The organism is Pseudomonas sp. NBRC 111133, from assembly GCF_001320605.1.
GTDB lineage: Bacteria > Pseudomonadota > Gammaproteobacteria > Pseudomonadales > Pseudomonadaceae > Aquipseudomonas > Aquipseudomonas monteilii.
In genome coordinates, this window is sequence record NZ_BCBJ01000097.1 from 1 (window position 1) to 54,546 (window position 54,546).

64 protein-coding genes and 1 pseudogene (1 of these 65 only partly in view) are annotated in these 54,546 nt (G+C 57.7%); 42 read left to right on the forward strand and 23 right to left on the reverse strand.

The features are described from left to right. Positions 1-16: 16 nt before the first annotated feature. The 3 genes from APH36_RS22970 (at position 17) to APH36_RS31140 (ending at position 1,966) form a co-directional block, all read left to right on the forward strand. Positions 17-658 carry a DUF1109 domain-containing protein gene (locus APH36_RS22970; protein ID WP_021703084.1) on the forward strand — a complete coding sequence of 214 codons (642 nt, stop codon included), beginning with the start codon at positions 17-19 and terminating at the stop codon, positions 656-658. Positions 659-1,428: 770 nt separating this feature from the next. Continuing rightward, entirely contained in the window at positions 1,429-1,716 is a 288-nt protein-coding gene (locus tag APH36_RS33280) for an AlpA family transcriptional regulator (protein WP_073656513.1), read from the forward strand. Next, positions 1,709-1,966: a replication initiation protein gene (locus APH36_RS31140; RefSeq protein WP_079392336.1), complete on the forward strand. Its 258-nt coding sequence runs from the start codon at positions 1,709-1,711 to the stop codon at positions 1,964-1,966. The genes APH36_RS33280 and APH36_RS31140 overlap by 8 nt, the downstream gene beginning before the upstream one ends. Here the strand turns inward: APH36_RS31140 and APH36_RS22975 are convergent. Continuing rightward, entirely contained in the window at positions 1,920-2,846 is a 927-nt protein-coding gene (locus tag APH36_RS22975; RefSeq protein ID WP_004574516.1) for a recombinase family protein, read from the reverse strand. The two genes, APH36_RS31140 and APH36_RS22975, sit on opposite strands and share 47 nt — an antisense overlap. Before the next feature lie 201 nt (positions 2,847-3,047). Here APH36_RS22975 and APH36_RS22980 point away from each other — a divergent pair, with 201 nt between their 5' ends. The 3 genes from APH36_RS22980 to APH36_RS22990 are packed head-to-tail and all read left to right on the forward strand — an operon-like array spanning position 3,048 to position 6,697. Continuing rightward, entirely contained in the window at positions 3,048-3,287 is a 240-nt protein-coding gene (locus tag APH36_RS22980) for a ribbon-helix-helix domain-containing protein (RefSeq protein ID WP_004574517.1), read from the forward strand. Further along, positions 3,287-3,697: a putative toxin-antitoxin system toxin component, PIN family gene (locus APH36_RS22985; RefSeq protein WP_004574518.1), complete on the forward strand. Its 411-nt coding sequence runs from the start codon at positions 3,287-3,289 to the stop codon at positions 3,695-3,697. Before APH36_RS22980 ends, APH36_RS22985 begins: the two co-directional genes overlap by 1 nt. Before the next feature lie 3 nt (positions 3,698-3,700). After that, entirely contained in the window at positions 3,701-6,697 is a 2,997-nt protein-coding gene (locus APH36_RS22990; RefSeq protein ID WP_004574519.1) for a Tn3 family transposase, read from the forward strand. Positions 6,698-6,834: 137 nt separating this feature from the next. Here APH36_RS22990 and APH36_RS22995 read toward each other — a convergent pair whose 3' ends face one another. The 8 genes from APH36_RS22995 to merT form a co-directional block, all read right to left on the reverse strand. Beyond that, positions 6,835-7,047, reverse strand: coding sequence for a DUF3330 domain-containing protein (locus tag APH36_RS22995; protein WP_004574520.1), 213 nt, complete (start codon positions 7,045-7,047; stop codon positions 6,835-6,837). A gap of 123 nt (positions 7,048-7,170) precedes the next feature. Beyond that, positions 7,171-7,407, reverse strand: a complete 237-nt coding sequence (merE, locus tag APH36_RS23000) for a broad-spectrum mercury transporter MerE (protein ID WP_004574521.1) — start codon at positions 7,405-7,407, stop codon at positions 7,171-7,173. Then, on the reverse strand, positions 7,400-7,762 hold the full coding sequence (merD, locus tag APH36_RS23005) for a mercuric resistance transcriptional repressor MerD (RefSeq protein WP_004574522.1): 363 nt from the start codon (positions 7,760-7,762) through the stop codon (positions 7,400-7,402). Before merD ends, merE begins: the two co-directional genes overlap by 8 nt. Then, positions 7,762-8,178, reverse strand: a complete 417-nt coding sequence (locus APH36_RS23010) for a hypothetical protein (RefSeq protein WP_004574523.1) — start codon at positions 8,176-8,178, stop codon at positions 7,762-7,764. The genes merD and APH36_RS23010 overlap by 1 nt, the downstream gene beginning before the upstream one ends. A gap of 20 nt (positions 8,179-8,198) precedes the next feature. Then, positions 8,199-9,881 carry a mercury(II) reductase gene (merA, locus tag APH36_RS23015; RefSeq protein ID WP_004574524.1) on the reverse strand — a complete coding sequence of 561 codons (1,683 nt, stop codon included), beginning with the start codon at positions 9,879-9,881 and terminating at the stop codon, positions 8,199-8,201. Between the two features lie 12 nt (positions 9,882-9,893). Next, positions 9,894-10,325, reverse strand: coding sequence for an organomercurial transporter MerC (gene merC / locus APH36_RS23020; protein ID WP_004574525.1), 432 nt, complete (start codon positions 10,323-10,325; stop codon positions 9,894-9,896). Positions 10,326-10,337: 12 nt separating this feature from the next. Then, a complete protein-coding gene (gene merP, locus APH36_RS23025; protein ID WP_004574526.1) occupies positions 10,338-10,616 on the reverse strand; it encodes a mercury resistance system periplasmic binding protein MerP in 279 nt (92 codons plus the stop codon). A 13-nt stretch (positions 10,617-10,629) separates the two neighbouring features. After that, a complete protein-coding gene (gene merT / locus APH36_RS23030; protein WP_004574527.1) occupies positions 10,630-10,980 on the reverse strand; it encodes a mercuric ion transporter MerT in 351 nt (116 codons plus the stop codon). A gap of 71 nt (positions 10,981-11,051) precedes the next feature. On the opposite strand from merT, the gene merR reads away from it, so the two are divergent. Further along, positions 11,052-11,471 (forward strand): Hg(II)-responsive transcriptional regulator, encoded by a 420-nt coding sequence (merR, locus tag APH36_RS23035; RefSeq protein WP_004574528.1) that lies wholly within the window; start codon positions 11,052-11,054, stop codon positions 11,469-11,471. A gap of 152 nt (positions 11,472-11,623) precedes the next feature. On the opposite strand, the gene APH36_RS31795 is transcribed toward merR, so the two are convergent. Further along, positions 11,624-11,842, reverse strand: coding sequence for a co-regulatory protein PtrA N-terminal domain-containing protein (locus APH36_RS31795; RefSeq protein WP_004574529.1), 219 nt, complete (start codon positions 11,840-11,842; stop codon positions 11,624-11,626). 78 nt (positions 11,843-11,920) lie between these two features. On the opposite strand from APH36_RS31795, the gene APH36_RS23045 reads away from it, so the two are divergent. Together APH36_RS23045 and APH36_RS23050 are read left to right on the forward strand one after the other, a co-directional pair. Then, positions 11,921-12,283: a hypothetical protein gene (locus tag APH36_RS23045; RefSeq protein ID WP_175442734.1), complete on the forward strand. Its 363-nt coding sequence runs from the start codon at positions 11,921-11,923 to the stop codon at positions 12,281-12,283. An 84-nt stretch (positions 12,284-12,367) separates the two neighbouring features. Beyond that, complete coding sequence (locus APH36_RS23050; RefSeq protein ID WP_023383752.1) at positions 12,368-13,162, forward strand: hypothetical protein; 795 nt, start codon at positions 12,368-12,370, stop codon at positions 13,160-13,162. Positions 13,163-13,258: 96 nt separating this feature from the next. On the opposite strand, the gene APH36_RS23055 is transcribed toward APH36_RS23050, so the two are convergent. Continuing rightward, positions 13,259-13,834 (reverse strand): hypothetical protein, encoded by a 576-nt coding sequence (locus tag APH36_RS23055; protein WP_023383753.1) that lies wholly within the window; start codon positions 13,832-13,834, stop codon positions 13,259-13,261. A gap of 127 nt (positions 13,835-13,961) precedes the next feature. Between APH36_RS23055 and APH36_RS23060 the strand changes: the two genes are divergently transcribed. The 5 genes from APH36_RS23060 to APH36_RS23080 all read left to right on the forward strand — a co-directional run bounded on the left by APH36_RS23060 (position 13,962) and on the right by APH36_RS23080 (position 16,712). Continuing rightward, complete coding sequence (locus APH36_RS23060; protein ID WP_023383754.1) at positions 13,962-14,423, forward strand: hypothetical protein; 462 nt, start codon at positions 13,962-13,964, stop codon at positions 14,421-14,423. A 201-nt stretch (positions 14,424-14,624) separates the two neighbouring features. Then, positions 14,625-15,032, forward strand: a complete 408-nt coding sequence (locus APH36_RS23065) for a hypothetical protein (protein ID WP_023383755.1) — start codon at positions 14,625-14,627, stop codon at positions 15,030-15,032. Then, the gene (locus APH36_RS23070) at positions 15,029-15,544 is read left to right on the forward strand and encodes a hypothetical protein (RefSeq protein ID WP_023383756.1); all 516 of its coding nucleotides are present in this window, start codon (positions 15,029-15,031) and stop codon (positions 15,542-15,544) included. The genes APH36_RS23065 and APH36_RS23070 overlap by 4 nt, the downstream gene beginning before the upstream one ends. Positions 15,545-15,602: 58 nt before the next feature. Then, on the forward strand, positions 15,603-15,893 hold the full coding sequence (locus tag APH36_RS23075) for a hypothetical protein (RefSeq protein ID WP_023383757.1): 291 nt from the start codon (positions 15,603-15,605) through the stop codon (positions 15,891-15,893). Between the two features lie 159 nt (positions 15,894-16,052). Further along, positions 16,053-16,712 (forward strand): hypothetical protein, encoded by a 660-nt coding sequence (locus APH36_RS23080; protein WP_023383758.1) that lies wholly within the window; start codon positions 16,053-16,055, stop codon positions 16,710-16,712. A gap of 95 nt (positions 16,713-16,807) precedes the next feature. On the opposite strand, the gene APH36_RS23085 is transcribed toward APH36_RS23080, so the two are convergent. Next, positions 16,808-17,665 (reverse strand): hypothetical protein, encoded by an 858-nt coding sequence (locus tag APH36_RS23085; RefSeq protein WP_004574800.1) that lies wholly within the window; start codon positions 17,663-17,665, stop codon positions 16,808-16,810. 253 nt (positions 17,666-17,918) lie between these two features. Here APH36_RS23085 and APH36_RS23090 point away from each other — a divergent pair, with 253 nt between their 5' ends. Next, the gene (locus APH36_RS23090; RefSeq protein ID WP_023383760.1) at positions 17,919-18,977 is read left to right on the forward strand and encodes a tyrosine-type recombinase/integrase; all 1,059 of its coding nucleotides are present in this window, start codon (positions 17,919-17,921) and stop codon (positions 18,975-18,977) included. A gap of 49 nt (positions 18,978-19,026) precedes the next feature. Here APH36_RS23090 and APH36_RS23095 read toward each other — a convergent pair whose 3' ends face one another. After that, positions 19,027-19,518: a hypothetical protein gene (locus tag APH36_RS23095; RefSeq protein ID WP_175442733.1), complete on the reverse strand. Its 492-nt coding sequence runs from the start codon at positions 19,516-19,518 to the stop codon at positions 19,027-19,029. Positions 19,519-20,057: 539 nt separating this feature from the next. Here APH36_RS23095 and APH36_RS23100 point away from each other — a divergent pair. Further along, positions 20,058-20,921 (forward strand): hypothetical protein, encoded by an 864-nt coding sequence (locus APH36_RS23100; protein ID WP_023383762.1) that lies wholly within the window; start codon positions 20,058-20,060, stop codon positions 20,919-20,921. 19 nt (positions 20,922-20,940) lie between these two features. Then, entirely contained in the window at positions 20,941-21,402 is a 462-nt protein-coding gene (locus APH36_RS23105; protein WP_023383763.1) for a hypothetical protein, read from the forward strand. Positions 21,403-21,440: 38 nt separating this feature from the next. Here the strand turns inward: APH36_RS23105 and APH36_RS23110 are convergent, their stop codons facing one another. After that, positions 21,441-22,139 carry a hypothetical protein gene (locus APH36_RS23110; RefSeq protein ID WP_023383764.1) on the reverse strand — a complete coding sequence of 233 codons (699 nt, stop codon included), beginning with the start codon at positions 22,137-22,139 and terminating at the stop codon, positions 21,441-21,443. A gap of 203 nt (positions 22,140-22,342) precedes the next feature. Here APH36_RS23110 and APH36_RS23115 point away from each other — a divergent pair, with 203 nt between their 5' ends. The 4 genes from APH36_RS23115 (at position 22,343) to APH36_RS23130 (ending at position 23,528) form a co-directional block, all read left to right on the forward strand. Continuing rightward, positions 22,343-22,606: a hypothetical protein gene (locus APH36_RS23115; RefSeq protein ID WP_041925797.1), complete on the forward strand. Its 264-nt coding sequence runs from the start codon at positions 22,343-22,345 to the stop codon at positions 22,604-22,606. Between the two features lie 11 nt (positions 22,607-22,617). After that, positions 22,618-22,866: a hypothetical protein gene (locus APH36_RS23120; RefSeq protein ID WP_023383766.1), complete on the forward strand. Its 249-nt coding sequence runs from the start codon at positions 22,618-22,620 to the stop codon at positions 22,864-22,866. A 139-nt stretch (positions 22,867-23,005) separates the two neighbouring features. After that, positions 23,006-23,230, forward strand: coding sequence for a hypothetical protein (locus tag APH36_RS23125; RefSeq protein WP_023383767.1), 225 nt, complete (start codon positions 23,006-23,008; stop codon positions 23,228-23,230). Between the two features lie 34 nt (positions 23,231-23,264). Further along, positions 23,265-23,528, forward strand: coding sequence for a hypothetical protein (locus APH36_RS23130; protein ID WP_060500574.1), 264 nt, complete (start codon positions 23,265-23,267; stop codon positions 23,526-23,528). A gap of 79 nt (positions 23,529-23,607) precedes the next feature. Here the strand turns inward: APH36_RS23130 and APH36_RS23135 are convergent, their stop codons facing one another. Continuing rightward, a complete protein-coding gene (locus APH36_RS23135; RefSeq protein ID WP_041925798.1) occupies positions 23,608-24,336 on the reverse strand; it encodes a hypothetical protein in 729 nt (242 codons plus the stop codon). A gap of 110 nt (positions 24,337-24,446) precedes the next feature. Here APH36_RS23135 and APH36_RS23140 point away from each other — a divergent pair, with 110 nt between their 5' ends. From APH36_RS23140 to APH36_RS23160, 5 genes are read left to right on the forward strand one after another with little or no spacing between them, the layout of a single operon-like run. Then, positions 24,447-25,244: a DsbC family protein gene (locus tag APH36_RS23140; protein WP_023383770.1), complete on the forward strand. Its 798-nt coding sequence runs from the start codon at positions 24,447-24,449 to the stop codon at positions 25,242-25,244. 36 nt (positions 25,245-25,280) lie between these two features. Beyond that, positions 25,281-25,979: a type-F conjugative transfer system protein TraW gene (gene traW / locus APH36_RS23145; RefSeq protein WP_023383771.1), complete on the forward strand. Its 699-nt coding sequence runs from the start codon at positions 25,281-25,283 to the stop codon at positions 25,977-25,979. Then, positions 25,976-27,013 carry a TraU family protein gene (locus APH36_RS23150; RefSeq protein WP_023383772.1) on the forward strand — a complete coding sequence of 346 codons (1,038 nt, stop codon included), beginning with the start codon at positions 25,976-25,978 and terminating at the stop codon, positions 27,011-27,013. The genes traW and APH36_RS23150 overlap by 4 nt, the downstream gene beginning before the upstream one ends. After that, on the forward strand, positions 26,961-27,692 hold the full coding sequence (trbC, locus tag APH36_RS23155; RefSeq protein ID WP_224459419.1) for a type-F conjugative transfer system pilin assembly protein TrbC: 732 nt from the start codon (positions 26,961-26,963) through the stop codon (positions 27,690-27,692). The genes APH36_RS23150 and trbC overlap by 53 nt, the downstream gene beginning before the upstream one ends. Positions 27,693-27,734: 42 nt before the next feature. Next, positions 27,735-28,130: a hypothetical protein gene (locus tag APH36_RS23160; RefSeq protein ID WP_023383774.1), complete on the forward strand. Its 396-nt coding sequence runs from the start codon at positions 27,735-27,737 to the stop codon at positions 28,128-28,130. Positions 28,131-28,171: 41 nt separating this feature from the next. On the opposite strand, the gene APH36_RS23165 is transcribed toward APH36_RS23160, so the two are convergent. Next, entirely contained in the window at positions 28,172-28,552 is a 381-nt protein-coding gene (locus APH36_RS23165; protein WP_023383775.1) for a hypothetical protein, read from the reverse strand. An 80-nt stretch (positions 28,553-28,632) separates the two neighbouring features. Beyond that, positions 28,633-29,529, reverse strand: a complete 897-nt coding sequence (locus APH36_RS23170) for a recombination-associated protein RdgC (RefSeq protein ID WP_023383776.1) — start codon at positions 29,527-29,529, stop codon at positions 28,633-28,635. Positions 29,530-29,651: 122 nt separating this feature from the next. On the opposite strand from APH36_RS23170, the gene ligA reads away from it, so the two are divergent. From ligA to APH36_RS23185, 3 genes are all read left to right on the forward strand, one after another. Continuing rightward, positions 29,652-31,658 carry an NAD-dependent DNA ligase LigA gene (gene ligA, locus APH36_RS23175; protein WP_023383777.1) on the forward strand — a complete coding sequence of 669 codons (2,007 nt, stop codon included), beginning with the start codon at positions 29,652-29,654 and terminating at the stop codon, positions 31,656-31,658. 60 nt (positions 31,659-31,718) lie between these two features. Then, the gene (locus APH36_RS23180; protein WP_023383778.1) at positions 31,719-32,786 is read left to right on the forward strand and encodes a toprim domain-containing protein; all 1,068 of its coding nucleotides are present in this window, start codon (positions 31,719-31,721) and stop codon (positions 32,784-32,786) included. 142 nt (positions 32,787-32,928) lie between these two features. Next, a complete protein-coding gene (locus APH36_RS23185; protein ID WP_023383779.1) occupies positions 32,929-33,468 on the forward strand; it encodes a DUF882 domain-containing protein in 540 nt (179 codons plus the stop codon). Between the two features lie 46 nt (positions 33,469-33,514). On the opposite strand, the gene APH36_RS23190 is transcribed toward APH36_RS23185, so the two are convergent. From APH36_RS23190 to APH36_RS23205, 4 genes are all read right to left on the reverse strand, one after another. Next, on the reverse strand, positions 33,515-34,420 hold the full coding sequence (locus tag APH36_RS23190) for a hypothetical protein (protein ID WP_023383780.1): 906 nt from the start codon (positions 34,418-34,420) through the stop codon (positions 33,515-33,517). A gap of 11 nt (positions 34,421-34,431) precedes the next feature. Then, a complete protein-coding gene (locus tag APH36_RS23195; protein ID WP_054893914.1) occupies positions 34,432-35,706 on the reverse strand; it encodes a hypothetical protein in 1,275 nt (424 codons plus the stop codon). Beyond that, positions 35,699-37,459 (reverse strand): type IV secretory system conjugative DNA transfer family protein, encoded by a 1,761-nt coding sequence (locus APH36_RS23200; RefSeq protein ID WP_054893913.1) that lies wholly within the window; start codon positions 37,457-37,459, stop codon positions 35,699-35,701. Before APH36_RS23200 ends, APH36_RS23195 begins: the two co-directional genes overlap by 8 nt. Before the next feature lie 64 nt (positions 37,460-37,523). Further along, positions 37,524-38,396: a hypothetical protein gene (locus tag APH36_RS23205; protein ID WP_054893912.1), complete on the reverse strand. Its 873-nt coding sequence runs from the start codon at positions 38,394-38,396 to the stop codon at positions 37,524-37,526. Positions 38,397-38,618: 222 nt separating this feature from the next. Here APH36_RS23205 and APH36_RS23210 point away from each other — a divergent pair, with 222 nt between their 5' ends. The 13 genes from APH36_RS23210 (at position 38,619) to APH36_RS23265 (ending at position 53,649) form a co-directional block, all read left to right on the forward strand. Then, positions 38,619-39,230 carry an OmpA family protein gene (locus APH36_RS23210; RefSeq protein ID WP_054893911.1) on the forward strand — a complete coding sequence of 204 codons (612 nt, stop codon included), beginning with the start codon at positions 38,619-38,621 and terminating at the stop codon, positions 39,228-39,230. Continuing rightward, entirely contained in the window at positions 39,227-39,511 is a 285-nt protein-coding gene (gene traL, locus APH36_RS23215; RefSeq protein WP_054893910.1) for a type IV conjugative transfer system protein TraL, read from the forward strand. Before APH36_RS23210 ends, traL begins: the two co-directional genes overlap by 4 nt. Positions 39,512-39,569: 58 nt before the next feature. Further along, the gene (locus APH36_RS23220) at positions 39,570-40,202 is read left to right on the forward strand and encodes a TraE/TraK family type IV conjugative transfer system protein (protein WP_023383786.1); all 633 of its coding nucleotides are present in this window, start codon (positions 39,570-39,572) and stop codon (positions 40,200-40,202) included. After that, positions 40,199-41,044, forward strand: coding sequence for a type-F conjugative transfer system secretin TraK (locus APH36_RS23225; RefSeq protein ID WP_054925610.1), 846 nt, complete (start codon positions 40,199-40,201; stop codon positions 41,042-41,044). Before APH36_RS23220 ends, APH36_RS23225 begins: the two co-directional genes overlap by 4 nt. A gap of 2 nt (positions 41,045-41,046) precedes the next feature. Further along, positions 41,047-42,249, forward strand: coding sequence for a TraB/VirB10 family protein (locus APH36_RS23230; protein ID WP_054893908.1), 1,203 nt, complete (start codon positions 41,047-41,049; stop codon positions 42,247-42,249). A 14-nt stretch (positions 42,250-42,263) separates the two neighbouring features. Then, positions 42,264-42,872 (forward strand): type IV conjugative transfer system lipoprotein TraV, encoded by a 609-nt coding sequence (gene traV / locus APH36_RS31145; RefSeq protein WP_082412207.1) that lies wholly within the window; start codon positions 42,264-42,266, stop codon positions 42,870-42,872. Positions 42,873-42,891: 19 nt separating this feature from the next. Continuing rightward, complete coding sequence (gene traA, locus APH36_RS23235) at positions 42,892-43,233, forward strand: TraA family conjugative transfer protein (protein WP_060500575.1); 342 nt, start codon at positions 42,892-42,894, stop codon at positions 43,231-43,233. Between the two features lie 112 nt (positions 43,234-43,345). Next, positions 43,346-45,778 carry a type IV secretion system protein TraC gene (gene traC, locus APH36_RS23240; protein ID WP_054893906.1) on the forward strand — a complete coding sequence of 811 codons (2,433 nt, stop codon included), beginning with the start codon at positions 43,346-43,348 and terminating at the stop codon, positions 45,776-45,778. Positions 45,779-45,958: 180 nt separating this feature from the next. After that, on the forward strand, positions 45,959-46,423 hold the full coding sequence (locus tag APH36_RS23245; protein WP_023383792.1) for a hypothetical protein: 465 nt from the start codon (positions 45,959-45,961) through the stop codon (positions 46,421-46,423). Positions 46,424-46,427: 4 nt separating this feature from the next. Next, positions 46,428-46,991 (forward strand): S26 family signal peptidase, encoded by a 564-nt coding sequence (locus APH36_RS23250; RefSeq protein ID WP_041925802.1) that lies wholly within the window; start codon positions 46,428-46,430, stop codon positions 46,989-46,991. Between the two features lie 29 nt (positions 46,992-47,020). Continuing rightward, positions 47,021-47,992, forward strand: a complete 972-nt coding sequence (gene traF / locus APH36_RS23255; protein ID WP_082412208.1) for a conjugal transfer protein TraF — start codon at positions 47,021-47,023, stop codon at positions 47,990-47,992. Between the two features lie 11 nt (positions 47,993-48,003). Continuing rightward, positions 48,004-49,443 (forward strand): conjugal transfer protein TraH, encoded by a 1,440-nt coding sequence (locus APH36_RS23260; protein ID WP_224459420.1) that lies wholly within the window; start codon positions 48,004-48,006, stop codon positions 49,441-49,443. A 9-nt stretch (positions 49,444-49,452) separates the two neighbouring features. After that, positions 49,453-53,649 (forward strand): conjugal transfer protein TraG N-terminal domain-containing protein, encoded by a 4,197-nt coding sequence (locus APH36_RS23265; RefSeq protein WP_023383796.1) that lies wholly within the window; start codon positions 49,453-49,455, stop codon positions 53,647-53,649. A 192-nt stretch (positions 53,650-53,841) separates the two neighbouring features. On the opposite strand, the gene APH36_RS23270 is transcribed toward APH36_RS23265, so the two are convergent. Next, a complete protein-coding gene (locus tag APH36_RS23270; protein ID WP_224459421.1) occupies positions 53,842-54,462 on the reverse strand; it encodes a thiol:disulfide interchange protein DsbA/DsbL in 621 nt (206 codons plus the stop codon). Further along, positions 54,368-54,546, reverse strand: a pseudogene (locus APH36_RS32165) (hypothetical protein); its annotated part runs 492 nt beyond the window's last position; the annotation flags it as partial. The gene APH36_RS23270 and the pseudogene APH36_RS32165, both read right to left, overlap by 95 nt.

Genomic DNA, 54,546 nt, shown 5'->3' on the forward strand with positions numbered 1-54,546 from the left:
AGAGGTAAACAGAGCCATGAAAACGGATGACCTGATTTCCATGCTTGCTGCGGGTGAGCCTGCAATGGACAGGCTGGCCATGGCCAAGCGTTTCGCCCTGGCACTGCTCGTCGGCGGTGTCGCGGCAGTTGTGCTGATGGCGTTGTATTTCGGGGTGCGGCCAGACCTGGCCGAAGTGGCGCGCACACCGGTGTTCTGGGCCAAGCTCGCCTTGCCCGGGAGTCTCGCCCTGGGCTCGTTGTGGCTTTCCACGCGCCTGGCTCGGCCGGGTGTCGAAGGCGGTGCGGCCTGGGCGTCGCTGTGTCTGCCCATCATCGTTGTGTGGCTGGCCGCGATAGCGGCCCTGTGGCAAGCACCGACCGAGGCACGCATGCCCATGCTGCTGGGCATAAGCTGGAAAGAATGCCCATTCAACATCGCGATGCTTTCCGTGCCGGGTTTTATCTCGGTGTTCTGGGCCTTGCGTGGCCTGGCCCCGACCCGTCTGCGCCTGGCAGGCGCAGGCGGCGGCCTGCTTGCCGGCTCCACCGCAACCCTGGCCTACTGCCTGCACTGCCCGGAAATGGAGGTACCGTTCTGGGGCGTCTGGTACCTGTCCGGCATGCTGCTGCCCGCCCTGTTCGGCGCTATCGTCGGCCCCTACCTGCTGCGCTGGTAACGAACCCGCCCGGCGCACACCTGCTGCCGGGCCAGGGCGCCGGGGCTGCGCAGGCGCGATGAACACGGCGGCAGGGCTTGAATGACGCCGCCCCTTGGGCTCACCCTTTGCACCTGCCAGAAACCACCACCCACCCGCAGGAACCCCGATGCAACCCACGCCTCCCCAGCTGATCCGCGAAACCTTCCCCGTCGGGCCTTTGCAGTGCAACTGCAAAGCCTGGCGTCATGCCGGGGCCTTAAAGTACAGCCTGTAAGCGTTAAATCCCTTTATTTCCCTGGGCTGCGTCGGCGCTCTCGATAATCGTCGATCACGCTGAATCATCATTATTCACAGCTTCAGTGTGACAAAAGTGTGCCATGGTGGTTGCGCGGATGACTGCCAATGATTAGTCTGAATACGAACGCGCCGGCGAGGTACGAGAAATGCCCTGGCCTGAGGCCCCCCACTATCTGTTAATGGTGTGGCAGCCGATGAAGGTTAGCAGGGTCCCTCGGCCCGGCACCGTGGCAGTAGTAAGCGGACGAGACTGTCACGGAAGAAAGGATGCCCTCTCTCGGGGGTAATCGCCTGATTGACACCAAGCTACCGGCATTGATGGGGCCGGAAAATAATCGGCGCGGTGCGGAGGAAAGCGTGGGCGACTGTGGGTACAACCCCGCGTCTGGATGATCGCATCCTGGAACTGAAGCAGCAGTTCCACTTGCTCAATCACCAGCGCTGCCGTGGACCCATCCAAACCTGACCTTCTGGTCGGGCGAGGATGAATCATGTCGCTCGAAAAGCTTCTCACCGTTACTGATCTCGCTGAGATCCTAGGCCGGTCTACCGGCACCATCAAAAACCAGCATTCAAAGAATCCCTCGCGCTTGCCTCCTGTTTGCCGCATTCCTGGTGCAGGCAGACTATTGTGGCGTCGTGCGGATGTTGAGAGTTGGCTGCAGCTGCATGTTGTTCAACTCGACTTAATTGACTCTGCTGGGCCTGTCGCAAAACGAAAGCCTGGTCGACCTCGGAAGTCCGAGCGAATGACTCAGCGAGGAGGCACTTATGCATAAGTGCCATAAGGTCACAAAGTCCAATAGCCTGATCGCAGCAAGCTATAGATTAACTCTCAATGAACATCGCCTAGTCTTGGCTGCTATTAGTCAGATTGATCCCAGAAAACCGTTACCTCGTCCTATTCGGGTTTGCGCTCATGATTTTGCAGAGTTGTATGATGGGGTTTGGGGAGCAATGGAACAGAAAGTGCACTTAAGCCCTACCAGCGCCGTTCAGAGCCTTCTTCCCAGGCATCGGCTTCGATAAAGCAGTTGCGCATGTCGGCTTCCTGGCTGATCTCGGTCAGCAAGTCATGCACGGTCTTGTCCAGCTCATCGTCGCTCCGATACGGAATGGCCAGTTCGTAGTTGCCCGACTCCAGCCGTTTCATACTGTAGGGCTCCAAGCAGTAGCGCTCGATATTTTCCTTGGCCCGTTTCCGGCCGCGAACGAACTTGCTGTTGTTCACCACCGCCAGGCGCAGCGTGACGGTGGCCACCTGCTCGGCGGCGGGCTCTGCCGGCGACGCGACATTGCGTTGCTGACCTCGCGGCTGGGCGCTCTTCTGGTGTGCGCCGATCTCAACACCACGATGGCGCAGGTAGCTGTACAGCGTGCTCTTGGAGATGTGTAACTTCTCGCCGATGGCGCTGACGCTCAGGCGGCCCTCGCGGTACAGCGTCTCGGCCGCCATGGAGGTGGCCTCGGCCTTGGCTGGGAGGCCCTTGGGACGGCCACCGATCCGGCCCCGCGCCCGCGCGGCCGACAAACCCGCCTGAGTCCGCTCGCGGATCAGCTCGCGCTCGAACTCGGCCAGCGAGGCAAACAGGTTGAACACCAAGCGACCTTGGGCGTGGGTGGTGTCGATTGGGTCATTCAGGCTCTGCAAGCCGACCTTGCGCTCTGCCAGCTCGCCGACCAGCTCGACCAGGTGTTTGAGGGAGCGCCCGAGGCGATCCAGCTTCCAGATCACCACGGTGTCGCCCGCTCGAACATGGGCTAGCAACTTGTCCAACTCCGGCCGGGCGCTTTTCGCGCCGCTGGCGATGTCTTGATAGATGCGTTCGCACCCGGCCTGTTTCAGGGCATCGACCTGGAGGTCGGCGTTCTGATCCCGAGTGCTCACCCGCGCATAACCGATCTTCATCAAAAGTACCGTTTACTCGACTACGTTAGTAATAGTTGAACTTTGATTAAGCGTACCAGTTATTTGAACCGTAGCGCAGGTAGGTTAACCAGCCGATTCCTGTCCACTTAAAGTTCGGCAAAACGAAGGTTTTTTTGAACCATTGCATAGCCCTTTGTGATTGGCGTATAAACACACAAACACCTACTAGCGGGGAACGCCATGAATACGATTCGCTGGAATGTCGCCGTCTCGGCCGACACCGACCAGTCGCTTCGGATGTTTCTGGCCAGCCAGGGCGGTGGCCGGAAAGGCGACCTGTCGCGCTTCATTGAAGAGGCGGTGCGGGCCCACATCCTGGAACTGACGGCCGAACAGGCCAAGGCCGCTAATGCCCATCTGAGCGAGGCAGAGCTGACCGAAGCGGTTGACGAAGCGCTCGACTGGGCACGTAAGCGCTGATGCGGGTCGTGTTGGATACCAACATCCTGTTCAGCGCACTGATCTCGCCGCATGGCGCGCCCGATGCGATCTACCGTGCCTGGCGGGCGGCGCGTTTCGAGGTAGTGACCTCGCGGATGCAGCTCGATGAAATCCGCCGAGCCAGCCGCTACCCCAAGCTCCAGGCCATCCTTCAGCCCGCCAAAGTGGGAGCCATGATCAATAACCTGCAACGGGCTGTGGTACTGGAGCGTCTGACCATCGAGGTCGAAGCCGATGATCCGGATGACTCGTTTCTGCTGGCCATGGCCCTGGCAGGCGATGCGGACTACCTGGTGACCGGTGATCGCCGCGCCGGCCTGCTGCAACGCGGGCACATCGAACGCACGCGGATTGTCACGCCCGCCGTGTTCTGCGCCGAGGTGCTGTGATCGATGCCGGTCGGTTTTCTGACCCAGGAGCAACGCGACGGTTTTGGCCGCTATGTCGATGCCCCCAGTCGTGAGGAGCTGGAACGCTACTTCCACCTGAGCGACGACGACCACAAAATCCTCCTACCGCTGCGCGGCGAGCACAACCGCCTTGGCTACGCCACCCAACTGACCAGCATCCGCTACCTGGGCACTTTTCCCGACGACTTTTCAGCCGTCCCCCAAGAGGTGCTGCAAGCGCTCAGTCGCCAGTTAGGCATTACCGATCCAACTTGTATCCTGGCCTATGCCGAAACCCGCCAACGTCAACGTCATGCCGCCGAGATTCAGGAGCGTTACGGCTATCGGGTGTTTGCTGATTCCAGCGTCGGCTTTCGACTTGCCCGCTGGCTGTATGCGCTCTGTTGGACAGGGACAGATCGTCCTGGCGAGTTGTTCAATCGGGCGACGACCTGGTTGCTGACGCACAAGGTTTTACTGCCCGGCGTCACCGTTCTGGAACGGTTCATCGCCCAACTGCGCAGCCGGGTCGAAGAACGCCTCTGGCTAACCCTTGGCCGCAGTGTGAGCGAGGCGCAACGGCAGCAGCTACAGGACTTGCTGCTGGTCGCCGAAGGCAACCGCAGTTCCCGGCTGGATCAACTGCGCTCCGGCCCGGTGATGGTCAGTGGCCCCGCACTGATTCGGGCGCTGCGCCGGCTTGATGACGTGCGCGGCATCGGCATCGCCTTGCCAGCGGCGGCGCACATCCCGCCCAGCCGTATCGCGGCCCTGGCTCGCTTCGCCAACACCGCCAAGGTCACGGCGATCAACCGGCTGCCGGCGTCGCGGCGGATGGCGACACTGGTGGCGTTCGCCCTGTGCCTGGAGGCCACCGCGCACGACGACGCCCTGGAGGTCCTGGAAGCGCTGTTACGCGACCTGTTCAGCAACGCGGAGAAGGCCGACAAGAAAGCCCGCATGCGCAGCCTGAAAGACCTGGATCGCTCGGCGGCGACGCTCGCCGCCGCGTGCAAGGTCGTGCTGGACAGCTCAATCAGCGATGACAACGTGCGCGCCCGGCTGTTCAACGACCTGCCGAGGGCCTCGCTGGAGAAAGCCCTGGAAGATGTCAATGCGCTGATCCGCCCGGTTGACGATGTGTATTTTCTCGCCCTGGAGGCGCGCTACCGCAGTGTGCGCCGTTTCCTGCCCGACCTGCTCAAGCACATCCGCTTCGGCTTCAGCCCGGCCGGCAAAGGCGTGGTCGCCGGCCTGGATTGGTTGCAGCTGAACCTGCCCCGCCGGAAACCGGAGGATGACGCGCCGCAGGAGATCGTGGCCAAGGCTTGGCAGAAGCACATTACCCGCGAGGATGGCTCCCTCGACATGGGCGCCTATGTGTTCTGCACGCTCGATGCGCTGCGCACGGCCCTGCGCCGGCGCGACGTGTTCGTCTCGCCCAGTTGGCGCTATGCCGACCCGCGTCTCGGCCTGCTCGACGGTGCCGAATGGCTGGCGGCGCGGCCGATCATCTGCCGCTCGCTGGGCCTGACCATTGACGCCGGCACCACCTTGGATGCGCTGAGCGCCGAGTTGGATGCGACCTGGCAGGCGGTCGCGGCCCGCCTACCCGACAACCCCGCGATCCAGCTGAGCGAGAACGCCGAGGGCAAGACCGAGCTCTCGCTCGGCACACTGGACAAGCTGGAGGAGCCGAACTCGCTGCTGCAACTGCGAGCAGCCGTGGCTGATCTGATGCCGCGTGTCGATCTGCCGGAAATCCTCTTGGAAATCGCCGCTCGCACCGGCTTCGCCGAGGCCTTCACCCATGTGTCCGAGCGCAATGCGCGGGCCGACAACCTGGTCACCAGCCTCTGCGCGGTGCTGCTGGGTGGGGCCTGCAACACCGGCCTGGAGCCGCTGATCCGCACCGACAATCAGGCGCTACGCCGCGACCGGCTGTCCTGGGTCAGCCAGAACTATATCCGTGACGACACGCTGTCAGTGGCAAACGCCATTCTGGTGGGGGCGCAGAGCCAACTGGAGCTGGCCCAGGTCTGGGGCGGCGGCGAGGTCGCCTCCGCCGATGGCATGCGCTTCGTGGTACCGGTGCGCACCGTGCATGCTGGCCCCAACCCGAAGTATTTCGGCACCGGCCGGGGCGTCACCTGGTACAACTTGATTTCCGATCAGTTCTCCGGCCTCAACGCCATCACCGTGCCCGGCACCCTGCGCGACAGCCTGGTGCTGCTGGCCGTGGTGCTGGAACAGCAGACCGAGTTGCAGCCGACGCAGATCATGACCGACACCGGGGCCTACAGCGATGTGGTGTTTGGGCTGTTCCGCCTGCTCGGCTACCACTTCAGCCCGCGCCTGGCCGACGTCGGCGGTACCCGTTTCTGGCGCACGCGCCCGGAGGCGGATTACGGCAAACTCAACGGCCTGGCCCGGCAGTCGGTCAAGCTCGATCTGATCGCCGAGCACTGGGACGACCTGCTACGCCTGGCCGGCTCGCTCAAGCTCGGCCGAGTGCCGGCCACCGGCATCATGCGCACCCTGCAAACAGGGGATCGTCCCACCCGCCTGGCCCAGGCGCTGGCTGAGTTCGGTCGCATCGAGAAGACCTTGCACACCCTGACCTACATCGACGACGAGTCCAAGCGCCGCGCCACCCTGACCCAGCTGAACCGGGGCGAAGGCCGCCACAGCCTGGCCCGCGCCGTGTTCCACGGCAAACGCGGCGAGCTGCGCCAGCGCTACCGCGAAGGCCAGGAGGACCAGCTCGGCGCCCTCGGCCTGGTGGTGAACATCATCGTGCTGTGGAACACCCTCTACATGACGGCGGCCGTAGAACGGCTCAGGCAGCACGGCTACCCGGTGCTGGAGGAGGATGTCGCGCGGCTCTCGCCACTGATCCACGAGCACATCAACATGCTGGGCCGTTACTCCTTCGCGGTGCCGGAAGAGGTTACCCGCGGCGAACTGCGGCCGCTGCGCAATCCGGACGACGACCAGTAGGTGTAACGGCCTGGGTTCGAAATCGGCCGGGCACCGCACTCGATGCCACTTCCAGCTCAGACGGATTGCGACTGACGGAGTCCTCGGGCTCACGCTTTCTGCGACCAGCAAGAGCCACTTTTCCGGTGCAGCGCGAATTAGCCGTCCTGACGGGTACTGACCTTTTGTGTGCAGGGGTGATCAGGCTCGGATGCCGCCCTCTTATCTGCTCGCGACATGAAACGCTGATAGCACTCCAGGCCACAGAAGTGCACGACATACTCGGAACCTTCCGGCGTCAGTGCGGCGTCAAGGGGAATGTCCTTGCAGCATTCGCAGCAGCTGATGGTGGAGGTGTTGTTTGTGTTCATGATGGGGGTTCCTCCATCGTCCAAGAAAACCTAGCAACGCTTTCCCCCCGTGACTGAGCGCCGATCGACCTGCAGCCTCCCTGCCCAACTCGGCAGTGGTGGTCGCGCCGTGCTCCGAGCGGGTCACGGTCGCTTCCGAAAGGCCTGCAATGCCGCTCGCAGGAAGAGGATGAAGAAAACCGCCAGCACGAGCGTCGCGAGGCTCCACTGCTCGCTGACGAACGCGCCGGCCGCTGTCCCCGAAAGCAGCAATGCCAGCACCGGCAGATGGCAAGGGCAGGTGAGCGCGGCGAGCACGCCCCAGGTGTAAGCACGCCAGCGGAAGACCTTGCTTGACTCAACGTGATCGGCGTTACGCATAGGCAGAACCTTCGCCGGCGCAATGAGTCAGCCCGGCCAGCTGGGTTGCCACTGCGGCTAAGGCCGCCTGCCGTGCCGTGACTAGCCGGAGCAGGCACTCGACGCAGCCGATCAAGTCGGCGCCATCGTCCGCATCGAGCGCCCGGCAGAGCCGTGCCAATTCGTCGAGCCCGATACCAGACTCGAAGGCGGCGCGCACGAAGCGCAGACGCGCCAGGGACCGCTCATCGAAAATGCCGTAACCGCTCTCCGTGCGCCGCGCGGGGTGCAGCAAGCCACGCAGCACATAGTCGCGCACCACATGCACGCTGACGCCCGCGTCCTCGGCCAGTCTGGATATGGTGTAGGCATTCATCACCGACACTCCCGGTCTTCCCCGCAAACTAGGGCGCTCAGATATTTCCTTCCGGCTAGGCGTTCAGGTAGCCAGATGAGCAATGGCGTAACCCCTAGTGCCAGGAGCAACCACAGCCGGGAGTGATACTCGCCGTTTGGGGCAAACCCATAAGCCAGCAGCGCACCCAGCGCGAGCATCAGGAAATACGGCCCGGTGATGTAGCAGTGAAGGCGGCGACAGCGCGCGGCGTTGACCAGGCAGGCGCCGCCCATCACGAGTAGCGCGGCGCTCGCTGCCAGGAACAACGCAGGGCGTCGATCCGCCAGAACAAGCGCTATGGTCGCCACGACGGCAGGCAGCCCCCATAAGCTGATTACCTGCCAGGTCTTGCGCAGGCTGTCGCGACTGCCGAGATCGCTTGCCGTGTCGTTCATGCTTCAACCTCGCGCGCTCATTACCCGGCGCAGCAGGACAGCTGCTTGACGTCCTTGGCGAAGGTTTGCGCCGCGAGCTTCAGCCCCTCGACCATCGTCAGGTAGGGGAACAACTGGTCGGCCAGTTCCTGCACCGTCATCCGCGCCCGGATGGCGATGGCGGCGGTCTGGATCAGTTCGCCCGCCTCCGGGGCCACCGCCTGCACGCCGATGAGCCGTCCGCTACCTTCCTCGATGACCAGCTTGATGAAACCCCGCGTGTCGAAGTTGGCCAGTGCGCGTGGCACGTTATCCAGGGTCAAGGTGCGGCTGTCGGTCTCGATGCCGGCGTGGTGCGCCTCCGCTTCGCTGTAGCCCACGGTGGCCACCTGCGGATCGGTGAACACCACGGCCGGCATGGCGTCGAGATTGAGCTTCGCCTCGCCGCCGGTCATGTTGAGCGCCGCACGGGTGCCTGCGGCCGCCGCCACGTAGACGAACTGCGGCTGGTCGGTACAGTCGCCGGCCGCATAGATATCCGGGGCACTGGTGCGCATGCCCGAGTCGATCTGGATGGCACCGCGTTCGTCCAGCTTCACGCCGGCGCCTTGCAGATTCATGCCTTGGGTGTTGGGCGTGCGGCCGGTGGCGACGAGTAGTCGGTCGGCATGCAGCTCGCCATGATTGGTGCTCAGGATGAACTCGCCGTCGACGTGGGACACCTGGCTGGCTTGCGTGTGTTCCAGCACTTCGATGCCCTCCATACGGAAGGCTGCCGTCAGCGCTTCACCGATGGCCGGATCTTCGCGGAAGAACAACGTGCTGCGTGCCAGGACCGTGACCTTGCTGCCCAGCCGGGCAAAGGCCTGCGCCAGTTCCACCGCCACCACCGAGGAGCCGATCACGGCGAGCCGCTTAGGAATGGTGTCGCTCGCCAGCGCCTCGTCCGAGGTCCAGTACGGGGTGTCCTTGAGTCCGGGAATCGGTAGAACGGCCGGGCTCGCGCCGGTGGCGATCAGGCAGCGGTCGAAGGCGACGATGCGCTCGCCGCCCTCGGCCAGTTCCACGCTGAGCGTGCGGCCGTCCTGGAAACGGGCGGTGCCGCGTACCAGGGTGATCGCCGGCGTGCTCTCCAGAATGCCTTCGTACTTGGCGTGGCGCAGTTCGTCGACACGACCCTGTTGCTGGGCGAGCAACCGCTCGCGCAGGACGGTCAGGCTCGTGGTGGACAGTCCGGCGTCGAACGGGCTCTCGCGCCGCAGATGGGCCACATGCGCGGCGCGAATCATGATCTTGGAGGGCACGCAGCCAACGTTGACGCAGGTGCCGCCGATGATGCCGCGCTCGATCAGGGTGACGCGCGCACCGCCTTCCACCGCCTTGAGCGCGGCCGCCATGGCGGCGCCACCGCTGCCGATGACCGCCACGTGGAGCCTGTCGCCATCTTTCCCGGCGCCAATGCTGCCGCTCAACCAGCCCCGCGCCTTGTCGAGCAGGCCTGAGCGGGTAGGTGCCGTGGCGTCTTCGAACGCCGCTCGATACCCCAGGGCCTCGACGGCGGCCTGCATCTGTTCACGGCTTACGCCCTCGTCGACCTTCAGTTCGGCCTTCCCGCTGGCGTAGGAAACATCCGCCCGATGCACGCCGGGGATCTTCTCCAAGGCCTCTTTCACATGCTCGACACAGGAGGCGCAGGTCATGCCGACGATTTGTAGTTTGGTCATAGTGTTATTCCTTCATTTTGGCGGAGTCGGACAGGACGTCGGGGAGCAACGGCGGTGGGCGGGCGACACGAGATCCCAGATGGACACCCCAAACATGAGGGCCAGGCCGATATAGAGCAGCCAGCCGCTCCGCCAGCCGTGAGCCAGCATCAAATACACCGCTATCAGCACCAGGGCCGGGCCGATCAGGCCAGGCGCAGCGCGTCGCCACTGCCGGTGACTGAACCCGCCGAGGGCATTGACGAGCAGGGCCAGCCCGGCAAATAACGGCAGCAGCGTGGTGATGAACAGGCCTTCCCACTGGCTCAGAAAGCCCAGACCGATCGCGGCCCCCAGACCGGCAAGGGCGGGGAAACACGAGGCACAGCCTATGGCAGAAATCAGCACGCCAACGGACCCGGCTTTGTCACCGATCCGCGTGAACAAATTGAAAGGGTTTGCCATCGGAATGCCCGCCTACTGCTTGACGCTGGACGGGTAGCCGGCGTCCTCGGTCGCCTTAGTCAGCGCCTGGACATTGGTCTTGGCATCATCGAAGGTGACGATGGCCTCGCGGTTCTCATAGCTCACCTCGGCCTTGGTCACGCCCTCGACCTTGGTCAGCGCCTTCTTCACCGTGATCGGGCAAGCGGCGCAGGTCATGCCCGGCACCGCCAGAGTGACGGTCTGCGTGGCCGCCCAGGCAGGTGCGGCGACTAGGGTGGCGAGGGCGAAGGATGCAAGCAGTTTTTTCATGGCGGACTCCTGATCAGTAGAACAAGGGAAGGATGTAGGGGAAGCCGAGCGCGACCAGCACCAAGGCCGTTACCAGCCCGAACAGCAGCTTGTAGGTGGTGCGTACCTGGGGCACGGCGCAGACCTCACCCGGTTTGCAGACTTGAGCCGGGCGGAAAATGCGTCGCCAGGCGAAGAACAGCGCGACTAACGCCGCACCGATGAAGAGCGGGCGGTAAGGTTCCAGCACGGTCAGGTTGCCGATCCAGGCCCCGCTGAATCCCAGTGCGATCAGAACCAGCGGCCCAAGACAGCAAGTCGAGGCGAGAATCGCCGCAAGCCCCCCGGCGACAAGAGGGGCGCGCCCGTTTGATGGTTCAGACATGCATTTCTCCTTTCGAGCATGTGAGCGATGGTTTAAGGTTACTTCCGTAGTCAAGTACGGAGTCAAGCAGTATGGAAAACACTGTGGAAAGCCTGACCATCGGCGCCTTCGCCAAGGCGGCCGGGGTCAACGTGGAAACCATCCGGTTCTATCAACGCAAGGGGCTGTTGCCCGAACCGGACAAGCCCTACGGCAGCATTCGCCGCTACGGCGAGGCGGACGTGGCCCGGGTGAAATTCGTCAAATCCGCGCAACGACTGGGCTTCAGCCTCGATGAGGTGGCCGGGCTGTTGCGATTGGATGACGGCGCTCACTGCGACGAAGCGCGCGTGCTCGCCGAGCAGAAGCTCGAGGATGTGCGGGGGAAACTCGCGGATCTGCGGCGGATCGAGTCGGTGTTGGCGCGGCTGGTTCACGATTGTTGTGCGAGCCACGGGACGGTTTCCTGTCCGCTGATCGTTTCGCTGCAGGGGGAAAAGGAACTGCGCTGACTCCGCGCGTTAACCGAGGATTTCCCGATGCGTGAGGCACCTCCGGGGTCGGCTTGCGCTTGGCAAAACAGCGGCGCTCATTGAGCGCCGCTGAATGGCCAAAGGAGCACTTGCATAGGCCACAGGTTAGTACTGCATCAGCAGCTCATGTTCTACTTTGCAGGCGGACAGCCGGGCTGCGCCTCGACCCGGCCAGCCGCCGTGGCCCCCAGTTGCTCAATCTTCTTGGCGGTTTCCGCCACCAAGGCCGCCTCAGCCTTGTCGCGCATAGCGGCGATTCGCTCGATTGAACGGTCGCTCCCGCTCTCGGCCCATACGGTGGATGACAGCAGAGTCGCACCAACTATCAGCAGTAGTCTTAGGTATTTCATAACAGCCTCCTCTCGGGTTTTCTACCCACGAGCCGACTCTATCTCCGTAGTTAAGTACGGAATCAAGGAGAGATGGAGATGAAGGTCCTGGATTATGGCGCTGAGAGGAAATGGCAGGGCTTAAGTGCACTTTCTGTTCCGTTGCTCCCCAAACCCCAATCTCGGCTCGCCCGCCGCCCTGCGCTGCAGGTAAATGTAAACACGAGCAAGCTGCATGGATTTCTGGTGATTACCCACAACTCCGACGATACCGGCTACAAAATCCTGCTCCAGGACAAGGGCCACTCGGTACCAGTCAAAACGGTCGACAATGTCATCGTGCGTAAACTTGCCGCCACACTCGTTGAGCTGATCGATGACGGCACCAAGCGTGTCGAAATCCCTTCGCAGGGCCTGGCTACGAATGCTGTCATCGCAGGGGACTACCTGCTCAGTTCTTGAACGTTCCACCTGACCCACCGTTCGCGGTGGGTTTTTTATTGGGCGCTGCAAAGCATTCCCTCAGACCAAGATGAGGGTATACAAATGACCACTACCGTACAGTTCAACCACAGCTACAAGCCTCGCGGCCGCATTGTGTTTCGCCTAACCGGAGGAGGGGAGACGGCACTTGCCGGCGTGCTCCACTTCGACCCTGCCTTTGAAATCGCCGAGGGGGCCAGCTACCTGGCGCGAATCGGCGCCAGTGGGTTTGAGGTGTTCGATACTGTTGTCGACGCTGATCTACCTGCGGACCTGGCGCCCTACAATATCGATTACCACCTGCGTGCTTGCATCTGGCGGAAGCCTGTTGCCGACGGCACCCTAATGGTGAGATTCATCCGACAGTGGGCTGGCTGCCAGAGCTGGCTGGTCTATAGTTGCGCACCAGCGTCACCGATCAGCGCGGGTGCTTATTCGGCGACCGGCCATGCTTGGTTCGATGTGACAAGGTTCGAACTCTCGCCCATCGCTGCACCGGCAGAAGAGGTGGGCCTAACCATGGCACAACTGACGACCATTCCCCCGGTATGGCCCGATTCGGATCGCGTACATCACGCGTTGTGCGCTATCCCTTTAAGCTGGCGCCCAGACTACCTGGCGTATTCGAAACTGCAGGTCGCCCTCGGCCGTGGTGAATTGAGTCGAGAGGAGTTCAAGGCACATGTGCTCAACCACGAGCGGCTGAGGCACCTATGGTCGAATCCTGGTGATGATTACTTAAATTACCTGGTGCACCTCGATGACCTGGGCGGCGTCCAGGAGGTTGGGCCGTACAACAGCCAGCAATTGCTTGAACGCAAGGAGCGGAGCCGTATGGCAATGCTCGCTGCACGCTGAAGGCAACGCTACCGACCGGCCCTTGAGGCCGGTTTTTTTTCGGGCACAAAAAACCGCTGACCTAGGTGGCCAGCGGTGGGGTATTGCGTTGGTACCTCATGCAGCAAGATTGCGCGTCTGGAAAGTCACGTGGTCCATACAGGCAAACAAGCTTTGCGCTTTCTGCTGGAATAGGCACAGGGCGATTTGCTTGAAGTCAGTTTCTTCATCCCTGCTCGGTGTTGATTCGAAGGAGAAGGTGACGGTACCGCCGTATTGGCCTCGGTTGTACAGCACCTCGATGTCAACCAGCGCAACGAGGCGGCCGCCTCGTTTGATGTGCCGTCCCTCGAACTTGTATTGCTGGTGCCGTAACAGGTCACGCCCCATCTCCACGGAGATAGGTTTAATCGTCGCAGCACCATCCTTCAGCAGGGTGATTTCGAAAACCTGCAGTGCCTCCTTCATGTCGAGCGCGCATTCCACAAACTCAGTGAGCTTGGGATGCAGGCCGAGTGAAGCCAGGTGTGTGCCGTTTTCGCGGATGACCCAAACGTATCGACCGCCGACCGTCCCAGTTTTGGTGAGGTGGAGCAGGTCAAACTGGTAAAAGTCTTGTTTGAATCCACGCAGAAGGCAGTCATCAGCCTCAACGATGGCACGCATTTGCTCAAACGCTGGTTGGAATTGCATAGGGTCTCTCCTAGAAAGGCTTTTCATGATGCAAGGAGATGTCCCACAGGCATGTAGAAGGTGGATTGTAGGGCTGTGTGGAGCATCCCCTGAAGTCAGTTAAACAACCAACTACCTGGTGCCCCTCATGAACGATCCAAAAAGCTCCCTACAAGCGGTGGAAAGCCTTCTCAGTGCCGTCAACGCGCACGCCCGAGACCTCAACGACAAAGTATTACCTCCTGATGGGGATAGCTACAACGAGCTCTTGCACTTGGTCACTGATCAGTTGAATGCGATTTTGGGCGCTGCCCAGGGCATCACTGCTGATCCTGCACCTGACACAGCGAGCGCTGTAGCTAAAGCGACTCAGGTGTGTGGTTCTCCTGTTGCCATCGTGCTGGATGCCATCGTCGGCCGGCTCTCCCTAGGCAATCTCCGGTCAATTCTCCAGGCCTATGAGTGCTGCACCCAAGAGCAGCTCAACGGTAACGCAAACTCGCAGCAAATCGCTGGAAAAGCGCTCTCTGCAGCTATTTTGCGGGGTGTCGAGTCGATGGTCGCAAGTGATCGACAACACCTTGAGCTACTGCTGGCGCCGCAAGCGTGAGCAGGTAACCCCACAGCCCGGCATTTGCCGGGTTTTTTTTCGCCCGCAGGATGAGCGTGCTTCACTGCTGGCCCCAGATGAACATGGTGTACAAAGAAAACTAGCCTTATGTTTACGCGTTAAGTATCGATATGCTCTAAGATGCATGACTCAATTGCTGCAAACACACAATGGCGCCGGAGCCTTAGGGAGGGACCCAGCATGTGCAATCGGAATCTGATTGAAGAATGGTCGTGGGATGGATCATCGATCGACGGCATCAAACGCTTTGCTGCCGAGCTCGGAATCGGCCTGCAGAAATTCGTCGAGTCATTCTTCTGCGACGGATGGCCCGAGACAGTTCCAGAGCCGTACCGCGGGGTTGTTAAAGGGCCGATCAGTCGAGATTTCACGCAAGGGGAAAATAGCCTGGCAGGCCACCAAAACTACACCCACATCCTTGCAATCGACCTTGCCGGCGCTGCACTCGTGATGGATATCACCGGCTGCCTGTACACCGATGGGGAAATACAAACCCTGGTCGAGCGCCCAGCGGCAGACGCGCTGGCCAAGGTGGACGAGTACCGTCTCGGAGGGTCTGCATATCGCCCGGAGGTGCGCGAAGCATGAACTACTTGGAACGTGCAGCAGACGACGCAGGCTATCCCAACCTCGACTTTGAAGATATGTATCAGAAGGGCCTCGCGTGCTTTCAGTGGGGCCTACCAAGGCCGTTGGTTCGCCAGGCATTCAAGTACGCATGTGCAGGGTGGACTGAGCGAGACCGCCCGATCTTGATGTGGCATGTCCGTGCATTCGTCTATGGGTTGTCCGGCCGCTGTGACGGGGGAATTCGAAAGCGCCTTGCGCCGGAGGACTACCAATGGCCAGTCCCCCCCGATCCGTCCTGGGAGCTTGTGGTGTGCACCTATCCCGACGGCACTTGTGAGCTTGACCTGGTTCATCCAGTGAGCGGCCGATTCTGGTCCGAGGACAACGGTTTTTTCGAACTCCCCACCGAGAAACGCACGTTGATGAACCCTATGTGGTTCAAGTCCATGGGTTTTGACGTAATGCACATGCAGCCGGCGCTGCAGGTCCGTATAGGCGACCCTAAAAGACCCCATCTGAAGCTGGTGTGATGTAGGGACCAGAGGACCTAATCGCACCCCAGTTCCATTGACCTAGGAGATAACCGCTATGACCGATCAAGTGATGCACATTTTCGCGCCCGACCAGTCCAAGATCACCCCGTTCATTACCAAAGTGGAGATGCTATTGGGCGGGATACCTCAGGTGATGTTCCCTGACGGCACCCTACAGTTCGCTGATCAGGACCAGCGGCCAGTGATTCTATTTTCGCCGCGGTTACCCGAGCCTGAGCTGGAAGAGTTCTGCCGCCTCAACATCAAGATGTACGAGCAGCATTACCAGCAGCACAAGGAAGCCATCGACAATTTTGAGACCCGGCCTATCACGCAGTTTTGGTGATGCCCAGACCGTTGCCAGGCGGGTGGGCTAACCCAGCGGGCCAACTCGCCGTTGCAGCACTCGATCTTCCCAGGTCCATGATCCCCGATCGCGCCATTGCCCGGATTTACCGCTCTGTGTTGCACATCTCCGGTTATACAGCCAACAGGAGATTTCCCAATGCAACATTTTCAAAAAGCAGCAGTGGACCGCACCGATCGTCAAGCGATGATCAGCTTCCTGGCTGGCCATTATCGCTATGACACCATGAACTCTTGGAACCGCGCCACGAGCTACGCTCACTGCGTGAAGATCCATGCCCTTGGCCTGGATCGGGAGCAGACAGAGAAGGCCTTTGAGCTGCTCAATGTCGACTACTGGGATGACTTGTCTCTGGTGATCGAGGACTTCGTCGTGGAAATGAATGGCGAGTTCACCATCAGCAGTAATGGCCGATCGAGCGGGTATCTGGTGCTCATGAAAAGCCAATGGGAATCCACCGGCTATCAGTCCTACTGCAAAAGCTGCTCTCAGCGCAATTACCAAGCCTGTACCGAAGGTAACAATCGCTGCGGTCGCTGTGGCGCCGAGGGTGATGCAGGTCGTTTAAACTTCCAGCATCCACCCAAAACGCTTCGTGTCTCTGGCCAGGCGTTGGACCAGGATGAAGACTTCAACGAATGGTCTCTGGACCAGCTCGCGAACCGAGTAGAGGTCGTCGAGGCATTTGACAATGCTTGTGACAGTATCCGCTCAACCTTCATCGACATGCTGAGCCTGAACGTCGTCGAAGAAACAGTGCTCATTCCGCAGAAACGCTATGTGCTGAAGTCGGCATAGCACCTACGAACGCTCCATCCGCCGCTGGTCTTCGGACTGGCGGTTTTCTTTTGCCCAAAGAAAAGCCCCGACACATGGTCGGGGCGGGTAGAGCGTTATACCTCCTCGGCATCAGCCTCAGGGTCTGCGATCAGCCGCAGCAAATCAGCGACAGGCAGAGAGCAGAGCTGGCGCATGTCGTCGTTCATGTCTTCCAGTCGTTGACGCAGGCCCTGGAGCAACTCGTGGAGCTGCTTTTTCTCCAGAAGGTTGACCGCCATGACCAAGACTCGCCATACCAGCTCGGATTCTTCATCGAGAGTGTCGGTGCGTTTGCGAAGATCCGCGAAGAAATCGAGGATCTCACTGCTGTCCAGGTGGTCGTAGACGCAATCCGGACTCCAGGTGACCTCGGTACCGTAATCAGCCGCGAGCGCAGCCGTGACCTGGTCACGCAGTTGCGGCATCGAGGCCCAGTCCCATACGCCGAGTTGCGCGGCTTTGGTGAGTGTTTCCTGGACGGTGTTCAGCGTTGCAAGCATCTGCGGGAAGAGCAACCGTCGGACTGACTTCGAACCTTCCCAAACAGCTACCTGCAGGGCATTTTGCATGTTGGTTGGAGAGGACCCACGGCGATTAGCTTCCAGCAACAGCTCACGGAGCAAGGCATCGAGCTCGTTCGGCGTGCTGCAGTCGGGTTTGATTGTTGTCGTCTGCAGTAATTGCAGCGTGACCTCGCGGCCGTGAGCATCCAGGCAGTGGAACGTGTCGTCGACCCAGCGGCCAGCCGACAGTGCCTCAGCAGTGATCAGCGTCTCGCAGTTGCTCGACCACAACAGGCGAAGCAGGATGACTGTCGAACCTGATTGCTCGACCTCCGCAGTGCAGCGCGTGGTAAGCCCGGGCAGCGTCAGCTGCACGTGGGAGGCGCTGTGCAGCAGGTTGATGAAGCTGATGAGCGATACGTTGTTCATGGCGAACTCCTGAAAGTAGTTGAACTTGCCCTCAGGGATGCCACACACGCACGAATACCCCCCTCCCTTGTTCTGTGCTCTTGAAGCCGCCGGTCCCTCTCGGCCCGCAAAGCCGGCGCCAGGCACGCCCCCATTCTGTCAGTGAAAAAACCAGGCGAGTACAAATGTTCTCCACTACACTTCACCGACATGCAATTAACAGTCAGAGCAGGCCGACCTAGCTCCCGTCCATCCTGTACCTCCGGAGTCGCCCATGAGCGCTACTGAAGACCTCTTCAAACCTGACAGTCCTTCTTGGAATGAACGGCCTAAGGAGACATTCGACCACTGGATCAGCCAGCAAGCGGGCAGAGGAACCTCAGCCCGCATTCGAATATCGTCCGCGGAGGTCTATCGCTCGCAGTGGGGCCGGTTTGTCGACTGGATTGAGCAAAAGAGCATTAAATTAGACGAAGTGGATGCAAGCGATATTTCAGACTTCCTTGATAGCCTAACCCCTGAGATCGAGAAGAACGAAAAGCGAGTTAACAATAGGCCGCAGCGCGACCGGTACCGCAAGCTAATACAACGAGTGTTGGCCGACCTGTTCAAGGAAAAGGAAGAGCCAGGTTTCCTCAACCCGGCGGCGCAGGCGTTGAGGGCTGAAGGGGTCAAATGGAAGGATGTCGACGGCAACCTGCCTACCAGCTTTCTGCGGCCCCAGGAAGCCGAGCTGCTGGCCAATCACCTGGTGGCGCCGCTGACGGCACAGAACGAGCGGGGGCGGTGGCGCGAGGCGCGGGATCGGGCGATGGTGGGTCTGTGCGTGGGGGCCGGGCTCAAGGTGCAGGACATCGTCGGCCTGACTGTTAATTGCATCACCCCGCAAGCCGCCCCATGGATCACCCTTTCCTATGCGGATTCGAAGTTCGAGCACCGGACCAAGCCGTTTGACTACGCCGCCCGGGCGCTGGCCACCTGGTTGCACATCCGCCAGCAGGCCGGTACCGAGGGCGACCTGGTATTCCCCAGCGACATCACGCCGGTGATCAAGAACGGTCGCAAAATCACCTCGATCAACCCGTCGACGGTGAACCGGATCACCGAGGCCGTGATCGTCGAGTCTGGGGTGAAGGCCATTCGCGATCCTGAGCATCGAGCTAGCCCGCAGACCCTGCGTAATACGTTTGCGGCTGAGCTGTTCGAAAGAGGGGAAACGCCGGCCCTGGTGGCGGAGTGGATGGGCTTTGCACAGCCCGTGTCGGCCGAGAGGCTTTATGAGTCCTGGAAGCTGTGGCGGCAGACCATCAAAGGCACAGAACAAGGGGAGTAAGTGGGCTAGGCAGAGGCGTGACCACCTCCGCCCAAAGGGCAGCAGACGCTTACGCGGACTGAGGAGCCTCGGCCTCCACGTCGCACACGCTGATGTGCACGTGGCCAACGGCAGAGGCATTCAGAGCGATGCGGACTTCGCGGCAAACATCCTCATAGTAGGCGTCCCGCACTTCACGGAAGGCCGAGAACAATGTGAAGAGGCCAATCATAGGAACTAGCAGGTATCGCGCCACCTCAATGATTTTGGTCAACCCCGCAGTGATCTCAGCAGGACTAGCAGACTGCAACGCAAAAAGTGCTCTGGTGACTGCTTCGGGCTCCAACAATGTCGCAAGCAGCACTAAAGCGAAAACGGCCGTTGGCAAGGCTGCAAGGGCTCCGCGCAGGGTTCGAGTCAAGGCGCCCATCACAACGATCAGGGCTTTGACGTACGTCCGAGGATCTCGCCGCACGCGGCTTCGCATCTCCTGGTACTTCTCCATCGAGAGAGAACCCACCCCTACACCGTTGACCTCCACCGTGACTTGCTTCTCGCTCATGCTCATATCCTGTGCTCCTAGTGGGGATTATTGGTCGGCCGCATGGCCAACCTGAGCAGGATAGCATTTAGATACAGTCGGTGTATGTGTTCGTGTTATAGCATCTAGGCCCAGGCCCAGCGGGTGAGACGCGCCTGATTCACGAACGCCAGAAACCACAAGGCCCACTACGAAGTAGCGGGCCTTGTGGTCGCAAGTTCAACCTTTCGGTTGATTTTCCCAGCCTTTCAGGAGATTGGGTCGGTTGAGGCTTGTTCGCCTACATGGGGCCTATTAAACACTGGTTTCGCTGGCAATGCAACATGGAACTATAAAAATATGCGAACGAGCGGTCAGAGCGCCAGAAAGCCCGTAAATACGCCGTTTCCGTTGGGTATCGAGGCCAGAGGGAGTGCCTAACTACCCTCCACTCGACCCGCGAGATACTCACAGTATCGGAATGGACAAACTGAATGCATGCATTCAGAATCATGTGGCGTATAGGTACGAGTTATTGACCGCGCGAGCGCGACTTCCGCCTCAACCCAATAGGGACAACGATGGCCACCATACTCTCACACGACCAGCAGCAACGCCGGGAACACACCGAGCTCATCATGCAGCCTATAAGCCGAGCCAAGCCTCCAACCATCAGCAAAGAGTCGACGCTCTGCGAAGTATTCATCAAAGAGTTCAACCAGATCAAAGGATGGACGTGTTATCCAGAGGCTGCAGGGTTCGATGTGCTGGTGGTCAACGACGACGGCCGCCAGATCGGTGTCCAGGCAAAGCTCTCGCTGAATGCCAAGGTCGCTGAACAGATCCTTCCCAATCAAGGCGACGACTTTTGGGAAAGTCCGGGCCCAGATCACCGCCTGGTCATCGTCAGCAAAATCACCGATGCCAGTGCTGGCATTGCCAAGATGCTCCGTCGGCTTGGAGTCAAAGTACTCTGCCCATATGAGTCATGGACAGCACAAGGCTACGTGCACACGTTCGGACTTGATCATCGGCTCTTTTATGCAGAGGGCAGCGCAGGCTCTGATGAACGTATGTTCGATTGGTGGCCCTCAGTGCGCTGCCGTGTACCGGCCATCGTAACCTCCTTGCCGGCTGGAGTTCCAGCCCCGGTTCGACTCACGCCATGGAAAGAATCGGCACTGAAAGTGGTGGTCCTGATGCGTAAGCAGGGATTCATCACGGCCAAGCAAATCGCATCGTTCGGAATAGGCGTCACCGCATGGACCCAGCCGGCCGGCAGCAAGAGACCCTGGCTCGCTAAAAGCCAAATCCGCGGTCAGTGGGTGGAAACTGAACACATGCCCGGCTTCGACAAGCAGCACCCTGATATGTACGCCAAAGCGCTTGCCGAGTACGAAGCCGAGGCGGCGAAATTACAGCTGATAGCCCCAGCAGCAAACTGAATGACTGATGAGAGAAAGCATGAACTTTGAAACCCGAAAGAAAAAGCTAATGGACATAAGGAGGTGTGCGCTGGACATGCAGAACGGGACCCTTCCACCGTCCATGATGGCAAGCCTTCTCGCCTCTATTTCCACTGCCATCATTGTCGGAGTCATCATGAAACAGGACCCACTTTTGGTAGTAGGCACCAGCCTTGTGGTTGCCCTGCTGGTTTACTTTCGAGCCCCATTTTCTAAGTCGTGGGCCGAGGCTCTTGATAACCGGCTAACCGACTATGAGCCAATCGACCATGAAGCGTACGCCACTTTTCACCATGCGACACGTGAGCGGGGCGGCCTCGATCTTCCTGCGGTGTTCAGTTGGATAGAGCAGGAAATGACTGCTCTCTCCGCTATCACACCGAAAGTCCCAGATTGCGCAGCCCACAAGTTCATCAGCAAGCCAGTCAAGCCAGTGGCCAATGATCGCAGCCAGGAATAGCAGGCTATGAGCGCTCTTAGCTCAAGGCACTTGTCGTTCTAATCAGGTTCACCATAGGCCGGCCTAAGGAACGGCTGCCAATTCTCGGCTCCCTCGATGTCGACGGCCTGGCCCGCAGCGGAAATTTTAAAGCTCAGTTTTCGCTTATCGGCCACCAGAAGCCCCCTGTTTGCTAGTCCTCGGGCAATGCCAAGCACGACCAGGAGAGGAGGGTAATAACTTCGCCCGATCCATGGCTCAAATGGGTCCAAGAATTCGTTTGGCTGCTGTTGCCCCTGGTAAAGAATGCGCAGGGCAGTGAGCGACATCGGCTTGCTGGCAGGGTCAATTTTTGGTTTTTGCATAGGCAAGCCTTTCAGCACTCTGGCGACCCTCCTGCCATCAGTTGTAAGCCTGACATAAAGAGACATGAGATCGCCCAAACCGATCAGCCGGTGATCCGTGTTCAGCAAGCCGCGGCTTTCCAGGGAATGCCACGTTGAGCCGGCGCCATGACCGACCAGTTTCATCTCCGCGAGCGCGTACCGTAACGGGCCATCGTACGTCATTCTTCGGACCCGACCGTCAGGACCATATTCCAGCCACCGCCATTGGCTCGCTGGCGCAGAGCCTGGCCCAGAATTCGCCTGCTCGGCCCGCTGATCTTCGTCATACGCCACCACGAGGTAGGCACGCTGGCGCTCGTTGAGCGACTCAGCGATCTCGGTTATTCGGGTGATCAGCTTTTCCTGGGCCATGATGCTGCTGAAAATTTGGGCACTTCCTTAACTTAAGCACCGCCGCCGAGCTTTGCCTTGCCGGGCGATCGCCGGCCTGGCCGAACGCGTATACACCACTGAATCACAACCACCGTCTCAAACCGGGGCAGCTTTATAGCTCGATGCACACCATCTCCGGAGACCAGGTCACCCGCATAGACCTGCTTTTCCAGGAGATCAGTATGTCCAAGCAAATCCAAGCAAATCAAACTGCAGTTCTGGTCGCTGACCGTGAGCAAGGTACGATCCTCGCCGCACTTCGCCACTACCAGGAGTTCCTCCGAAGTGGGGCGTCAGCTGCTCCGGGCCTGCTTGATATCGCAAGCAATTCCGGTCAGCTCACGCCCCTGTCGACCCAAGAGATCGAAGTGCTGTGCGAGAAAGTAAATTTCGGGTCGACCCTCAAGGAGCTCGAATCGTTCGTCGCCAACGCAAAAGCTAAGTGAAGGGTGGCGGTATGCATCCGATCATTGAAGCCTCGCGGCTTATGAAGGGCGCGCAGATCACGCGGAAAGCAGCGGTACATGCCAATGGGGGGACTATCTTCCTCTGGGAGCTCTCAACTGGTGACACCATTGAGACCATACGTTCAACCCATGGCTTCAGTTCAACCGCGTTGAAGGCCATCCCCTTTATCGATCGCGTCAATTACTACAGCGCCATGCGTGGCACCAAGGTAACTGGTAGCTACCAGCTACAAGCTTAGAAACGCTCCATCCAACCCGGCCATGCGCCGGGTTTTTTCATGTGGGTTTATAGAGAGCTGAGACTCATCTCCCGAGGCAAGTTCAACGCCTTACGGCAAGACAAGTGCCCTGGCACACCTCACATGAAAGGAGCAGGCAATGGCCACTCTCACCGCAGTTCAAGCGAAGAAGAAAATCGATGATCACCTGTTGAAAGGGGCGGGCATCTACGCCTACCACCCGAAGCTGGGATGTCGCTACTTCAAAGCACGTGTGTCAGGCGAAAAGCTGGAGGTCTGGGACGGATTCAGTTGGTTCGAGGTACCTCGCGAGACGAAGTTCAACAACGGCCATGGATCCGCGGGTGACCTGTTCACTTTTTGATTTGCCAGCAAAAAACGCCTTTCAGGAGAAACACATGAACACCCGCACCCCTATCGCGAAAATGGGCAAGAACATCAATGCTGCCGAAGTCGAATTTAAAGTCGCCCGCAGTTTTTACAAAGTAGAAGTCCCTGCCGGTACCCGCTGCTGCTACCTCGCCGGCGGAACCAACGGAGGACGCTGGGTCGTTGACGACCTGTCTTTCCTCAATCCGAACTCTGCCGTGTACCACGATGCGGACCACTACGGGATTCCGGTTCCAGAAACCAACGTAATTGAGGATCCACGCCGGACGTGAGTCGGCTGGACTCTTGCGAGTTCTCCAACTCTGCATAACTGCTTCACCCGCCCTCGAATCTATTGGTTCGGGGGTTTTCTTATGCCACCGACTGTTCCCAGGAGCTGGGCGCCGTATGAAGTGCCCCTTCCTCCGCCAGCATCTCGGCGCCTTCGCGCTCGATCGCTCCCGCAGTAGATACCTCAGGCGTTAGCGGCAGCTGGCAATCACCGCACACCAGGTTGAACTGGTCGCCGCCGAGCACAGATTTGTTGCAGCCAGCACATGTGTATTTCGTTCTGGCCCAGACTTTTTTTTGCGCGCTTCGGCGGCCAGCACCAGCAGGCCCGGCCGCACCCGCCAGATTGATGTTCAGCCCCTGATCGTGAAGCTCGCGGATGAGGAGGCTCAGGCCCCCGCCTTCGAGAAGGTAGTGCGACACCTTCTGCCCGATCACTTGGCCACCAGGCAGGCCGGTACTGGACGGCTGCAGACCGATCTCGACCATTTTATCGGCCCAGACCTGGTCGTGGTAGGCCCGCCGCGGGGGCTGTCCGGAGTGCTGCCGGTACTGATGACAGGCTTGATGCGCCAGCGATTCGATCATCTTGCTGCTCGAAAGGTGCGCCCCAACGGCGATTTGGTCCAAGGCCGGGCAGAGCTCCCCGCTCGGAAGAGCGCCAGGCCGGTAATGGCCTTCAGACCCTTGGCGTGTCGAGAATCTGATTTCACAGCCAGGTAATGACCCGGAAAAGAAGCGCTCATTGATTGCCTGATAGGCGTGGTGCAGTTGCTGCAACGGGTGAGATGGCGGCTTTGCGGTATCCATAACTCTCTTTTAATACTCGCTGCGTATAGTCACGAGTTGTCGGTATTGCTAGTATATGGTCACACGTACACATAATTCTACCGGCACCATTTATAAATCTGAGGTAACCGATGAAAAAGCTCGTTGTCGCTATCGCTCTCGCCAGTTGCTCGCTGGCTGCATTCGCCCAGGCCGAGTCGCCTGCACCCGAGGTTGCTCAGGCCCCTGCCGCAGCCACCGCTCCAGCAGCTGCGGCAGCGGCGCCAGCTGCTGACATCGAGATCATGACCGTGCTCAACACGCTCAAGGGCAAATACCCCTCCACCAACTTCACCAACGTAGAGCGGGCGCCGATCGATGGCCTCTACGAAATTACCATGGGCAAGAACATTGCCTACACCGATGCCTCAGGTCGCTACCTGTTGTTCGGCAGCGTTTACGACATGCAGACTCGCAAGGACCTGACGGCACCCAAGCGAGCTGCAGCTGAGAAAATCGACGTTTCGAAGTTTCCGCTGGCAGACGCGTTCACTCGCGTAAAGGGCAACGGCTCCCGCAAGCTCTATCTGTTCTCTGATCCTGACTGCCCGTACTGCAAGAAGCTGGAAACGGAGGTCCTCAGCAAGTTGGACAATGTCACCATTTACACCTTCATGTATCCGCTGGAGTCGCTGCACCCGCAGGCTCGCGCCAAATCTGAATCGGTCTGGTGTCTGCCTGAGGCTGGCCGTGCTGCTGCATGGGAATCCTTGGCGCAAGGCACCCAGCCGCCGGCGAAGAAATGCGATAACCCAATCGAGCGCAACATCGCGCTGGCCGAAAGCATTGGCTTCCAGGGTACTCCCGCCATGGTGAGCGAAGACGGTCGGAAGATGCCGGGGCTGGTATCGGCCGAGCGGCTCGACGCCTGGCTCAACGGCGGTTCCTGATCTCCCGCCAACAGTCTTCTCCACGTGGCCATCTCGATGGCCACGTTGGTTTCTGATCACCTGATCGTCATGAGCCCCGGGCTGGGCATTCTCATTGGAGTTGTGATGAAGCTACGCCGCTTATGCGCATCCGCTTTCCTTACCGCCCTCTACCTCGCGTCATCCACTGTTCATGCCGAAGAGCTCGGCAAGTACGGAAACACCTGGGAGATCCAGGAGCAGGATGCAATCGACATGATCCAAGGTCGGTTGAAAGCGATGGACAAGAAAGGCGAACTCGACAAGTTCTGGAACGACTACCGCGACAAGCAGTTGGCCGGAGCAGAAAACCCCAAGCCGGTACCCGGCATTGGGCCCGTCGTTGAGCCGCAGATCAGGATGTACGACCCGACCTACACGTACCCTGAGACCGTCAAAGATCATCTGGGTAACATCCTGGTGCCGGCGGGCACTCGCATCAACCCGCTGGACCACATCACCCTCAGCAAAGCGATCATCTTCATCGACGCTCGCGACCCGAAGCAGCTGCAGTACGCCAAGAAGCGCACCGATGAGCATCCCCGGGACAAAGTGATATTGGTCGCGGGTTCGTTCCTGAAGCTCAACCGGGAGTGGGGTCGCCCGGTCTACTTCGACCAGATGGGCATCCTCACGAAGAAGTTCGGGATCGAGCGCGTTCCCGCGGTCCTGACCCAAAAGGGCAGGGAACTCCAGATCGAGGAGTTGAAGCTATGAAGAAACTGCTTATGGCCCTGGGCTTTGTGGCAACGGCCCTGCTCAGTACGGTCAGCTCTGCCGATGAAGGCGTGTGCACCGGTAAATTCCCGAACCTGATTTCGGACGTCTGCTGGTCCTGCATGTTCCCGATCAAGCTTTTCGGTTCAACGGAGCTCATTTCCGATGGCCAGGAAGACTTCGACAGCGGGAACAAAAGCGCATTCTGCACGTGCGATAACCCGCCCAAGGTCGGCATTCCCACCTCGTTCTGGGAGTTCGACATGATGACCGACGTTACCACGGTGCCTGGATGCTTCCCCTTGCTCGGTGGGGTGAAAGTCAACGTAGGCGTCAACGCAGATGCATTCGGCTACATCTCTGACGATCAGAGCAGCGGCATCGGCAGCACCCGCGACTCGTTCATGCAGGTCAACTTCTATATCAACCCGGCCATGTATGTGATGGGCGCCATCCTGGACGACACGTGCATGGACAACCGCGGTATCGACGTGCCCTGGATGTCTTTCGCGGACCCAACCCACAACGATGACGAACTCGCCGGCATCCTGACCCCCTACGCGTTCCCCTTCGGGAGCATGCTGGCGATCGGGGCCATGTCCGCCGATGCCGTTGCCGCTGCTACAGGCTTCCCACTGTCCACGATCTTCTGGGCCGCCGGCTCCTACGGTCACATGTACCCGCTGACCGGTCGGAACGAGGCGCACCTGAGCATGGAGCAAACCGCCCGGCTGCAAACCACGCGAATCCTCGCGAAACTCCATGCCGCGGGTACCCAGTGGGCGGCAATGGGAGGTGACGCAATGTGCGGCTACTACCCGCAGATCATCATGGACAAGCGGCAGTACAAGCTGACTCGCCTCTACCCCAAGCCTGAGACCGCAAAAATCGCAGGCAAGTGCTGCTCTCCAATCGGGCGGTCGACAATTCTGACCGAATCGAACACTGAGTTCCCTCTCCCAGGATACAAGGACTTTGGCTATGGCATTTTCCGTAAACGCGACTGCTGCGGCGGCGCTACTCTTAGCAACTAGTTTCTTCGCCGTGCCTGCCGTGTCCCAGCAGCTGGAAATGCCTTCCAACGAAGCTATCCAGAAGATCATGCAGGAGCAGGCGGCATCTCGAAGTGCCGCTCTGAACGGGAAGATTGATCCGGTGAAGCCGGGCACGTTCAAGGCCACGGTACCGGTCATCGACGCCCCAGCGCCCACCAAGACCGAGTCGCTTGACGACGTCATTGCGCGATTCAACGCCGCAAAACAAGGTGCAAAGGGTGGCCACGGCGCGAACGACTTCATCATCTTCGTGTCGTTCTCGATGCCCAAAGACAGGCTTGAGCGGCTGGCGCAACAAGCTCGCGAAACCGGTGCTGTCATGGTCGTGAGAGGGTTCAAGAATGGCTCCCAGATGCAGACCAAACAGGCTGCGCTGGAGGTGAACAAGGCCGGTGTGCCGTGGGAGATCAATCCCAATCTGTTCAAGGCCTTCAAAGTGGAATCGGTACCAACGTTCGTCGTGGCGTCTGCAGAAGCAGAGTCCGTTCTGGACGATGGCTGCTCACCAGATGCCACCTTCACGTCGATCACCGGCGACATCAGCGCAATGTTGGCCCTGGATACCATCCGCCTCCGTGCGCAGCCTGAGATCGCAAAGCTTGCCGAGGCCAGGTTGCAGAAGATCTACAAACAACAAGCCCCTGGCACCGTCCACTGATCACGATCGAGCCCGGCATCGCGCCGGGCTTCTGGTGAAACTATGCAAACTGAACTGACCACCATTGCTTGGGAGCCTGGCTTCCAACTGAACCTGAGCTCCTGGGCTGATTTGGAGATTGCGAAGCGTCGTGGAGAAAGCCCAGGCGAACTATCAGCATGCGCTTTGAATTCCTGCATCTTCTACCTAGGCGCCTATGTCATGACTCGCGACCTGGTCGCACACGTCGAAAAGGGCATCACCTGGAACGCGCAGGTTTATGAGGCATGGAACTATGGCCGCTGCCAAGAAATTCACAAAATCTGCCGAGGGCTTGCACCATCAGATGCCGACGCCCTGTTGCATGCTAGTGGGTATGCGGACGTCAGCCTGGATGAGCTCAGCGACGCCTCGGACGAAGCAGTCCAAGAGGCATGGGCCGCGCTGTACGGCGAGTAATAAAAAACCCGGCCTCAGGAGAGGCCGGGTGCTGTAAAACGTTAATCAGCTTGAGCCAAGCGCCCAGAACCGAATGCCACACGACGGGCCACTGCATTCCATTCCTGCACAGTAACCAGCATGCTGGAGCGGGCCTTCTCGTGACCGTTTACTGTCTGGCGATACTGCAAGCGCACAAAGCCAGGCGTGACACTTGGATACCCTTCGAGCTCATACACGTTACGAAAACCGTCAACATCGATGTTGCTGGCGGTGTAGATCTGCGAGAAGAACATCCTGTAATAACCGGCCTTTGCCAGCATCACAGCAATCTCGCAGAGCAGTTTCAAGCGCATGCAGCACGCGGTGATGAACAGTACGAGTTCAAGCGACAGAGCTTGAGCCTTACGTTTGCAAACATCGGTGTCGATAGTCAGTTTCATGGTCATTCTCCCGGGTTGAGTGGCTAAGCCTTGCGTTTGCCTAGTACCCGGTAATGCACATCACGCGACTACAAATCGGATTATCCCTGTGCGGCCTCCTCACCGCCGAGCGCTTCCATGAGAGCGGGTACGAGCTTTGCCAGCACGCCGGCGTAAGTCAGAAACATCGCGCCGAATGCAGCCTCCTCTTCCTCCTCATCGGGAATCTCTTTGTTCACGTTTTCGAGGAAAACAATGCGCTTGAGTGTCGACTTGTCAGTCAGCACGAAGGACACCTCTTCATTGAACGTCATGGCCAACCGTACGGGGCGCCGACCTTCGAGGAGGTGCTGTCGGATCTCCTCGCGCTCCAGGCTGATCGAGGCGTAGCCCACCTTAGATTTTTCAAGGTCCAGCCCCTGCAGGTTGACCTCACGGTCGACCGTGAATTCGTCGGGGGATTCGTTGTTCATCAACCAGGTGGCCATCGCAGAGGAGGGGTCCATCGAGGTTCGAATCAGTGATGCAGGGATATCGATGGCGTCATGTATTTGAGTGACGACATCATCGGCTTTCGCCGGTGAGCCACAGTCGATGCCGATCAGGCCCGCCGAAGTATCGATCCACACCTTCTCAGTGCTCTGTGACTCGAATGCCCTGGGCAAGAGCTCGATAAACGCCTCTTCCTTCATCGCCTTGAGCTGGTCCCGGCTCGGCTTGTAGCCCTTCTCGGAGAGCATCTTGGCCGCCTTCTTCGCCACGTGTCGCTGCAATACAGGCTCGGGTACCTTCTTTTCTTCAAAGCACAGATTTAGCAGGATCTGCTTCTGCACCTCGAACACGAGGCCACCGCCAACCCGGGGCTCCACCCAACCCTGGGTTTTGATGACGCTACCCGTACAGGGAGTGAATGCCCTTTTTTCCAGACGTTTCGCAAGCTCGGCCGTAGACAAGCTCCAGGGCTCAGTAATCCGGTAGAGGTGAAGGTTCGAAAACATGATGCAACTCACTCCTGGCCGGCTTACCGCCAGCACAATTTGGCGCACGAAAAAGAAACATGTACGCATAATACTGGCAGATTTATAATCATGCACACACCTATCCTGCCAGTGGAAAAACCATGTCTGAATTCGCCCAGGTTGAGCAACGCCTTCTTCAACTCCGTGCAGAGGTCGCTGGACACATGGATGCGTACCACCGACTCGATGCCCCGACGATCCCGGACGGAGAATTCAACCTCCTGTTTCGTGAACTGGAGCAACTGGAAGCTGCGTATCCAGATCTGGCTACCGCTGACTCACCAACGCAGCGGGTCGGTGGCCGGGTTCTGGAAGAGTTCCTCCAAGCACAACACGATGTCCCAATGCTGTCGCTCAAAGACGCCATGAACGAGGAAGAGGCCCGGGCATTTGCAAGCTCTGTGGTGGATGAGCTGTCACAGCCGGCGGACATCGAGTTCACCGCTGAACTGAAGTACGACGGCTTAGCGCTTTCGGCTCGATACTTGGCTGGCGTCCTGGTTCGCGCAGTCACCCGCGGGGATGGAACGACCGGTGAGGATGTAACGGCACAGGCCAAAACCATCCTGAACTTGCCCCTGACCCTACCAGCGGCCACTGATCTGGAGGTTCGTGGCGAGGTTGTCATACTCAATAGCGATTTTAAGATCGTGAATGAGCGCCTCAAGAGCCAGGGCTTGAAGACCCTCGCCAACCCCCGCAACGCCGCCGCCGGCAGCATGCGCCAGCTGGACCCCAAAGTAACTGCGTCCAGGAGACTGTCTTTCTACGCGTATGGCGCCCAAGAGCTCGACGGCACCCCTGCGTTCAAGGCAACCAAACAGTGGAAGATCATTGAGGGCTTGCTGGAGCTCGGATTCAGCATTGCCCCGGAAACGACCGTGGTCCACGGCTGGGATGGCATCAAAGGGTTCTACGATGCGGTGGGTGCGAATCGCCACAACCTCCCAGTAGCCATCGACGGCGTCGTATTCAAGGTCAACTCCCTCGCCGACCAAGAACGCCTTGGCTGGAACAATCGCACCCCCCGATTCGCCATTGCGTCCAAGTACCCAGCAGAGGAGGCCGTCTCCGTCGTCGAAGACATTGTGGTGCAGATCGGCCGAACGGGGCCTGCGACCCCTGTGGCAAAGCTCAAGCCTGTGCGCGTCGGTGGCGTAGTGGTATCCAGCGCCAACCTCCACAACGCCGATCAGATCGAGGCCAAGGGTATCAAGGTCGGTAGCACCGTCATCGTTCGCCGAGCGGGCGATGTGGTACCGGAGATCGTTCGGACAGTGCCCTCGATCGGCGATAAGACCCTCTCCCACTATGTGATGCCGACAGAGTGCCCGTCATGTGGTAGCCCCCTCGTTCGCCTGCAGGGCGCCGTCGAGCTGCATTGCCCAGGTGGCATTAAATGCCCGGCACAGAAGCAGGGCAAGATCGCTCACTTCGCGTCTCGGCTGGGAATGAACATCGACAACCTGGGCGACAAGTCGGTCTCAACTCTGATCGCCGCCGGCCTGATCAGCATGCCTTCCGACTTGTACAGTCTGAACGACAAGGTCATCGCACCGCTCCCCGGGTTTGGGCCGGTCTCAGCGAAGAACCTGGTCGCGGGCATTGAGGGCTCGAAAGCTCCGGACCTTCCGCGATTCATTTTCTCGCTGGGGATCGAGGGTGTCGGCGAGGCCACCAGCAAAGCTCTGGCGGCGCAGTTCGGGTCCTGGTCAGCATTCCGCGCAGCGACTTACGCGCAACTGCTGGCCATCGCGGATGTTGGGGATGGTACCGCCACCAACATCACCCGATTCTTCGAGGATTCTACTCTCGGTGCTGAGGCAGATCGGCTGGCCACGATCACCACACCCAACGACTTCGCTGCCATCGGCGGGGCCTCGCTGAAAGGGAAGGTTGTCGTCCTCACCGGCACTTTTCCAACCCTCAGCAGAGAGGCTGCCAAAGCTCTGGTCGAAGGAGCCGGGGGGAAGGTCTCAAGCAAGGTTTCAAGCAAAACCAGCTTCGTCGTTGCCGGCGAGGCAGCAGGCTCGAAACTCGAAGCCGCCAAGGACCTGGACATCGATGTGTGGGATGAAGCCCGGCTATTGGCCGCCGCCGCGGGCTGAGTATTACAGGCCGGCGTGAAGCATCACAGAGCATTAAGATTTCATCTGGAGAACCAGAAAATGTCAGTAACTAATGGACCATACAAGCGCGATGCTAATGGAGTCGCCTATGAAGTCGACTTTGAGTATGTGCGAGATAACGTCCCGCTCGACTGGTTCTTCGAGCACATGCTCGGTGCGAAAGCGAGACCATCAGCAGGTGCAATTCGGTACAACATCTGTCCAAACCCTGAATGCGGAGCTTCTTCCGTTCACTCGGTGAAGATCAGCGTGAAAAACGGCGGGTGGCTCTGCTACTCGTGCGGTGAGCAAGGTGACGTGGTCGCTGCGGCGGCATTTTACTGGGGGAAATCTCATCGGGAGGCAGGTCTTGACCTGATGGGCGCCGATGTTGAGCTGCTGAAGCACTATGTTCCGCCCAAGCCCATGGACGCGATCCAACGCGATGACAGTGCTCTTGCGCTGGTATTGCAACGCGTCGCCGAAGCTTGCAGTTATCCCTCGAAAGATGCCCTGAAGTACTTTGCTGGCCGGGGTATATCTGAGGATGTAGCCCGGGAAGCTTGCAACCGAGGCATCCTCATCACAATCCCGAACAACCCGATGGAAGCCAAGGGGTTCTTGACTGAAGTCGCAGGGCAGGAACTGATGGTGAAAGCGGGCCTGTGGAACCCCGAAAAAAAGGCGCCAGCCTGTGCATTTCGGCCACTGTGGTTTCGGTCGCAATCGCACTGTGCTGCTGAGTTTAGGCTCATGCGTGAACCCAAAGAAGGGGAGAAGAAGGCCATGCGGTACGGCGGAAAATCTCCTTGGATCTGGGAAGGCTCTGAAAGTGAGTTCATGATCGTCGAAGGTCCGATCGACATGTTATCAGCCGTCGAAATGGGGTCGAAAAGGACGATCTTCGCGCTTCCTGGTTGCGAGAATTGGGAGCCTGAATGGTTCAACATGATGGCCAAGAAGAACGTGCTTCAGGCGCTCGATCCTGATAAGCCGGGCTTCAAGGCTGCAGAGAACCTCAAGCCAGTGCTAGTGGCTCTTGAAGCCAACCTTGGCACCTTCAATCCACCCAACCGGGTCGGCGACTTAAACGAGCAGCTCAAGCACATGCGTGGCCTCCTAAACTAACCCACCAAACCCGGCTCTCGCAGCCGGGTTTTTTTGGCTTGTTACAATGCGACCCCGGGGAGTGTGTCGGTAGATTCATAACGCGTACACATACATCAATACGGGTGATAAAATCACCGCTCAGAGAAGTGGAGCCCCCCTTTTGGACCGTCGAACATTCCTGCAATATGCCCTCGGCTTGGCCGCTTCCTCAACTCCGCTGCTCTCAAGCGCCAGCACCTTCTGGGATCAACCCAGACGTCTCTGGCTGAAGCGTGAGATCAAACCCGGGCAGTGGGAGGAGGTCGACAAGGTCTATTACCAGAACGGTCGACTCGATTGGTCCGGCTATGACCCCGTGTGCCGACTGATGCGCGATGTTCACACGGGCAAGGCTGTGCAGATGAGCCCTGTGCTCCTGGACATCGTCGCAGGAATTCAAGGTTGGTTCAAAATTCACGGGATAACGAAGCCCATCATCGTGCTTTCAGGGTATCGCGAAGAGTCGACCAACAAGAAGGTGGGTGGCAAAAAGCACTCTGCGCACCTAAGAGGTGGCGCTTGCGACCTCACAGTGCCAGGCGTACCGGTAGACTACCTTCGACGACTAGCCCTATATCTTGAGGGCGGCGGCGTGGGCGTTTACCCAGGCCGGAACTTCATTCACGTAGACGATGGAAATTTGAGGGTCTGGCGGGGATAGTACCAGGCTCTCGCTCGATGAAGAGCCTGGCTGCCCCCGATCATGCTTAGAACATGCTGGACCAGGAGATCTGGTTGACGAGGGGCTTGTGAGGGAGCAAGGCCAGGTCCACGGCCCTCAGTGCTGGGTTACGGCCGGTGAGGTACCAGCAATCATTTTGCTGACTCAGCATGTATCGATCACACAGCCGCTCCAAAGCCGAACGATAGGCCTCTGTGACATTGCCGCCGGATGCGAGTGCCAGCAGGTCAGCCGATCGAATGCCAGGCTGCCCCCACGCTACCCGAGCAAGATCGTACCCTTCATCACCGGCCAGGATGAAGATCTCATCCGCAACAGCTTCTGGCACGGGGTCGATCATGAAAGGAAACTCGACCGGGAACACGTACCAGCGACGCCAGAACTCGTAGTGGATCCGCAGACGAATGACGTCCTTGCGAGCTCCAAGCACCTCACAGCACTTATCAAATGCCCAGTCGCCAAGGGTAGGCCCGAACACCCATTGGGCAGCTGTCACATACACATCGGTCGGCAGTTTCTTCGCGAACAAAGCCTCGACGTTGGCCTTAATGATGCGAAACGCGAGACGCGTTACGCCGTCCTCGAAATCCTCTTCATCAAGCCGGCGCAGCTCATCCTTCTTCAGTTTTCGTCTTTGCGCTCCAAGGTTCGATAGATTATTGAGTGCGGCGAGCCCAAGTTCTTCAGCAAAAGGATATGACTCGACCACAGTTTCGTCAGTCCCCAGAAAATCCACTTGAGCATCGTCTGCAGCGTTATCAAGATCGAAGGCGTCAAGACCTTCGAAAAGATTGGCGCTATCAAAGCTCTCAAGCCAGTTACGAACATCGCCAGGATCAGAAAGACCGCCAGAATCGTCAGATAGAAGCTCAGATCCGAAGACATCATTTTCTTCCTCGTTGCCCAGGGGCATATCAGTGAATTCGTTCATTGGCACCACCCTTAAACCGGAACTGTTTGCGTGAATTGATCTGCGCCAGCCATTCGGGCATGCTGGCGCCTGGCCGGCCATCTGATGTCGGCCGCTGTGGCGAACCTCACTTCACCCGGGGTGGCCACACTCGCCCAGGTCACCTGGTGCTCGCCGGAAACAATCGCGTAGTCGGTGGTGCCCATCGACAAGAGTTTTTGCATCACATCCCCTGTGCCCTGGGCTTGCTCAGGCTCCGTAGGCAACAGCTGCGAATAGACCTGCGCTGCCGACTCGGATTGAGGTTTGAACAGAACCAGGTTGCGAGCTCGACTCAGGCAGGCCTCGCGCAGATCCAGAGACTCACGCCCAAGATCGTCGAGCGAACCAGCTGCAACCCATACGCTCATCACCTGCTCAGTCTGTGGCGAGAGCAGCTGCTCGATGCTCGGGTCATTGCAACCACCTGGATCGGTGAACACAGCCAGCGCAGTGGGTGCACCAGGCTCACCGATCGACCGCAGAACAGCATCCGCCAGATTCGAGATCACGATGCGGCGGAGATTGGACGCCGCCTGGCCTCGGCCGATGTAGGGAATTGCGAGATACACGATCTTTCGTGTTACCAGCGCCTCGTGCAGCACGACGTCAGGCTGGTAGCTGTTGAACACTTCACCCGCTCTACCGGCGCCGAGCATGCACATGCTCCCAGCGAGGCCCGAGAAGCGTCCTTTCAGCTTTACCGCACAGATGTCGCCAACATCATCCTGAAAGGCCTTGCAGGCCTGCTGCAGGGCTCCCAGCTGCACTGAACGAGGGTATGCAGTGGCCATGTGTTCGATCAGCGCTGAAATAGCGTCAGGCTTCATCACGAACATACCCAGATCAAGGTACGAGTAGGGCAGGCCAGCGAGCTGCAGCGAGGACACAATCGCCCGAACAAGAGCTGCGGTTGGGGTTGAATCGTGACCTGCCGTCGCATCCTGATCCGCGAGGAAATTCAAGACATGGCTCGCGACCTTGGTAGGAGCTGTGTGCAGCACCGGGTTGTAGGTATGGCTCAAGGCGGGACTACCAGGATTCACGATGAGCAGATCAGCTCCCCGGCCAACTGCAGTGCTGGCGCCGATCATCGCTCCCAAAAGTGATTCATCGACCGATGAGCCGACCACGAAGACCGCAGCGCCGGCTGCAATGCGTCGCTGAATCACCTCCCTGATCAGTTGCCCCTGGCCCTCAGTGCTCTCATCGAGCACAAGGGTATGCCCGGGCACAACATGAGCGCCCTTAGGTTCTACGTTACTCATCTCTCAGCTGCTCCTGTTGTTTCTTCCGCCCACCAGTGGGCAGCCCGCTGCCACCCAGGTACTTGTCACTATTCTTGAAGAAGTCCGCACCCTTAACGGACGGCCTGCGGAAGTGGTTGATTCGAATAGGGCCGATTTCTTTCTGCAGCTTTCTGTCGATGCTGATCATCGGCACCCGGACGTTGAAGATCTGGTCTCCGCCGTACTGGATGATGCATTCCCCCTTACCGAGCGCTTTGAGGTCATCCGGCGAGACCTTGTACTCCTCCTGCTCTCGCTCACCGACCGATATGCCGGCGGCAGCACCGGTGCCACCCTCTGGCGCCACATTGAGAAGGGGGGTGCTACTGCTTTCGTTCTGCGTACCGCTCAATGACTTCGTGATACCGATTTTCATGCCGATGAGGTCTGCACACTCAACGGCCGTGGCCTGGGTACCGATCTTGAAAAAGATCTTGGTCCAGGTGTTACCGATGACCATCTCTTTGAAGTCAGGAGAAACCACATCCAGGTTGGCCAAGGTCTGGGCTGCGGGGAACAGTGCCATCTGCGCGCTGCGCCCCTGTTCAAAGGGGCGTGCTAGCGACTGAACGGCGTAACTGCCCAGCTCATCCATGAAATTGAAATGCGGGGGGTTAGGCCGGTCCTCTTCAGGCAGCGCCTGGATCCACGAGATAGCCGTACGCAGGTCGCCCAGGAACATCTTGCCGAAGTTGGAGGCGGCTTCGTTTTTACCCATCGTCGGGAGAGCGACGTAGATGATCTTCTTCGCCCGGATTGCTTCGAACAGGTCGATCTCGGGGGCGTAGGTGTTCATCACGTCACCGAATTTCCCCGTACCGAACAAGTACATCCGGCCGGCAAGACCGCCGAACGTTTCCTTCATCCGCTTGATGTCAACCACGTTCTCCATGCCCGGCTTTCCGCCGATCTTGTATTGCTCAAGGAACAGGGAGAAGTTCTTGGTCGCCGGGTTGTGAGGCTGGGTCTTCTTGAGCAGGGTTTCCAGTTCCTCGATCGCTTTGTGGTTCATCAACAGGATCGTGAAGTCGATGAAGTTGTAAGCGAGGCCAGCAGCTTGCATTGCCGCTACGAGGGTGGTGATGCCTTGGTTCGCCGACTGTTTGTAGTGGTCAGCGCCAGGGTTATTCTCGGTAGAGGGAATGATGGACAGGATGCGGGCGGCGATCTCATCAGGGTCACCCCTGAGGATGGGGTTGTATGTATTGCTGAGTGATGGGTTACCCGGGTTCAGAATCAACAGATCCTGCTCGCGGCCCGCCCAGACGCAGTACTGGTAGATCGTTTGAATGTCGTCCGCATTCATCTTACCGTCGATGAACGTCAGGCCGCCGCCACGCTGGATCTGCTGGAACATCATCAGTTTGCCCAATACGGTTTTACCTACACCGGACTGGCCCAGGATAAATCCATGCCGCATGAAGTCTTCATCAGGGACACGTACAGGCTGTCCCGTGTCGGTAGTGAAGCCAAGCAGCAAGCCATCTCCGTGCGCCAGATCGGTAGCCGAGCGGATATTGATCTTCGACTCAAGGAGGAGCTGGTTCTTCCAGAAATCAAAGACACGGTTGCCCACGTACGCCGCACCCGCAGCCCCCATGGCGAGGGGGAGGGTGGCCGGCACAGAGCTGAAAAAAGGCGATGTCAGAAGTCCACCAGCACCGATCGAACTCAGTGCCAGGGTGTCTTTGAAGCCACCGATTTTCGAGCGAAGTATCTGATCCATACTCATGGAGGTGAGCCTTAAGCTACGCACAAAAAAACCCGAGCACCATGAGGCGCCCGGGTTGTGGGGGTTAGAGGAAAACGCTCGACTCGGAAGCCTGCGCATTGTCTTTCTCTGCTGCGGGTAAGCGCAGCAGCGGCGATTGCAAAAGCGTTTGGATTTCCATCTGCGACAGGAGCTTGTCCTGCTCGATGGTGGTCCGAACGCCTGGCACGTCCTTTACGGTCTGCCCGGTTTGAGCAATTTGATCCAGCTGATCCTTGTACTTCTGGTACCGAGATTTCTCTGGCGGTTGCGTCGATGTCTGCTGTTGGGTATCTGATTGAACAGTCTCAGCTGCACCTGTTGTGCCTCCAACTGATTCGTTTACCTGACCATGCTGGGCTTCCTCGCGGAGACCCTCGACATATTTGGTGTCATCGAATTTGCCAGTGAAGACATCGGCACTGAAGCCAAGCAACGAAAGGCATTTTGAAGTTGCGTCTGTGAGACTTTTCTTGGCGTGATCCTCATCACTACTGATGATTCCGTAGGAATCTCGCGTGATGTAGGTGGTAGCGCCGAACTGCTTCACTGAACCGCGGAATCCCTGTTGCAGGTACCACAGCTCAACGTACACCTTGTGAATGACTTCTTTACCAACGACCTGGCCATCCACAACGAACGGTTTCCCGTCCACGTACGCTTCACTGATCAGCTCGACACCCCAGCCAAGGCCAAAAGGTCCGAAAACCTCAGTAGCACGCTTGATCTGATAGATGGGCGCGATCGCGGTCCCCTGGAAACCACCCTTGTTGAAGGACTTGGTCTCATCAGGATTGGTCTTCTCAACCTTGTTCCACACCTGCAGGCCAATAGAAGCCGCGGCCTGGCCCTGGCTGGCCCACAGCGATTCGCCGTTGGCCGAGCTTTGGTGGGTTGCTGCGTCTGTTCTGGTTTGCATTTTTGACTCCTACGACTCTGCAAAGAGGGAATACCTAATGCAGGGGTATGAAGCACAGCTGCTGATAAGGTGGTGGGGCTAGACCGCGAAATCGCCAAAAGCGTTTGCAATACGTAACACGTCGCTATATTTTAGGCGCCACAAGAGGACGGTTGCAACAAAAAGCCAACTATCTGTATTATCGCTACGTGTTATTTAGCATTCCAAACCAACGAGTATCCTATGATCACCTTGAACAGAGCCATTCTGCTTGCGTCGCTTGCGCTCTCAGCAAGCACCGCGGGTGCCGTTGATGTGCGACAGGTAGTGGTTCCAGACAGCTACGGCGTTGCGATTGAGCCCGCGCATGCAGGGCACGCGCTTGTTGAATCCATTCGCGACACCCAGAAGAAAGCCGAATCTCCGGTCTGGACGGTGACTGAGCCAGCCAGGCCTCGGGCCCTGATGCCGGCAGAAGAGGCTCTGCTCGATGCAGAAGATGCAAAGATCGCCGAGGAGGCCCGTCACACGCGGACCACGCTCTACTTTGACTTCGACAAGAGCATGCCTACGGGCTGGTGGCCGCTGACCAACGTCATCGCTGACGCACTTCGCGTCGGCAGCACCATCACCCTGATCGGTTATGCGGACGAAGTGGGCGAGGCGATTTACAACCAGCGCCTGTCCGAGAACCGCGCCATCGAAGCTGCGCGTTACCTGGTTCGGCACGGTGTTAAGAAGAAAAACATCAAGGTTTACGGCCGGGGCAAGCGTGACCCTGTATCTAGCTCCGATAGCTCGATGAACCGTCGGGTCGAGGTCGACATCGTTAAAGCTGCGGGGAAACCTCTGTGAAGGAGATCGATATCCCGCGCTACGTTGACAGTCAGACGCAATTACTTTTTTGGGAAATCGATGAGGCTGCGATCTTCATTGGCTGCCTGGGCGCAGGTATCGCACTGGGGGGCTGGGCAACCATCGCTTCCCTCGCCGGCGGCTGGTACGCAGTAAAGCGGTTTAAGCGTTTCAAGAGCGGTGCACTGGACGGCATTCTGCATCACCTCTGCTACGAGGCAGGCGTCATGGGGCTGAATAAACACTACGACGACTCTTCGAAGCGCGACTACTTCTACTAAAGCTTTCGAACGACTTTATTTGTACGCGTTATGTATTCGATAGCGCTTTGAGGCCGCAATGAAGATCAAGAAAATGCAGAACACGATGGAAGGGCTGAAAAGTCTCAGAAACTTCCAGACCTTGTCGATCGCGTGCCTTTCGGTATCGGTCCTGCTGCTCACTTTCAACCAAATGGGGCAGCACGAAACCACACGTTTGGTGCCGCCGAACCTGGACAAGGCCGTGAAGGTTGGCTGGAACAACGCGGACGACGAGTACATCAAGTCCTTTGGCCTTTATGCCTCGACTTTGATGGGCAATGTCACGCCCAAGAACGTGAATTTCATTGCCGACTCTGTTAGCGCCTTCGTTGATCCGAAGATCTACGCAGACGTGCGCAAGAAGATGTTCGTGTTGGCCAACGACCCCGTGTTCGCAACGAATGCTGGTTCTGTGTCCTGGAACGCCACTGACATCAGCTACGAGAAGGAGACGAAGAAGGTTTTCATTCTCGGTTCGATGGAGTCTCGCAGCGCAACCGGCAAGCCCAAACCGGACTACCAAGTGGTCGAGTACGTCATCGAGATGCGTGCGGGCCGCCCTTGGATCACGGGTATGGACCACTACCCAGGCAGCACCCCAAAAACACTCAAGTGGCTTCAGTCTCACCCGCCTAAGCCAGCAGAACCAACCAAGGAGGCGCTTCAGTGAAACGCTCAGCCATTGCTCTAATCGTGCTGGCCACCATCCATGCATCCATCTCATGGGCTGATGGGATGGCGGAAGTAAAATTGCCGCCTGTTCCTACGGCAGCAAAACGAGTCAAACCTGTCGAAGCGCAGCCTCTGCCTGGCTTGGGCGTTATGCCTGGCGCCGAATCTGATTCGCGCACCCAGGTAGTTCGCGTGAGCTCGGACCGTAACGAAGTTATTTACGTTTCGAACATCTTGCCGAACCGGATTTCCACTCCGTTCGCTTCGCCTAAAGCAGTCGACCAGCAACCTGATGATTTGGATATCAGTACGATCGGTCAATCGCTTTATGCGACGATGAAGACGAAGGATAAGCCAGTCGCACTGTACGTGACTGGTTCTAATCCAAACGACCCGGTCATTTCTTTGACCCTGATTCCGAAGGAGCTCCCACAGCAGACCATTACGCTGCAACTGGACAAGCCGATGGTGGAAACTGGCGGTCATGCGTCCGAGAACCATGCGCCCGACAGCAACAACTACACCGATACTATTCGTTACGTGTTGCGAGAAGCAGCTCTCGGCAAAACCCCTGAAGGCTTCAGTGAAGGTCTGTTGCCTGCGTCGGCCGCGAACATTGGCAACGTAATTGCCTATCCAAAAGTTCGTTACTCCGGCCCAGAGTACGATATTTATCGTTACAGCCTGCAAGGAACGTCCAAAACCGACGTCGATCTTGATGAAGGTACGTTCTACAGCGATGGTGTCCGCGCTGTGTCTTTCTTCCCGACAGCCACCCTACGTGCCGGCATGACCACTGATGTGTTCATCGTCTCTGATAAGTCGGCTACGGGGAATTAAGCATGGCTATCAAAGACCAGCTGAAAGATAAGTGGCAAGATCTTAGCCCAGGCGTTCGATCGACAATTGCAATTATTGGCCTTTTAGGCTTCTTGATGATTGTCGGCTCTGTAATTGTTGGCAATGACAAGCCCAAGAACAATACGAAAACCGAAGGCACTTCCGACACCAAGCTGCTCTTGCCTCGTGGAGATAATAATACTCCTGAGCAGATCATGGCTAAATTGGCTTTACAGGACAAACGTTTTAAAGAGATCGGCCAATCGCTCAAGCAGATGGAGCAAGATCGCAAAGATGATCGCCTACGCGCCCTTGAAGAAGAACGACTGCGGGGGCAACGGCCTGACCCTGTTACCCAGGACACGCTTCGCGAGCTGAAGCGCTTGGGTGATCGGATGGACAAACTGGAGCTTAGCAAGGGCGGTACCGCTCCAGCTCTGAATGCTGCGTTGCCAGGCTATGAAAGCGCAGCTGGCACTGGTGAAGCCCTGCAAGAGCCGAAACCGAAGGTAGCAACCCTGCGGGTCACTGGCGGTACCCAAACGGCCCGGAATGAGGCCCCGAAGCAGGCAGAGAAGCCGACCCCGGCGATGCCAGCCGGTTCGTTCTTCGAAGGTGTGCTGCTGAACGGTATGGACGCGCCAACCAGCTCCACAACGCAGAAAAACCCTGTGCCGACGACCATGCGAATCAAGTCTGACGCCGTACTGCCAAACAAGTACAGCGTCGATGTTAAAGAATGTTTTGCGCTCGCTTCTGGCTACGGTGTTCTTTCCAGTGAGCGCGCTATGCTCCGGACAGAATCTTTCTCTTGCGTACGCAAAGACGGAAAGATCATCGAAGGGAAGATGGAAGGTTACATCGTTGGCGAGGACGGGCGGGTCGGTATGCGTGGTCGACTCGTGTCCAAGCAGGGCCAGATGATTGCCAAAACTTTGGTTGCCGGCGGTCTCTCGGGCCTCGCACAGGGCATGACACCACAAACAATCCCGCAGTTGAGCCTGGGTGACAGCAGCACCACTCAAACCCAAAGCGCTGACACATCGACCATTCTGCAAACTGGTGTTGCTAAAGGGTTCTCTACTTCCGCGAATGAAATTGCCAAATTCTACATGGAGATGGCTCGCGAAATGACTCCGGTAGTTGAGATCGACGCCGGCCGCAAAGTTACGATCATGCTGGTGAAAGGGATCGAACTGAAATGATGAAAGGTAATCATATGAAACGTACTGCATTAGTCGCAGCGCTGTTGCCTATTGCTCTTCTGAGTGGTTGTTCGTCCTGGTTGAATACCGCCGGCGATGACGAGTTCTCATGCCCAGGCATGCCGCAAGGCATCATTTGTAAGTCGCCAATGGCTGTTTACAAGTCCACAGAACAGAGCCCAGCGCTGACCGACAGCGATATGCCAATTGGTCAGAAGGCACCGAACGTAAAGTACGGTGACGACATGGGAAAGACTGCCGGCTCTGAGCATAACCTCAAGGTATCCAATGGTGTGCCAGGGCCAGCTGTTGCGGATCTTGCTCGACCGGTTCGAGTTCCAGCCCAAGTCATGCGCATCTGGATCGCTCCGTGGATCGACAGCAAGGACGATTTGCACTTTCCGTCCTACCTCTTTACCGAGATTCAGCCACGCACTTGGTCGTTCGGAAAATCCGAATACTCAGGCCAAGGCATGGTTGTTCCTCACCTTGAGTTAACCGCTGTACCGCCAGTCAATGTTGCCGCCCCTAAATCGGAAAACGTTGCTGCAGAACCAACCAATTACGGACCGCAAGTTACGTCGTCCGCAATCCCATCCACAACTGACATCAATCTGAACTGATAACACTGGGAGCTACACAATGACCGCACAAATCGCACAAATCGAAACCACCGCAGTAGCCGCTGCTCCATTCAAGAAAATCGACAAACGTGCCCTGGTGAGCATGGCTGTGGTCGGTCTGGCTGTCGCCGTCGACGTGACCGCCGGCGCCGACTCCACCTTCACCGAGATCGTCATCAGCCTCGACGGTTGGATGACCGGCTCCCTCGGTAAGGTCTTTGCCCTGGGTGCCCTCGGTACCGGCCTGGCAATCGGCGTGGTCAAGCAATCGGTCATGGCCGTTGTGACCGGCGTAGCCGTAGCGCTCTCTGCAAGCGTTGGCCCAGGCGTACTGACCAACATCTTCACCGCAACGCTGTAACGCCCCTCAAGGCGCACTAGGTCGCTAGTGCGCCTTTTCAACTGGCTCTGCCTGCGGGTTGCCCTCCAGGCCTTCCAAGCCTACTCAACCACCACATATGGCGAACAGTGAAATGGCAGCTTCGAAAGCGACGCTCAAAGGGGATAGAACATCCACCCCTCAAAAAAAACTCAATGTCAGGGCTATCGACCCCGACTCAAAAGTATTCTTTTGCTCCGACGGGAATGAACATTACCTCGGGGCATGTTTTGTATCTGACGCCCTGACAGGCGCCAGCTCCTCGACCGTCGACAAGCTTCAGTCTGCCCTGAGCATGAACTTCGCGGCAGGCACCTACATTCAGATCGCAATGCTTGAAAGCCCCGATGTCGGCGAATACATCGATGCCTATTTGAACAGCAAGCCAGCGCTGAACCCGATTCTCAAGGCTCTCTCACGCCAGCACGCCAACCTGATTAACGGTGGCGTTGATAATCCGCTGGTTCAGCGGAGTGGTGTGATGCTGAATCGTCAGCGCGTCATCGTGACCGTGAAGTTCCCTTGCCGCACCGATAGCCCCGATGACGCAGACATCGCGGCGACGAAAGAATCGGCCGACCGGGTCACGGAAGCGCTCAAAGCAGCGTCGCTGAATCTGTTCCAGCTCGATGCAGTTGGCTATCTGGTGCTCATGCGAATCCTCACGAAGCTGTGGGATGCTCCTCGGTCGCACTACGATGAAGATCAACTGATCAAGGACCAGGTCTACTACCCTGGCGACTCCATCAACTACGATGACCCGTCGACCATCAATTTCAATGACGGCGCCCACTATGCGAAAGCGCTGAGTGTCAAACACTTCCCTCAGAAAACCAGCCTCGCAATCATGAACCACATGATCGGCGACCCGAACGGGCTTTCGAACCAGATCACCGACCCGTACTACATGGTGCTGACCATCCACTACCCTGACCAGGTCGTGAAGAAGGACGAAGTCAAGCAAACGTCCTCGATCATCAACCACCAGGTCTTTGGGCCCACAGCTCACCTGATACCCATCCTCAGCTACAAGAAAAAGGGCATCGACACCCTGGTTCATGAGATCGACGGCAAGGGTGCGATCATCGTTGAGGTGAACTTTACGATTTTCCTGTTCTCGCGTGACAAGCAGCGCCTGAACAAGTTGTCCGCGGGCCTGCAGGCTTACTACACCTCTCTGGCTTTCGAGCTCCGGGAAGACAGGCGCATCCTTGAAGCTCTCTGGAACAACCTGCTGCCACTCAATACGTCCAATGAAGGCGTCAAGAACCTCTATCGCTTCCATACGATGGCAGTGCGACATGCCTGTCAGTTCCTACCGATACTCGGCGAATGGACAGGTAGCGGCATGGGTGGGGCAATGCTGCTGCTCACGCGCCGTGGCCAGCCTGCTTTGGTTGATCTGTACGAGTCGAGTACCAACTACAGCGGGATCATTTTTGCTGAGGCCGGCGCTGGCAAGTCGTTCTTCACACAGAAAATCGCCGCCGACTACCTCGCTGCAGGCGCAAAATTGTGGGTGATCGACGCCGGCCGGAGTTACCTGAAGCTGTGCAAGATGGTTGGTGGCGAATTCATCGAGTTCAAGCCTGAGTCGGATGTATGCCTGAACCCGTTCACGCATGTTGAAGACTTGCACGAGGAAATGGACATCCTCAAAGCCACCATCGCCAAAATGGCCGCACCGGAGGACACGCTTAACGATTACCAGCTGTCCCGTGTCGAGCAGGCCATTACCAGTACCTGGGAGAAGTTCGGCAACGCCGCAAATATCACCGCTGTTGCAGACTGGTTCATCAATCAATCGGATGACGAAGAGTGCCGGCGCTTGGGCCGCCAGCTGTTCCCGTTTGCCGGTGGTCAGTACACCAAATGGTTCGATGGTGAGAACAACCTGGACATGAGCAACGCGTTCATCTGCATGGAGCTGAGCGATCTGAAGGGGCGCCCAGCTCTTCAGCAGGTGGTCCTCCTGCAGTTGATCTCGCGCATCAACCACGACATGTACAAGGCGCAGCTGGGTGAGCGAGGCCGGAAGAAAATCCTCATCGTCGATGAGGCCTGGGAGATGCTCGACGATCCAATGATGGCCAAGGCCATGGTTGCTGCTTACCGCAAAGCGCGGAAAGAAGATGGTGCGGTGCTGGTAGTAACGCAGGCTATTGGCGACGTCTATGCGTCGAAAAACACCGAGGCAATCGCCGCAAACTCGGCCTGGCAGTTCATCCTGCAGCAGAAGTCCGAATCGATCGACTCGGCCATCGACAGCAAGCAGTTCAAGATCGAACCTTACGGGGCTCACATGCTGAAGACGGTACACACCATGCCCGGCAAGTACAGCGAGATTATGGTCAAGCGTAGCGAAACCGATTGGGGCATCGTGCGCCTTGTTGTGGATGAGTTCCACAACGTGACGTTCTCCTCGAAAGGGGCAGCCCGCAACGAGATTCTTGATGATCTTGACCGTGGGGTCGATGCGGTAGAGGCAGTGAACAATTACATGGCCCGCCAGAGCTCTGCGGCGTAATCAGGCCAGCAAGCAGTCAGCACCTGCACCATCACCACCACTGCAATAAAAAGCCCGGCCATGCGCCGGGCTTTTTATTGCGGCAAACTGATACTGTGGTCGTAGTGCTACGTGTTATGATTGCAAAAATAACTGCGCATTGAGCGCTACCTCTTTCCACCGCTACTAGGGAACGCCACGATGACTGATACAGCGAATAGCCAACAACAACAGCCAGGGGAGCAAATCCGCCCTGATGATGACCAGGTAAGGACTAAGCCAGCACAGGGTGGCAAAGCCCAGCAAGCACCTGCAGGGGTTTCCTTTCTGACATGCGCCTTCGTGGCTCTCGCTGTATCCGGCTTCACCAGCTTCATGGCTTATCACTTCGCCGGGCAGAACCTCAGTTCGGGAGCACAGGTAGTGCTGGTTGATGGCACCAAGCTCGCCAATGCGCAGATGAAGCGTACTCTCGATAAGGCCGGCTTAAGCCCTGAGCAAGCGCAAGCCGACGGCCTTGCATTCGTGACAGAACTTCAAAATGTACTGAAGGGGTACACAGATTCAGGGGTGCTGGTGATCAACTCATCGGTAGCCCTAAACGCACCCGCGGGGCTGAACGTTACCGGCCAGGTTGCACAGCACCTTGGCCTTGAGCTGGAGTGATCGCATGAACTCTAAAGCACTGGCGTCTCGACTGGTGTCCCCGCTCAAAACCCTTCGGACAGACAAAGCACGGCTTCGATTTCTTCGAAACTCGCTCATAGGTATCGCCGCTGCGTTCATCGTTGCAATTGCGGCCGTTACGACGTTTCGCCAGGACTACCGGATCGGTGTTGATCTTGCGTCAGTCCGTTGCCTGCCCTGGCGCCTGTACATGATCACTTATGGCCAGCCTGCTGACCTCAAACGGGGTGATTTCGTCGCATTCGTGCCGAAAGGCGGCCTCATGGGCGAGCACTTCGAAGGGAAGACCGTTGGAAAGATGGTCGCAGGCCTCCCGGGTGACAAGCTGGTCGTGAAGAACAACGTCGCCTACATCGGCGATCGACTGATCGGTGAGCTGGACCTTATCGAAAAGCTGGGCAAGAAGTCCGGCGATTTCGACCGTGTCATGACAGTACCGGCCGGCAAGATTCTGGTCATTGGGACTGAGCCAAGGAGCTATGACGGCCGCTACTGGGGCTTCCTAGATTCGAAGCTGATCATTGGCAAGGTAGGGCCCATCATCTGATGAAAGCTCCATTCGAACGACTCAAGCGTATGCGTACGCGTGAAGGATTACTAAAAAACATTCTAGTATCGGCGCTATTGTCTATCGCCGCCTTGCCCAGTGTTGTCTATGCGGATGTCGACAGCGGATCTCCGAGGTTCATCGAGCGCAAAGCTGAGGGGTGGTTTTTCTACAAAGATCCAAAAGAGACTGCACCGCCTCCGCCATTAATCCGTCAAGAGCCCAAAGCTCCCAGCGAAAAACCTGACTCCAAAGAACCGACAGTTCACCCGTTTTCTGTTTCGTGGCTGCGCGAAAACATGCCGAAGCTGTTGGACGCCGCGATCGACGACCCTAGCAAGGAAAACGTTGAGGCGTATCTCTACGCGCAGCGCGTGGCCATGGACAAGTCCCAGCGCTATGCAGAGATGACAACCCGTGTTGTGGCCGCCGATCCATTCCTGGACGAGAACAACCGAGTCCCTATCGCAACTTACACGAAACCATTCTTCCTGAGGAATGCTCAGGCCGGTGTAACTGAGGCACTAAAACATGTCGCGACCGTGGGCGGCTTGTGGGTTTTCTTCGATTCGAAGTGTGAATTCTGCCGACCTCAAGTGAACACCGTTCAGAAACTGGCCAAGGAGTATGGATTTGTCACGAAATTCATTTCCATGGATGGCAAACCTCTACCGAATGTAACGGAATTTGAGAAAAACACCGGGCAAGCGAGCATTCTGAACCTGCGCATCACGCCAACTACAGTTCTCGTTGTTCCTCCGAACAACTACTACATCGTATCGCAAGGGATGATGGCCCAAGACCAGCTCGCAGAGCGGATCATCATTGCAGCTGACAGCAACAATCTATTGCCGAAAGACATTGCACAGAAAATCAATACATATGATCGAGGCGTCTTGACCAACGAAGACACTCAAAAGGGTGCGAGTGATGATCCAAAGCAGTGGGTTAAATACCTGAAGGACAAACTGGAAGGCCGCTACGAAGGGGGGCAACAATAATGCGGAATATATTGAAACAGCTGGTATCGTTATTACTGGTGGCAACACTTACCATGGTTTCAGCACCTGCATCAGCTGGACTTGCTGATGCGCTTGACGGCATGTTCATGTCGAACAGCACCAGCGCGGGCGCCTTCACAAGCCAAAGCCGCGGCGGCATGGTAGGCGGTGGCGCAGCCCTTCGAAGCCCGGTTCGTAACATTAACCTGGTTGCTTTCGACCCGCCTCGATTCTCGGCCGGTTGCGGCGGGATTGATATGTTCGCGGGGTCATTCTCGTTCATCAACGCAGACGCCCTGGTTGCATTGTTCCGCCAAATCGCAGCGAACGCTGTTGGGGTTGCGTTCAAAGCCGCCATTGACGCTATCAACCCGGCTCTGGGCAAGCTGATGCAGGACTTCCAGAATAAGCTGCAAGCCCTGAACCAGATGATGAAGAACACATGCGCTGTGGCGAACTCCATCGTCAAGTCGTTCACAGATCCATCAGCTCGAAAAGAGATGGTTGACCAGGCATCGACGGCGGCCTCGGCAGCAACTGGCTCCTTCTCTGATCTGTTCGCTGGTTTGACAGATCTATTCAGCTCTCCGAACAGCAGTTCTGACAAAGGCACCAATGACGGAAGCTGCGAGGAGTGCGGCAACCCTGTTTGGAAAGCCCTTACCGACACCTCATCAGGCCAATACCTGGGTAACCCCGACACTGGCGAAGCTGACAGCAATCTCGCTAACGAAGTTGTGATGAGCATGATTGGCGCAGTAGTTATGACTGCGCCGGACAGCTCCTCGAAAAACTCTGACGGTTCTGAAAAGCCTAAGGTTGGTCAAATTTATAGCCCAACCTTGACACTGATGAATTTCAAAAACGGCTCAAGCTCCAACAGTACGCCGCTTAAACTCCTGCATTGCGACAACGGGTACGACCGCAACAAGTGCACTAGCATCAACCCCAATAAGACATTGAGCTTTGATGGCACCTTGGGCTACACCAACAAAATGCTGTTCGGCTACGCACAAGGCGCGACAAGTGGTACAGCTAGCACTTCGATTGTAGGCAAGCTTACAAACTGCACCAGTAACTCTTGCGACTTCACTGCAGCACAAAAACAGTTCATCAACTCTGTCAAAACACCTGCGCTTGCCTTGATTAGAAAGGTACAGCAATTCCCTGGGGCAATTCAGGGTGTTGCGGAACAAATGGCGCCAATCATCGCAAATGAACTGGCCCTGAAATATGGTGAGGCTGCTCTGTATGCAGCGAACCAGACATTCAACGGAGTTAAAGGCATCAAACCTGACTTTGTTGACCAGAACATTAACAAGCTCGTTCAGGAGCTCGCAGCCATCAGGGCGGAGGACGCAAACTTCCAACCAAGGGTTGTTGCTACCGAGCAGTGGATTAAGATGATTTTAACCAGCAACCCAGCGATCTTTGTTAAGCCGGGCCTCTAGGGATATATTATGGACTTCACTGTATTTGTACTAGGTGATGTTTCGACTTTTTACAATACGCTCAACAGCGTAGCGATGATATTCAACGCCAAGGGTTTCATGACTGGCGTGTACCTCGTTGGTGGGTTCATTGCGCTGATCTCAGGAATTATGTTTGTAATTCAGAAAGGCGCTTCGGAACAGTTCATCCCTGCAAACGGACCTGTGGGTGGCCTGTTTGGCTTCGCCATGATGGTTGCGTGTTGCACCATTAAGGCCGATGTGAAGATCGAGGATATCTACACAGGGACGGTCAACAAGGTTGATAACGTCCCCCTTGTAATCGCGGCACCAGCCAGCTTGTTCACAACGACAATGTACGGACTGTTTGAAAAAATCAACACAGCCTACCAAAGCACCTCAGGGAGTTACATGGCCGTCACTCAGAATGGCTTTGTCACTCCGTTGAAACTGCTTCTTACACTGCGCAAGGGTGTGGAGAATGTTGACCCGTACCTTGTGGCCAGCTTGAAACAATACATTATCGACTGTGTTCCTGGCTCAACGACATTCAGCATTGCGGATTTCCAAAAATCCACAAATATTGTTTCTTATGTATTAGGCCATTCCCGCGGCACGGGCCTTACCACCTATTGGGATAACGTCAATATTGGAGGCTCCGCTCTTTCTTGCCAGGAAGCACAGACCAAGATAGCACTCAAGGTTGATGCGTTCCCATCCTCCGCAGCCGCGAAACAAATGATCAATGCCGGCATGAAGGTTAAGAGCCCTTCGGGCAGTGCTTACACGCCTGACGATGTTAGTGCTGCAATTACCAACCTGGTGCCTTCGCTGTGGTCTGCCGCTCAAAGCGCTGATGATTTCATGGTGAACGCGCTGTTCTACAACTCTGTAGTAGGGACATACAACTGTCTAGATAGCGTTTCCGATCAAAACAGCTTCAATCTTTGTATGACATCGTTGACTCAGCAAGACGAGCAGTTCCGCTCCGATGCTGCGGCGTCTGGCAGTTTCTTTGCAAAGATCATGACACCGACAATGGTCTTCCTTCAGATTCTCTTCTTCGGCTTCGCGCCCATCGTCATCATTTACAGCCTGTTTAAAGGGGCTGGATCGCTGATGATGTATGTAAAGTTTCTGGGGTTCGGGATATGGACTACTTCCTGGCTGCCATTTTCCGCTGTGATTCAGATGTACATCCAAAACGATGTCGCAGAGAAACTGACTGAGTTCACAGAAGCTGGCCTAGTACCGAGCAACATGAAGGCGGTCTATTACGATGTTCTTGCAACTAGGCTGGGTATCGCATCGGATATGCTGGCCGCCACACCACTCATTTCTGCAGCAATGCTTGGCTTGACTGCTTACGGCATGGTAAGCCTTGCCAGCCGCTGGTCGGGGCGCGACCACAATGACGAGAAACTTCAGTCTCCTGATCTTGTAAAAAATGGGGCACATGTCGATGTGGCAAGCCGTAACCAGTACCAGTCAGAACATTCCGGCAGTGTAAATAACGGTCTGTCACTCAATGGCGCCAACTGGAACACGGCGGATCTAAAAAACACGCTAAGCACTTCCACCCAGAGTGCCTTCGGTTCCGACCATTCTAAGCGCAGCGAGAGCTCCTCAGCTGTCGAGGCCTCACTGCGCCAAATGTCCTCCTACAAATCCGGTGACAGCTGGACAGATCAGCGCATGCAATCGCTCGATCGCCAGCACAGCAATATTTCCCAGCAGGCGATGAAGCTGGGGGATAGCATTGGTCAGGCCTTGGGGTTCACTGGGAAGGAGATGAATTCCTTCAAAGAGGCGTTCGACGCGAAGGTGGGTTTCAGCGGTATCTTCGGCGGTGTTTCTGCTGGCATTCAGAACGCCACTGGGAAAGATATGACCAAGTCTCAGGCCTCAACCATTGCATCCCAGTTTGGTTCAGAGATCTCCAAAAATGAAAGTGACATGTCCGGGTGGAAGGCCTCAGTTGCTGATACGTTCTCTCATAGCACTGGCAGAGAAGCCGCAACTGAAAACGCCTTGGGTCGACGTCTGAGTGCAACCACCGCCGACACCCAATCGTCGTTCAATCGCTTCCAGCAAGCTACATCAGCGGAGGCCGGCGTTTCCGCAAACGCGAAGATCAGTGAGGAGACCACCGGCGGGAATCTCACCCGATCGCAGCAGGGGATGCAGGCGCTCAATCAGGCAATCGCCGGGCTCAGCGATTCGCAGCGCAGTGAATTCAACAAGAAATTCCCCGAGCTTGAAACCCGCTATGCCCAGCAATCCACTGGCATGGTTGGCGCTCGTGAGTCAGCCCAGCTGTGGGCCCTCAAGTCCATTGGGGCGGACACAGAGTTCGCGAATGTCATTTCGGCTATGACTGGAAACGTTGTGGGTGGGCCGAGCGAAGGTGATGCGGCCAAATTCCAAGGCGTAGGTGGGCGAGCAGCCCAGGTCAGTGACAACCCAGCCGGTCAGGTTTCTCGCGCTAACATCGGCAACCCGTCGACCAATGTTCCCGGGGTCAATCCGAATCAGGTCGGCCCTACTGGTGCTCCACAACCACAAGAGCTCAGGGAAGTCGCATCTGGAATGGATCCATACCGTTCCTACGAGGACCGCGAGACCTATGTATCGTCGCAAATGCCAAGCAGCCATGCCAAAGCTCAAGAGCAGATGCGGGCGGGTAAAACAGCACTCGAAAATGCGGACACTACCCTTTCCCCTGAGCAGATCCGCGACACAATGTCGGTCAAGCCAATCACGAACACCATGGTCGGCGTAGGCCAGGCCGAGCAGCAATGGGAGCAAGAAAACCCTAAAACTGCGATGGCCGTTACGGCAGCGACTATGTTTGTGCCAGGCGCAGGATGGGGTGGAGCAGCTATCAAAGGGACTCAAGCGACAAGAGCGGTTCTGGCAGCACGCAGCGCTGAAACTGCCTTGAAAGCAGCTGAAGCCGGTACCGAAGTTGCTCAGGCTGCACGCGTGGTCAATGCAGCTGGGCACGAGGTACCTGCGCTGCTTCGTGGCCAAGGCCAGGCTTCGCGGGTCGTGAACGCCGAACATGTGGCAGAAGCTGCTGAAACTGCGAAAGCCGCTGCAGCTACTGCGAAGACTGCTGGCCGCGAGGCCGCAGCCGCCACCAAGCTTGCTGGCAACGTTTCGGTTGTTCCAGGGATGATGATCGCTTCCGATCACATGGCAGACAACTACAATGCTGATGTGGCCGCCAACGGCAAGCCTGAGCGCTTTGAGCCCGGCTCAAGTGTGCGCTCAATGCTCCAGAGTGATGGCGCCACACCTGGCCCTCAAGCACAGAGTGGTCAGCCGCTTGTGACCCCAATGCCGGCGCGCGCCGACGCTCTTGCTCCCCTGGGCGGACACGCAGGCAACTTGATGGCTGCCCCGGGCGAAAATACGCAAGCTGCAGCCCATGGCCAGCCACTGGTCACACCAATTAATGCAAACGCTGAAGCGCCTGCCCCAGCACCAGCTCCAATACGACAGGAGGCGCCCCATGCACAGAGCAGTCAGCCTGTAGCAGCGGCAGCGCTCGCCGGGGGGGAGGGCAACGCACCGATCCGCCAAGACGCTGCACCTGTTCAAGCCAGCCAGCCCGTGGCGGCCGCAGCGCTGACCAGCGCCGAGGCACAGGCACCAATCCGTCAGGACGCTGCACCTGTACAAGCCAGCCAGCCCGTCGCGGCCGCAGCGCTGACCGGCGTCGAGGCTGCACCGATCACAGGTCACGCAGGGGAGCTTAGAGCGGCCCCAGGTGAGGGGCTCATGACCGCGGGGACTAGTCAGAACCTGATGGAGCCCATTGGTCACGCGTCCACCGCCGCTCACACCGGTCAACTCCATATGGGTTCGCAACCAGCCATGGCCGAGTCCCACACTGAACTACAAGCGGGCGAAATGATGACGGCATCGGGTGCTGGTTTGATGACTGCTGGTGCCCAATCGCAGGCTAGCGCTGGGCTCTCAGCAGGTGAGCCACAACTGTCCGGCTCAGATAATGGGTCAGGTAGCCCATACGGTGAAGGCATGATGGGAGCTGCGGATGCTTACGAGTCGCCGTTCAGTGGAGGAGGGAAGCCGGCACCCGTTACGCGAGTGATGACCCTGGAAAACACCGTTGTTACCCCGGAAGACAAGGGTGATGACGACGCCAAGCCGCCGACGACGAGAGGGGGCAAAAGCTAACTACAGCTGAAAAAGAAAGCCCGACTATGCCGGGCTTTCTTTTTTGTAACGCTGCCCGCCTTCGGACTGTACAGCTCTTCTTTGTAGATAGGATCCCTGGCACCGGGCTGGCCGCCAAAATGCAAAACCCCCGTGGGTACGGGGGTTTCCTGTTTTGACAATCTTTCCTGGCAGAACCAACCGTGGGCTGGGTTATTGCTCCAGCATCACCTTGGAAATCATGCCGTTGGCCAGGTTCATGTAGAGCGCACTATCGCCGGAAACATCGTCAGGTGTGATCACGTACTTCCCATTGATGACCATGGAAGGTGTGGCATCAACTCCATATGTGAGGAGCTTGGCAAAAGCCTTCTCCAGCCGCTGCTGAGTGACGTTGTGCCAGGCTTCGTTGAACCCCTGAACGTTCGAGATCGCTACAGCTTTCGTCCATGTATCAGGGCTCTCCATCGGCATGCCATTCTGCTGGATCAACGTATAGGCCGCCGACATGAATGCGTCGAGTCGGGCTGGATCTGCATCCTGGACAGCAAAAAATGCACGAGCAGCAATGTAATTGGCTTTGTCGGGGACCGCTACGGGAAGGAACTCAGCGGACCAGCCAGGCGGCATCGTTTTGGCCCACCGAGCCAAGGTCTGATCGTATGAAGCACAGACTGGACACGCAAAGGAAAAGAACACGATGACCTTGTGACTGTCTTCAGCCTGGGCCGCAACCTCTCTATACGGCAGCGACGGCAGCGACTCCTGTGCTAAGGAGAGGACTGGAGTTGCCAGCAGGGCTGCCATAGCCATCCGCGCAATAAACTTCTTCATATAAACTTTCCTTGCTGATGAGGTTCTGCTCGATGAGCATGTCGAAGATTGACTCTTGATTTCGCTCAGTGCGCCACAGCTCGA

Bases quoted from the DNA above. Each gene is read 5' to 3' on its own strand.
- APH36_RS22970 (WP_021703084.1), top strand. From the start codon at position 17: ATGAAAACGGATGACCTGATTTCCATGCTTGCTGCGGGTGAGCCTGCA.
- APH36_RS33280 (WP_073656513.1), top strand. From the start codon at position 1,429: ATGTCGCTCGAAAAGCTTCTCACCGTTACTGATCTCGCTGAGATCCTA.
- APH36_RS31140 (WP_079392336.1), top strand. From the start codon at position 1,709: ATGCATAAGTGCCATAAGGTCACAAAGTCCAATAGCCTGATCGCAGCA.
- APH36_RS22975 (WP_004574516.1), bottom strand. From the start codon at position 2,846: ATGAAGATCGGTTATGCGCGGGTGAGCACTCGGGATCAGAACGCCGAC.
- APH36_RS22980 (WP_004574517.1), top strand. From the start codon at position 3,048: ATGAATACGATTCGCTGGAATGTCGCCGTCTCGGCCGACACCGACCAG.
- APH36_RS22985 (WP_004574518.1), top strand. From the start codon at position 3,287: ATGCGGGTCGTGTTGGATACCAACATCCTGTTCAGCGCACTGATCTCG.
- APH36_RS22990 (WP_004574519.1), top strand. From the start codon at position 3,701: ATGCCGGTCGGTTTTCTGACCCAGGAGCAACGCGACGGTTTTGGCCGC.
- APH36_RS22995 (WP_004574520.1), bottom strand. From the start codon at position 7,047: ATGAACACAAACAACACCTCCACCATCAGCTGCTGCGAATGCTGCAAG.
- merE (WP_004574521.1), bottom strand. From the start codon at position 7,407: ATGCGTAACGCCGATCACGTTGAGTCAAGCAAGGTCTTCCGCTGGCGT.
- merD (WP_004574522.1), bottom strand. From the start codon at position 7,762: ATGAATGCCTACACCATATCCAGACTGGCCGAGGACGCGGGCGTCAGC.
- APH36_RS23010 (WP_004574523.1), bottom strand. From the start codon at position 8,178: ATGAACGACACGGCAAGCGATCTCGGCAGTCGCGACAGCCTGCGCAAG.
- merA (WP_004574524.1), bottom strand. From the start codon at position 9,881: ATGACCAAACTACAAATCGTCGGCATGACCTGCGCCTCCTGTGTCGAG.
- merC (WP_004574525.1), bottom strand. From the start codon at position 10,325: ATGGCAAACCCTTTCAATTTGTTCACGCGGATCGGTGACAAAGCCGGG.
- merP (WP_004574526.1), bottom strand. From the start codon at position 10,616: ATGAAAAAACTGCTTGCATCCTTCGCCCTCGCCACCCTAGTCGCCGCA.
- merT (WP_004574527.1), bottom strand. From the start codon at position 10,980: ATGTCTGAACCATCAAACGGGCGCGCCCCTCTTGTCGCCGGGGGGCTT.
- merR (WP_004574528.1), top strand. From the start codon at position 11,052: ATGGAAAACACTGTGGAAAGCCTGACCATCGGCGCCTTCGCCAAGGCG.
- APH36_RS31795 (WP_004574529.1), bottom strand. From the start codon at position 11,842: ATGAAATACCTAAGACTACTGCTGATAGTTGGTGCGACTCTGCTGTCA.
- APH36_RS23045 (WP_175442734.1), top strand. From the start codon at position 11,921: ATGAAGGTCCTGGATTATGGCGCTGAGAGGAAATGGCAGGGCTTAAGT.
- APH36_RS23050 (WP_023383752.1), top strand. From the start codon at position 12,368: ATGACCACTACCGTACAGTTCAACCACAGCTACAAGCCTCGCGGCCGC.
- APH36_RS23055 (WP_023383753.1), bottom strand. From the start codon at position 13,834: ATGCAATTCCAACCAGCGTTTGAGCAAATGCGTGCCATCGTTGAGGCT.
- APH36_RS23060 (WP_023383754.1), top strand. From the start codon at position 13,962: ATGAACGATCCAAAAAGCTCCCTACAAGCGGTGGAAAGCCTTCTCAGT.
- APH36_RS23065 (WP_023383755.1), top strand. From the start codon at position 14,625: ATGTGCAATCGGAATCTGATTGAAGAATGGTCGTGGGATGGATCATCG.
- APH36_RS23070 (WP_023383756.1), top strand. From the start codon at position 15,029: ATGAACTACTTGGAACGTGCAGCAGACGACGCAGGCTATCCCAACCTC.
- APH36_RS23075 (WP_023383757.1), top strand. From the start codon at position 15,603: ATGACCGATCAAGTGATGCACATTTTCGCGCCCGACCAGTCCAAGATC.
- APH36_RS23080 (WP_023383758.1), top strand. From the start codon at position 16,053: ATGCAACATTTTCAAAAAGCAGCAGTGGACCGCACCGATCGTCAAGCG.
- APH36_RS23085 (WP_004574800.1), bottom strand. From the start codon at position 17,665: ATGAACAACGTATCGCTCATCAGCTTCATCAACCTGCTGCACAGCGCC.
- APH36_RS23090 (WP_023383760.1), top strand. From the start codon at position 17,919: ATGAGCGCTACTGAAGACCTCTTCAAACCTGACAGTCCTTCTTGGAAT.
- APH36_RS23095 (WP_175442733.1), bottom strand. From the start codon at position 19,518: ATGAGCGAGAAGCAAGTCACGGTGGAGGTCAACGGTGTAGGGGTGGGT.
- APH36_RS23100 (WP_023383762.1), top strand. From the start codon at position 20,058: ATGGCCACCATACTCTCACACGACCAGCAGCAACGCCGGGAACACACC.
- APH36_RS23105 (WP_023383763.1), top strand. From the start codon at position 20,941: ATGAACTTTGAAACCCGAAAGAAAAAGCTAATGGACATAAGGAGGTGT.
- APH36_RS23110 (WP_023383764.1), bottom strand. From the start codon at position 22,139: ATGGCCCAGGAAAAGCTGATCACCCGAATAACCGAGATCGCTGAGTCG.
- APH36_RS23115 (WP_041925797.1), top strand. From the start codon at position 22,343: ATGTCCAAGCAAATCCAAGCAAATCAAACTGCAGTTCTGGTCGCTGAC.
- APH36_RS23120 (WP_023383766.1), top strand. From the start codon at position 22,618: ATGCATCCGATCATTGAAGCCTCGCGGCTTATGAAGGGCGCGCAGATC.
- APH36_RS23125 (WP_023383767.1), top strand. From the start codon at position 23,006: ATGGCCACTCTCACCGCAGTTCAAGCGAAGAAGAAAATCGATGATCAC.
- APH36_RS23130 (WP_060500574.1), top strand. From the start codon at position 23,265: ATGAACACCCGCACCCCTATCGCGAAAATGGGCAAGAACATCAATGCT.
- APH36_RS23135 (WP_041925798.1), bottom strand. From the start codon at position 24,336: ATGGATACCGCAAAGCCGCCATCTCACCCGTTGCAGCAACTGCACCAC.
- APH36_RS23140 (WP_023383770.1), top strand. From the start codon at position 24,447: ATGAAAAAGCTCGTTGTCGCTATCGCTCTCGCCAGTTGCTCGCTGGCT.
- traW (WP_023383771.1), top strand. From the start codon at position 25,281: ATGGCCACGTTGGTTTCTGATCACCTGATCGTCATGAGCCCCGGGCTG.
- APH36_RS23150 (WP_023383772.1), top strand. From the start codon at position 25,976: ATGAAGAAACTGCTTATGGCCCTGGGCTTTGTGGCAACGGCCCTGCTC.
- trbC (WP_224459419.1), top strand. From the start codon at position 26,961: ATGGCATTTTCCGTAAACGCGACTGCTGCGGCGGCGCTACTCTTAGCA.
- APH36_RS23160 (WP_023383774.1), top strand. From the start codon at position 27,735: ATGCAAACTGAACTGACCACCATTGCTTGGGAGCCTGGCTTCCAACTG.
- APH36_RS23165 (WP_023383775.1), bottom strand. From the start codon at position 28,552: ATGAAACTGACTATCGACACCGATGTTTGCAAACGTAAGGCTCAAGCT.
- APH36_RS23170 (WP_023383776.1), bottom strand. From the start codon at position 29,529: ATGTTTTCGAACCTTCACCTCTACCGGATTACTGAGCCCTGGAGCTTG.
- ligA (WP_023383777.1), top strand. From the start codon at position 29,652: ATGTCTGAATTCGCCCAGGTTGAGCAACGCCTTCTTCAACTCCGTGCA.
- APH36_RS23180 (WP_023383778.1), top strand. From the start codon at position 31,719: ATGTCAGTAACTAATGGACCATACAAGCGCGATGCTAATGGAGTCGCC.
- APH36_RS23190 (WP_023383780.1), bottom strand. From the start codon at position 34,420: ATGAACGAATTCACTGATATGCCCCTGGGCAACGAGGAAGAAAATGAT.
- APH36_RS23195 (WP_054893914.1), bottom strand. From the start codon at position 35,706: ATGAGTAACGTAGAACCTAAGGGCGCTCATGTTGTGCCCGGGCATACC.
- APH36_RS23200 (WP_054893913.1), bottom strand. From the start codon at position 37,459: ATGAGTATGGATCAGATACTTCGCTCGAAAATCGGTGGCTTCAAAGAC.
- APH36_RS23205 (WP_054893912.1), bottom strand. From the start codon at position 38,396: ATGCAAACCAGAACAGACGCAGCAACCCACCAAAGCTCGGCCAACGGC.
- APH36_RS23210 (WP_054893911.1), top strand. From the start codon at position 38,619: ATGATCACCTTGAACAGAGCCATTCTGCTTGCGTCGCTTGCGCTCTCA.
- APH36_RS23220 (WP_023383786.1), top strand. From the start codon at position 39,570: ATGAAGATCAAGAAAATGCAGAACACGATGGAAGGGCTGAAAAGTCTC.
- APH36_RS23230 (WP_054893908.1), top strand. From the start codon at position 41,047: ATGGCTATCAAAGACCAGCTGAAAGATAAGTGGCAAGATCTTAGCCCA.
- traV (WP_082412207.1), top strand. From the start codon at position 42,264: ATGAAACGTACTGCATTAGTCGCAGCGCTGTTGCCTATTGCTCTTCTG.
- traA (WP_060500575.1), top strand. From the start codon at position 42,892: ATGACCGCACAAATCGCACAAATCGAAACCACCGCAGTAGCCGCTGCT.
- traC (WP_054893906.1), top strand. From the start codon at position 43,346: ATGGCAGCTTCGAAAGCGACGCTCAAAGGGGATAGAACATCCACCCCT.
- APH36_RS23245 (WP_023383792.1), top strand. From the start codon at position 45,959: ATGACTGATACAGCGAATAGCCAACAACAACAGCCAGGGGAGCAAATC.
- APH36_RS23250 (WP_041925802.1), top strand. From the start codon at position 46,428: ATGAACTCTAAAGCACTGGCGTCTCGACTGGTGTCCCCGCTCAAAACC.
- traF (WP_082412208.1), top strand. From the start codon at position 47,021: ATGCGTACGCGTGAAGGATTACTAAAAAACATTCTAGTATCGGCGCTA.
- APH36_RS23265 (WP_023383796.1), top strand. From the start codon at position 49,453: ATGGACTTCACTGTATTTGTACTAGGTGATGTTTCGACTTTTTACAAT.
- APH36_RS23270 (WP_224459421.1), bottom strand. From the start codon at position 54,462: ATGAAGAAGTTTATTGCGCGGATGGCTATGGCAGCCCTGCTGGCAACT.